55 protein-coding genes (2 of these 55 running past the window's edge) are annotated in these 56,407 nt (G+C 73.6%); 29 read left to right on the top strand and 26 right to left on the bottom strand.

Going from position 1 to position 56,407, the window contains the following annotated elements; all coding sequences use genetic code 11:
- From AB0H71_RS06950 to AB0H71_RS06925, 6 genes are all read left to right on the top strand, one after another.
- Nucleotides 1-290, top strand: the 3' portion of a protein-coding gene (locus tag AB0H71_RS06950) for an STM4014 family protein (RefSeq protein WP_357015739.1). Its footprint begins 811 nt before the window's first position; 290 of the gene's 1,101 nt are visible here — the last part of the coding sequence; its start codon lies beyond the left edge, outside the window; it ends in the stop codon at nt 288-290.
- The gene (locus tag AB0H71_RS06945) at nt 278-1,105 is read left to right on the top strand and encodes an STM4013/SEN3800 family hydrolase (protein ID WP_357015736.1); all 828 of its coding nucleotides are present in this window, start codon (nt 278-280) and stop codon (nt 1,103-1,105) included. Before AB0H71_RS06950 ends, AB0H71_RS06945 begins: the two co-directional genes overlap by 13 nt.
- Complete coding sequence (locus AB0H71_RS06940) at nt 1,102-2,433, top strand: STM4012 family radical SAM protein (protein WP_357015733.1); 1,332 nt, start codon at nt 1,102-1,104, stop codon at nt 2,431-2,433. Before AB0H71_RS06945 ends, AB0H71_RS06940 begins: the two co-directional genes overlap by 4 nt.
- Nucleotides 2,434-2,437: 4 nt before the next feature.
- Nucleotides 2,438-3,337 (top strand): STM4011 family radical SAM protein, encoded by a 900-nt coding sequence (locus AB0H71_RS06935; RefSeq protein ID WP_357015730.1) that lies wholly within the window; start codon nt 2,438-2,440, stop codon nt 3,335-3,337.
- A 25-nt stretch (nt 3,338-3,362) separates the two neighbouring features.
- Complete coding sequence (locus tag AB0H71_RS06930) at nt 3,363-3,707, top strand: spore germination protein GerW family protein (protein WP_357015727.1); 345 nt, start codon at nt 3,363-3,365, stop codon at nt 3,705-3,707.
- 193 nt (nt 3,708-3,900) lie between these two features.
- On the top strand, nt 3,901-4,278 hold the full coding sequence (locus tag AB0H71_RS06925) for a pyridoxamine 5'-phosphate oxidase family protein (RefSeq protein WP_357016215.1): 378 nt from the start codon (nt 3,901-3,903) through the stop codon (nt 4,276-4,278).
- A 3-nt stretch (nt 4,279-4,281) separates the two neighbouring features.
- Here AB0H71_RS06925 and AB0H71_RS06920 read toward each other — a convergent pair whose 3' ends face one another.
- Both AB0H71_RS06920 and AB0H71_RS06915 read right to left on the bottom strand, forming a co-directional pair.
- The gene (locus AB0H71_RS06920) at nt 4,282-5,325 is read right to left on the bottom strand and encodes a hypothetical protein (protein ID WP_357015724.1); all 1,044 of its coding nucleotides are present in this window, start codon (nt 5,323-5,325) and stop codon (nt 4,282-4,284) included.
- A gap of 85 nt (nt 5,326-5,410) precedes the next feature.
- Entirely contained in the window at nt 5,411-6,310 is a 900-nt protein-coding gene (locus AB0H71_RS06915; protein ID WP_357015721.1) for a universal stress protein, read from the bottom strand.
- A 222-nt stretch (nt 6,311-6,532) separates the two neighbouring features.
- On the opposite strand from AB0H71_RS06915, the gene AB0H71_RS06910 reads away from it, so the two are divergent.
- The 4 genes from AB0H71_RS06910 to AB0H71_RS06895 all read left to right on the top strand — a co-directional run bounded on the left by AB0H71_RS06910 (nt 6,533) and on the right by AB0H71_RS06895 (nt 10,759).
- Entirely contained in the window at nt 6,533-7,705 is a 1,173-nt protein-coding gene (locus AB0H71_RS06910) for an aminoglycoside phosphotransferase family protein (protein ID WP_357015718.1), read from the top strand.
- Between the two features lie 211 nt (nt 7,706-7,916).
- The gene (locus AB0H71_RS06905; RefSeq protein WP_357015715.1) at nt 7,917-9,191 is read left to right on the top strand and encodes a cytochrome P450; all 1,275 of its coding nucleotides are present in this window, start codon (nt 7,917-7,919) and stop codon (nt 9,189-9,191) included.
- Nucleotides 9,192-9,234: 43 nt separating this feature from the next.
- On the top strand, nt 9,235-10,176 hold the full coding sequence (locus AB0H71_RS06900; RefSeq protein ID WP_357015712.1) for an oxidoreductase: 942 nt from the start codon (nt 9,235-9,237) through the stop codon (nt 10,174-10,176).
- A gap of 67 nt (nt 10,177-10,243) precedes the next feature.
- Entirely contained in the window at nt 10,244-10,759 is a 516-nt protein-coding gene (locus AB0H71_RS06895) for a hypothetical protein (protein ID WP_357015710.1), read from the top strand.
- 37 nt (nt 10,760-10,796) lie between these two features.
- On the opposite strand, the gene AB0H71_RS06890 is transcribed toward AB0H71_RS06895, so the two are convergent.
- Entirely contained in the window at nt 10,797-12,959 is a 2,163-nt protein-coding gene (locus AB0H71_RS06890) for an acyl-CoA dehydrogenase (RefSeq protein ID WP_357015707.1), read from the bottom strand.
- A 209-nt stretch (nt 12,960-13,168) separates the two neighbouring features.
- Here AB0H71_RS06890 and AB0H71_RS06885 point away from each other — a divergent pair, with 209 nt between their 5' ends.
- The 5 genes from AB0H71_RS06885 to AB0H71_RS06865 all read left to right on the top strand — a co-directional run bounded on the left by AB0H71_RS06885 (nt 13,169) and on the right by AB0H71_RS06865 (nt 17,770).
- Complete coding sequence (locus AB0H71_RS06885) at nt 13,169-13,657, top strand: SLATT domain-containing protein (protein WP_357015704.1); 489 nt, start codon at nt 13,169-13,171, stop codon at nt 13,655-13,657.
- A gap of 32 nt (nt 13,658-13,689) precedes the next feature.
- Nucleotides 13,690-14,814, top strand: a complete 1,125-nt coding sequence (locus tag AB0H71_RS06880) for a histidine kinase (RefSeq protein WP_357015702.1) — start codon at nt 13,690-13,692, stop codon at nt 14,812-14,814.
- Nucleotides 14,811-15,461 (top strand): response regulator transcription factor, encoded by a 651-nt coding sequence (locus tag AB0H71_RS06875; protein WP_357015699.1) that lies wholly within the window; start codon nt 14,811-14,813, stop codon nt 15,459-15,461. Before AB0H71_RS06880 ends, AB0H71_RS06875 begins: the two co-directional genes overlap by 4 nt.
- A gap of 75 nt (nt 15,462-15,536) precedes the next feature.
- The gene (locus AB0H71_RS06870; RefSeq protein ID WP_357015696.1) at nt 15,537-16,544 is read left to right on the top strand and encodes an NAD(P)-dependent alcohol dehydrogenase; all 1,008 of its coding nucleotides are present in this window, start codon (nt 15,537-15,539) and stop codon (nt 16,542-16,544) included.
- 80 nt (nt 16,545-16,624) lie between these two features.
- Nucleotides 16,625-17,770 (top strand): serine hydrolase domain-containing protein, encoded by a 1,146-nt coding sequence (locus AB0H71_RS06865; protein ID WP_357015694.1) that lies wholly within the window; start codon nt 16,625-16,627, stop codon nt 17,768-17,770.
- 7 nt (nt 17,771-17,777) lie between these two features.
- On the opposite strand, the gene AB0H71_RS06860 is transcribed toward AB0H71_RS06865, so the two are convergent.
- Nucleotides 17,778-18,557 (bottom strand): alpha/beta hydrolase, encoded by a 780-nt coding sequence (locus AB0H71_RS06860; protein WP_357015691.1) that lies wholly within the window; start codon nt 18,555-18,557, stop codon nt 17,778-17,780.
- Between the two features lie 78 nt (nt 18,558-18,635).
- Between AB0H71_RS06860 and AB0H71_RS06855 the strand changes: the two genes are divergently transcribed.
- Nucleotides 18,636-19,091 carry a hypothetical protein gene (locus AB0H71_RS06855; RefSeq protein WP_357015688.1) on the top strand — a complete coding sequence of 152 codons (456 nt, stop codon included), beginning with the start codon at nt 18,636-18,638 and terminating at the stop codon, nt 19,089-19,091.
- Here the strand turns inward: AB0H71_RS06855 and AB0H71_RS06850 are convergent, their stop codons facing one another.
- Together AB0H71_RS06850 and AB0H71_RS06845 are read right to left on the bottom strand one after the other, a co-directional pair.
- Complete coding sequence (locus tag AB0H71_RS06850; RefSeq protein ID WP_357015685.1) at nt 19,092-19,493, bottom strand: DUF3052 family protein; 402 nt, start codon at nt 19,491-19,493, stop codon at nt 19,092-19,094.
- Between the two features lie 143 nt (nt 19,494-19,636).
- On the bottom strand, nt 19,637-20,272 hold the full coding sequence (locus AB0H71_RS06845) for a TIGR03086 family metal-binding protein (protein ID WP_357015683.1): 636 nt from the start codon (nt 20,270-20,272) through the stop codon (nt 19,637-19,639).
- Nucleotides 20,273-20,354: 82 nt separating this feature from the next.
- On the opposite strand from AB0H71_RS06845, the gene AB0H71_RS06840 reads away from it, so the two are divergent.
- The gene (locus AB0H71_RS06840) at nt 20,355-20,786 is read left to right on the top strand and encodes a MarR family transcriptional regulator (RefSeq protein ID WP_357015680.1); all 432 of its coding nucleotides are present in this window, start codon (nt 20,355-20,357) and stop codon (nt 20,784-20,786) included.
- 75 nt (nt 20,787-20,861) lie between these two features.
- Nucleotides 20,862-21,881: an alpha/beta hydrolase family protein gene (locus AB0H71_RS06835; RefSeq protein ID WP_357015678.1), complete on the top strand. Its 1,020-nt coding sequence runs from the start codon at nt 20,862-20,864 to the stop codon at nt 21,879-21,881.
- On the opposite strand, the gene AB0H71_RS06830 is transcribed toward AB0H71_RS06835, so the two are convergent.
- The 3 genes from AB0H71_RS06830 to AB0H71_RS06820 all read right to left on the bottom strand — a co-directional run bounded on the left by AB0H71_RS06830 (nt 21,818) and on the right by AB0H71_RS06820 (nt 24,685).
- Entirely contained in the window at nt 21,818-23,041 is a 1,224-nt protein-coding gene (locus AB0H71_RS06830; RefSeq protein ID WP_357016212.1) for a SpoIIE family protein phosphatase, read from the bottom strand. The genes AB0H71_RS06835 and AB0H71_RS06830 overlap by 64 nt on opposite strands.
- Before the next feature lie 65 nt (nt 23,042-23,106).
- The gene (locus AB0H71_RS06825) at nt 23,107-23,937 is read right to left on the bottom strand and encodes an alpha/beta hydrolase (protein WP_357015675.1); all 831 of its coding nucleotides are present in this window, start codon (nt 23,935-23,937) and stop codon (nt 23,107-23,109) included.
- 100 nt (nt 23,938-24,037) lie between these two features.
- Entirely contained in the window at nt 24,038-24,685 is a 648-nt protein-coding gene (locus AB0H71_RS06820; RefSeq protein WP_357015673.1) for a TetR/AcrR family transcriptional regulator C-terminal domain-containing protein, read from the bottom strand.
- Between the two features lie 74 nt (nt 24,686-24,759).
- On the opposite strand from AB0H71_RS06820, the gene AB0H71_RS06815 reads away from it, so the two are divergent.
- On the top strand, nt 24,760-25,248 hold the full coding sequence (locus AB0H71_RS06815; RefSeq protein ID WP_357015670.1) for a nitroreductase family deazaflavin-dependent oxidoreductase: 489 nt from the start codon (nt 24,760-24,762) through the stop codon (nt 25,246-25,248).
- Here AB0H71_RS06815 and AB0H71_RS06810 read toward each other — a convergent pair.
- The 4 genes from AB0H71_RS06810 to AB0H71_RS06795 all read right to left on the bottom strand — a co-directional run bounded on the left by AB0H71_RS06810 (nt 25,239) and on the right by AB0H71_RS06795 (nt 30,160).
- Complete coding sequence (locus AB0H71_RS06810) at nt 25,239-26,189, bottom strand: adenylate/guanylate cyclase domain-containing protein (RefSeq protein WP_357016209.1); 951 nt, start codon at nt 26,187-26,189, stop codon at nt 25,239-25,241. The two genes, AB0H71_RS06815 and AB0H71_RS06810, sit on opposite strands and share 10 nt — an antisense overlap.
- A gap of 134 nt (nt 26,190-26,323) precedes the next feature.
- Nucleotides 26,324-26,770, bottom strand: coding sequence for a hypothetical protein (locus AB0H71_RS06805; RefSeq protein ID WP_357015667.1), 447 nt, complete (start codon nt 26,768-26,770; stop codon nt 26,324-26,326).
- Complete coding sequence (locus tag AB0H71_RS06800) at nt 26,767-27,255, bottom strand: DUF6301 family protein (protein WP_357015664.1); 489 nt, start codon at nt 27,253-27,255, stop codon at nt 26,767-26,769. The genes AB0H71_RS06805 and AB0H71_RS06800 overlap by 4 nt, the downstream gene beginning before the upstream one ends.
- Nucleotides 27,256-27,313: 58 nt before the next feature.
- Complete coding sequence (locus AB0H71_RS06795) at nt 27,314-30,160, bottom strand: hypothetical protein (protein ID WP_357015661.1); 2,847 nt, start codon at nt 30,158-30,160, stop codon at nt 27,314-27,316.
- A gap of 407 nt (nt 30,161-30,567) precedes the next feature.
- On the opposite strand from AB0H71_RS06795, the gene AB0H71_RS06790 reads away from it, so the two are divergent.
- Nucleotides 30,568-30,873, top strand: coding sequence for a hypothetical protein (locus tag AB0H71_RS06790; protein ID WP_357015659.1), 306 nt, complete (start codon nt 30,568-30,570; stop codon nt 30,871-30,873).
- A gap of 378 nt (nt 30,874-31,251) precedes the next feature.
- The gene (locus AB0H71_RS06785; protein WP_357015655.1) at nt 31,252-31,899 is read left to right on the top strand and encodes an MspA family porin; all 648 of its coding nucleotides are present in this window, start codon (nt 31,252-31,254) and stop codon (nt 31,897-31,899) included.
- Between the two features lie 4 nt (nt 31,900-31,903).
- Here the strand turns inward: AB0H71_RS06785 and AB0H71_RS06780 are convergent, their stop codons facing one another.
- From AB0H71_RS06780 to AB0H71_RS06770, 3 genes are read right to left on the bottom strand one after another with little or no spacing between them, the layout of a single operon-like run.
- On the bottom strand, nt 31,904-32,473 hold the full coding sequence (locus AB0H71_RS06780; RefSeq protein WP_357015653.1) for an NAD-dependent epimerase/dehydratase family protein: 570 nt from the start codon (nt 32,471-32,473) through the stop codon (nt 31,904-31,906).
- Between the two features lie 9 nt (nt 32,474-32,482).
- On the bottom strand, nt 32,483-33,718 hold the full coding sequence (locus tag AB0H71_RS06775) for an arginine deiminase (protein ID WP_357015650.1): 1,236 nt from the start codon (nt 33,716-33,718) through the stop codon (nt 32,483-32,485).
- A gap of 12 nt (nt 33,719-33,730) precedes the next feature.
- On the bottom strand, nt 33,731-35,143 hold the full coding sequence (locus tag AB0H71_RS06770) for a basic amino acid/polyamine antiporter (RefSeq protein WP_357015647.1): 1,413 nt from the start codon (nt 35,141-35,143) through the stop codon (nt 33,731-33,733).
- Between the two features lie 190 nt (nt 35,144-35,333).
- Here AB0H71_RS06770 and AB0H71_RS06765 point away from each other — a divergent pair, with 190 nt between their 5' ends.
- On the top strand, nt 35,334-36,590 hold the full coding sequence (locus AB0H71_RS06765) for a KasA/KasB family beta-ketoacyl-ACP synthase (RefSeq protein WP_357015645.1): 1,257 nt from the start codon (nt 35,334-35,336) through the stop codon (nt 36,588-36,590).
- Nucleotides 36,591-36,660: 70 nt separating this feature from the next.
- On the opposite strand, the gene AB0H71_RS06760 is transcribed toward AB0H71_RS06765, so the two are convergent.
- The 5 genes from AB0H71_RS06760 to AB0H71_RS06740 all read right to left on the bottom strand — a co-directional run bounded on the left by AB0H71_RS06760 (nt 36,661) and on the right by AB0H71_RS06740 (nt 48,251).
- The gene (locus AB0H71_RS06760) at nt 36,661-42,123 is read right to left on the bottom strand and encodes a carboxyl transferase domain-containing protein (RefSeq protein WP_357015642.1); all 5,463 of its coding nucleotides are present in this window, start codon (nt 42,121-42,123) and stop codon (nt 36,661-36,663) included.
- 579 nt (nt 42,124-42,702) lie between these two features.
- Nucleotides 42,703-43,659, bottom strand: a complete 957-nt coding sequence (locus AB0H71_RS06755; protein WP_357015639.1) for a glucosyl-3-phosphoglycerate synthase — start codon at nt 43,657-43,659, stop codon at nt 42,703-42,705.
- 7 nt (nt 43,660-43,666) lie between these two features.
- Entirely contained in the window at nt 43,667-45,223 is a 1,557-nt protein-coding gene (locus AB0H71_RS06750) for a glycosyltransferase family 39 protein (RefSeq protein ID WP_357015636.1), read from the bottom strand.
- Nucleotides 45,220-46,833, bottom strand: coding sequence for an MFS transporter (locus AB0H71_RS06745; protein ID WP_357015633.1), 1,614 nt, complete (start codon nt 46,831-46,833; stop codon nt 45,220-45,222). Before AB0H71_RS06745 ends, AB0H71_RS06750 begins: the two co-directional genes overlap by 4 nt.
- Nucleotides 46,830-48,251, bottom strand: coding sequence for a condensation domain-containing protein (locus AB0H71_RS06740; protein WP_357015630.1), 1,422 nt, complete (start codon nt 48,249-48,251; stop codon nt 46,830-46,832). The genes AB0H71_RS06745 and AB0H71_RS06740 overlap by 4 nt, the downstream gene beginning before the upstream one ends.
- A 233-nt stretch (nt 48,252-48,484) precedes the next feature.
- Between AB0H71_RS06740 and AB0H71_RS06735 the strand changes: the two genes are divergently transcribed.
- Nucleotides 48,485-49,507: an alpha/beta hydrolase family protein gene (locus AB0H71_RS06735; protein WP_357015627.1), complete on the top strand. Its 1,023-nt coding sequence runs from the start codon at nt 48,485-48,487 to the stop codon at nt 49,505-49,507.
- A 141-nt stretch (nt 49,508-49,648) separates the two neighbouring features.
- The gene (locus tag AB0H71_RS06730) at nt 49,649-50,686 is read left to right on the top strand and encodes an alpha/beta hydrolase family protein (protein WP_357015625.1); all 1,038 of its coding nucleotides are present in this window, start codon (nt 49,649-49,651) and stop codon (nt 50,684-50,686) included.
- A gap of 33 nt (nt 50,687-50,719) precedes the next feature.
- On the opposite strand, the gene AB0H71_RS06725 is transcribed toward AB0H71_RS06730, so the two are convergent.
- Complete coding sequence (locus tag AB0H71_RS06725; RefSeq protein ID WP_357015622.1) at nt 50,720-51,067, bottom strand: hypothetical protein; 348 nt, start codon at nt 51,065-51,067, stop codon at nt 50,720-50,722.
- Nucleotides 51,068-51,121: 54 nt separating this feature from the next.
- Here AB0H71_RS06725 and AB0H71_RS06720 point away from each other — a divergent pair, with 54 nt between their 5' ends.
- From AB0H71_RS06720 to AB0H71_RS06710, 3 genes are all read left to right on the top strand, one after another.
- On the top strand, nt 51,122-51,367 hold the full coding sequence (locus AB0H71_RS06720; protein ID WP_357015619.1) for a hypothetical protein: 246 nt from the start codon (nt 51,122-51,124) through the stop codon (nt 51,365-51,367).
- Nucleotides 51,364-51,705 carry a hypothetical protein gene (locus tag AB0H71_RS06715; RefSeq protein ID WP_357015616.1) on the top strand — a complete coding sequence of 114 codons (342 nt, stop codon included), beginning with the start codon at nt 51,364-51,366 and terminating at the stop codon, nt 51,703-51,705. Before AB0H71_RS06720 ends, AB0H71_RS06715 begins: the two co-directional genes overlap by 4 nt.
- Before the next feature lie 81 nt (nt 51,706-51,786).
- Nucleotides 51,787-53,082, top strand: coding sequence for a glycosyltransferase (locus tag AB0H71_RS06710; protein ID WP_357015613.1), 1,296 nt, complete (start codon nt 51,787-51,789; stop codon nt 53,080-53,082).
- 1 nt (nt 53,083) lies between these two features.
- On the opposite strand, the gene AB0H71_RS06705 is transcribed toward AB0H71_RS06710, so the two are convergent.
- Together AB0H71_RS06705 and AB0H71_RS06700 are read right to left on the bottom strand one after the other, a co-directional pair.
- Entirely contained in the window at nt 53,084-53,539 is a 456-nt protein-coding gene (locus AB0H71_RS06705) for a hypothetical protein (protein WP_357015610.1), read from the bottom strand.
- 26 nt (nt 53,540-53,565) lie between these two features.
- A complete protein-coding gene (locus AB0H71_RS06700) occupies nt 53,566-54,018 on the bottom strand; it encodes a MarR family transcriptional regulator (RefSeq protein ID WP_357015607.1) in 453 nt (150 codons plus the stop codon).
- 77 nt (nt 54,019-54,095) lie between these two features.
- On the opposite strand from AB0H71_RS06700, the gene AB0H71_RS06695 reads away from it, so the two are divergent.
- Nucleotides 54,096-54,458, top strand: a complete 363-nt coding sequence (locus AB0H71_RS06695; protein ID WP_357015605.1) for a VOC family protein — start codon at nt 54,096-54,098, stop codon at nt 54,456-54,458.
- Between the two features lie 20 nt (nt 54,459-54,478).
- Nucleotides 54,479-55,126, top strand: coding sequence for a PhoU domain-containing protein (locus AB0H71_RS06690; RefSeq protein WP_357015602.1), 648 nt, complete (start codon nt 54,479-54,481; stop codon nt 55,124-55,126).
- Between the two features lie 9 nt (nt 55,127-55,135).
- On the opposite strand, the gene AB0H71_RS06685 is transcribed toward AB0H71_RS06690, so the two are convergent.
- Both AB0H71_RS06685 and AB0H71_RS06680 read right to left on the bottom strand, forming a co-directional pair.
- On the bottom strand, nt 55,136-55,330 hold the full coding sequence (locus tag AB0H71_RS06685; RefSeq protein WP_357015599.1) for a hypothetical protein: 195 nt from the start codon (nt 55,328-55,330) through the stop codon (nt 55,136-55,138).
- A gap of 239 nt (nt 55,331-55,569) precedes the next feature.
- On the bottom strand, nt 55,570-56,407 hold the 3' portion of the coding sequence (locus AB0H71_RS06680) for a helix-turn-helix domain-containing protein (protein WP_357015596.1). It continues 212 nt past the right edge of the window; the window shows 838 of its 1,050 coding nt (coding positions 213-1,050); the start codon falls outside the window, past its right edge — the gene reads right to left on this strand; it ends in the stop codon at nt 55,570-55,572.

Raw genomic sequence — 56,407 nt, 5'->3', positions numbered from 1 at the left:
ACCTGGGCGGCGCCCGCGGCGATCTGGCCGCGGCGCGGGCGGCCGCGGGGGAGCACTGGGGCGGTGCGCTCGCGGTCGCCGAGGCGGCGGCGGTACGCTTCCCCGGCTTCTCCCGGGTCGGGGTGGACGTGCTGCCCGGGCTGGGCTGGCGCCGCTGGGCGGTCGGCGAGGTCAATGCCTTCGGCGATCTGCTGCCCCGGCTCACGGGGCTGCCCGGCAGCGGCGCCGAGGGCCTGGACACCTACGCGGCGCAGCTCGCCGCGCTCGGGAGGCGGCCGTGCCCGGCGTGAACCCCGATATGAACACCGTGATCGGCCACGACGACCTGCTCCTGGTCACCCTGGACACGCTCCGCTACGACGTGGCCGCCGAGCTGCTCGCCGCCGGGAAACTGCCGAACCTGGCCCGGCACCTGCCCGGCGGGGAGTGGGAGCGGCGGCACGCCCCCGGCAATTTCACCTTCGCCTCGCACCAGGCCATGTTCGCGGGGTTCCTGCCCACCCCGGCCGCGCCCGGCCCGCACCCGCGGCTCTTCGCCGCCCGCTTCGAGGGCAGCGAGACCACCGCGCCCCGCACCTGGGTGTACGACACCCCCGACCTGGTCTCCGGGCTGGCCGCCGAGGGGTACCGGACGGTGTGCCTCGGCGGGGTCGGGTTCTTCAACAAGCGCGGCCCGATGGGGTCGGTGCTGCCCGGCTACTTCCAGGAGAGCCACTGGTCGGAGGAGTTCTCGGTGGCCGCGCCGGGTTCGTTCGAGGCCCAGGTGGCGGCGGCCGAGCGGGTGGTGGCGGCGCTGCCGGCCGAGCGCAGGCTCTTCCTCTTCGTCAATGTGTCGGCGCTGCACCAGCCCAACTGGTTCCACCTGCCCGGCGCCACCCGCGCCGACGGCGACAGCAGGGCCACGCACGCCGCCGCGCTGGAGTACGTGGACCGCCACATCGGCAGGCTCTTCGCCGCCGCGAGCGCCAGGCGGCGCTGCTTCGCCATCGTCTGCTCCGACCACGGCACCGCCTACGGCGACGACGGCTACACCGGCCACCGGCTCGGCCACGAATCGGTGTGGACCGTGCCCTACGCCCAGTTCTTCCTCGGGGGACCCGCATGACCACCGCTCTCGCCCTGCGCCCGTACCGGAGCTACGTCTACGGCTACCCGCACAAGACCGCCTACCGGCCGCTCGGCCCGGCGCGCCCCGCGCTGCGCGACCTCTGGGCGGACGAGCCGAAGGACGCGCTCTCCTTCTACACCCACCTGCCGTTCTGCGAATTCCGCTGCGGCTTCTGCAATCTCTTCACCCGGATCGGCGCCCCCGGCGACCTCACCACCCGCTACCTGGACGCCGTCGAGCGGCAGGCCGTCGCGGTCCGCGCCGCGCTCGGCGACGGCCGGGTGCACTTCGCCACCGCGGCCTTCGGCGGCGGCACCCCCACCTTCCTGAGCGCGGCCGAGCTCGCCCGGCTCTGCGATATCGCCGAGCACCGGATGGGCGTCGACCTGCGCGCGGTCCCGCTCTCGGTGGAGACCTCGCCCGGCACCGCCACCCCCGACCGGCTGGCGGTGCTCGCCGAGCGCGGCGCCACGCGGGCCAGCATCGGCGTGCAGAGCTTCGTCGAGCCGGAGGCGCGGGCGGCGGTGCGGCCGCAGCGCCGGGACGAGGTGGAGACGGCGCTCGCCGCCATCCGGGGGTCCGGCATTCCGGTCCTGAACATCGACCTGATCTACGGCATCGACGGGCAGACCGCCGCCACCTGGCGCACCTCGCTGGACGCGGCGCTGGCCTGGCGCCCGGAGGAGCTGTACCTGTACCCGCTCTACGTGCGCCCGCTCACCGGGCTCGGCAGGCGCACCCCCGTCGCCGAACAGGCGTGGGACGCCCAGCGCCTCGCGCTCTACGCCCAGGGCCGGGATCACCTGCTTGGCAACGGCTACGAGCAGGTCTCCATGCGGATGTTCCGGCGCGTCGGTGCGCCGCGCACCCCGGCCGACCACGCCTGCCAGACCGACGGCATGGTCGGGCTCGGGGCGGGCGGCCGCTCCTACACGGCGGGGCTGCACTACTCCTTCGACTACGCGGTGGAGACCCGCGCGGTCCGCGGCATCGTCGACGAGTACACGGCGACCACCGACTTCACCCGCGCCGAGGTCGGCCGCGCGCTCGATCTCGACGACCGGCGCCGCAGGCACCTGCTGCAATCGCTGCTCCAGGCCGCGGGCATGGACGTCGCCGGCTACCGGGCCCGCTTCGGCGCGGCCCCGCACGAGCACTACCCGGCCGAGCTGGCCGAGTTCGCCGAGCGCGGCTGGCTCGACGTCGATACCGGCCCCGGCCTGCTCCGGCTCACCCCGGAGGGGCTGGCCTGGTCGGACGCGCTCGGCCCGCTGCTCTTCTCGCCCGGCGTGCGCGCCGCCATGGACGCGTACCGGCCGCGGTGACGCCGTGCCGCTGACCATCCTCTACCGCGGCCCGCTGGCCTCCTGCGACTACGACTGCCCGTACTGCCCGTTCGCCAAGCGCCGGGACAGCCGCGAGCAGCTGCGCGCCGACCGCGCGGCGCTGGAGCGCTTCGCGACCTGGGTGGCCGGGCAGCACGGCGACCCGCTCTCCATCCTCGTCACCCCGTGGGGCGAGGGGCTGGTGCGCTCCTGGTACCGACGCACGCTGGCCGAGCTCTCCCACCTGCCCCAGGTGCGCCGGGTCGCCATCCAGACCAATCTGAGCTGCCGCACCGGCTGGACCGCCGAGGCCGACCCGGAGACGCTCGCGCTCTGGTGCACGTACCACCCCGGCCAGACCCCCTACGAGCGGTTCCTCGGCAAATGCCGCGAACTCGCGGCGGGCGGCATCCGCTACAGCGTCGGCATCGTCGGCTTCCCCGCGCACCTCGACGCGGGCCGCAGGCTCCGCGCCGACCTGCCGGAGCACGTCTACCTGTGGGTGAACGCCCCGGAGGGCCACCCGCTCACCGACGCCGAGGCCGCCGCCTGGACCGAGCTCGACCCGCTCTTCGGCTACAGCCGCTTCCCGCACAGCTCGGCGGGGCTGCCCTGCCGCACCGGCGAATCGGTGATCTCGGTGGACGGCGACGGCACCGTGCGGCGCTGCCACTTCGTCCCCGAGCCGCTCGGCAACCTCTACGACGGCTCGTTCCGCGCCGCGCTGCGCCCGCGCGGCTGCCCGCTCGCCGCCTGCGACTGCCACATCGGCTACGTGCACCTGGAGACGCTGCCGCTCTACGACGTCTTCGCCGGTGGTGTGCTGGAACGGATTCCGGCCGCGCCGACGGCCCTGTCGCTGGCACCGATCGCCCGCCGCGCCGAGACTGGGAGCGGTCGCTGACGCGACCGCGACGAAAGGGAGCACGATGAACGCGAACGAGATCCTCGCGGCGGCGACGGATTCCATCACGGTCCGGCGGGTCTACGGCGAGCCGATCGAGCGCGACGGGGTACTGGTGATCCCGGCCGCCGCGGTGAGCGGCGGCGGCGGGAGCGGCGGCGGCGCCAAGGCCGACGGCGAGCACGGCGAGGGCGCCGGCTTCGGGGTGAGCGCCAAGCCGGTCGGCGCCTTCGTGATCAAGGACGGCTGCGTGCGCTGGCGGCCCGCGCTCGACGTCAACCGGCTGGTGCTGGTCGGCGGCGCGCTGGCGCTCTCCGGGCTGCTGGTCGGGGCAGGCATTTCGATCACCGCGATCCGGGGCAGCCGGTAGACGTCCCCTCAGCACGAGCCGATCGGCCGTCGCCGCGATGACCTTCGGCACTGCGGCGCGCGGCCCCGGCCGTGGTGGCATGGAGGCGACCGATTCGAGCGGGAAGGCGGGTGGCCGGGTGACAGAGCGCGAGCCGTGTCCGAGCACCGGTGATCCGGTCCGGCACACCGTCGAACTGGGACGCGCCGAGGCCATGCGGCTGCTGGCAGGCGTGGCGTACGGCCGGATCGTCTTCACGCACAACGCGCTGCCCGCCATCCGGCCGGTGAACCACCTGGTGGACAACCAGGTCATCGTGGTGCGCACCGCGCTGAGCTCGGGCTTCTCGCACTCGGTGCGGGAGGACCGGTCGATGGTGGTGGCCTACGAGGCCGACGAGATCGACCCGGCGCTGCGGCTCGGCTGGTCGGTGGTGGTGACCGGGCTCGCGTACCCGATCACGGCGCCGTCGCTGGTCGCCGAGTACGGCAGCAGGCTGCGGCCGTGGGTGCACCGGCAGCTGGACTCCCTGATCGCCATCGAGCCCACCCTGGTCACCGGCACCGCGCTGGTCGAGGCGGCCGCGGCCTGAGGGTCAGCGCGTGATCGTCAGCACCTCGTCGAGGTGCAGCCGCGGCGTCGGCTCGGGGTGCTCCCCGGCGGGCGCCGTGCCGATCCGCACCAGCACCTGCGGCACCCCCGGCCTGCGCAGCATCCCGGTGAGCTGGGTGCGCACCCGGCGGCTTTCGGTGAGGTGGGTCAGCGGGCAGCACGCGGCGCCGCTCGCCGCGCACTCCAGCAGGATCGCCGAGAGCGCCTCGCCGGTCCGCAGCCACTGCTCGGCCCCCTCGGCGGCGCTGCTGAGCACGATGAGCGCTGCGCCATCGGGGTGCTCGCGCCCGCCGCCCGCCCCCGCCGCCGCGAAGCTCAGGCCGCTCGCCCCCTCGGCGGCGGAGGTCCGGCCGGTCGACTCCGGCGCGGCGAAGCTCCGGCCGAGCGGCACCGCGGCCGCCTCGGCGCCGCTGGCGAGCGCGGTGGCGGGCACGCCGACGTCGCCGGGGTGGCCGGTCCACCAGCGCAGCTCGTCGCGGTACCCGGGGTCCGCCTCGGCGGCTGCGCCGACCAGGGCCGATGCCGCCGCCAGCCGCGGCCCCGCCGCCTCGTCCAGCTCGTCGACCTCGACGAAGTGCGGGGAGGCGAGCATCCGGAGCCGGTGCAGCAGCTCCGGCCAGCGCGCCGGCGGGAGCAGCGGCAGCCGGTCGGTGCGGCGCCCGGCGATGGCCGCCGCCCGGCGCAGCACGCCATCGGGCGGGGCGGGCCAGGGCCGGAAGCGCAGCGTCGCCAGCCGCTCCCGGCGCGCGGGGTCGGGCAGCCGGACCAGGTCGGTGCGGTAGCCGCGCGCGCCGAAGACGGTCCTGGCGTGGTGCAGCACCGCGCCGCAGCTGATGGTGAGCTGCCTGCCGTCCGGGTCGGCGACGGCGAGCCGCCGGTCCGGGTCGGCGGCCAGGTGCAGCACGGCGGCCTCCAGCTCCCACCGCCACGGCTGGGTGTTGTGCACCGAGGGCGCGCGGTTCGCGAGGCGCAGCGCCGCCCGGATGTCGTCGTCGGCGGGGCGGGGCAGGGTCTCGTGCGCGGCCATGATCAGAAGTCTTCGCCGCGCGCCGAGCCGCGGCTACGGCACTTCGAGACCGGAATCCGGGGCCTTTGGTCCCACCCGCCCCGGCTCAGCCGCCGTGCGCCACCAGCACCGGACAGTGCGCCCGCTGCACCAGCGCGGTGCCGGTGGAGCCGAAGAGCAGCCCGGCGAAGCCGCCCCTTCCCCTGTTCCCGACCACCAGCAGCTGCGCCGCCCGCGACCAGCGCAGCAGGTGGTGCCGCGGCCCGGAGAGGTAGAGCTCGCGGCGCACCGCGACCTCCGGGTACTTCTCGCTCCAGCCCGCCAGCTGCTCGCCGAGCAGCCGCTTCGCGGTCGCCGCCAGCTCGGGGTCGTCGATGCCGTCCGGCGCCCCGGCGAACTCGCCGTACGGCAGGTCGATCCAGGAGTGCAGCGCCACCAGGTCGGCGCCGCGCGCGCTCGCCTCGGCGAAGGCCGTCGCGATGGCGGGCGCGCAGGCGGTGCCGCCGTCGACCCCGACCACCACCGGGCCCGGCGCGGCTGTGCGCCGGTCGAACTCGGGGTCGCGTACCACCACGACGGCGCCGCGGCCGTGCGTGCCGACCGCGAGCAGCGTGGAGCCGAGCTGCGCGGCGGTACCGCCGGTCCCGGTGGCGCCGAGCACCACCATGTGCGCCCCGGCCGAACGCTCGATCAGCGCGCCCGCCGGGGCGCCCTCGGCCAGCTCGGTCCGCACCCGGACCGCGGGCGCGGTCCGGCGGGCCAGCGTCGCCGCGGCGAGCAGCACGTCGCCCGCCCGGATCCGGAGCGCGCCGACCAGCGGCGCCGCCCCGGACAGCGCGCGCACCGGCTCCAGGTCGACGGCGTGCACCAGCCGCAGTGTGCGGCCGCGGGCGGCGGCGGTGGCGGCCGCCCAGCGCACCGCGCGGTCGCTGCCCGCCGAGCCGTCCACCCCCGCCACGATCGGCGCCGCGACGTGCGGGGGTGACTCATCGAAGCGAACGGCCACGGTCAGCTCCTCTCGGCGGGCCGCGGTTCGGCCCCGGCTCCGAGTCTCGACGGCGCGACGACCGATCGGTACGGCCGTGCGCCCCGACCCGATGGTGGCTTTGGTCCCCGGCTCGCAGTGCCGGTCGGCCCGGGCCCCCGGCGTACCCGCGCGCCGCGGGCTTCGCGGACTGTTGACGGAATACTCTGCGCGGCAATATTTTCGGCGGATAGGGTGCTGGACATGAACCACAAGGTCTGGTTGCTCGGGCGGTCGTTCGGAGTCGGTGCGCACATCCTGGGGGAGCGGGTGACCCGGCCGCGCGCCCGCGCGGTGGACGACGTCCCGGTCTCCGGCGCCACGCTCACCCCGGAGTGGCTGACCGCGGTGCTCTGCGGTGCCGTGCCCGGCGCGGAGGTGCTCGAGTACGAGGTGGCGGGCGGCAGCGTCGGCACCGCGACCCGCACCGCGCTGCGGGTCACCTACAACGATGCCGGGCGGGCGGCGGGGCTGCCCGAGGCGCTCTTCGCCAAGACCACCACCGCTTTCGCCCAGCGCATCCTGCTCGGCGGCGGGCAGATGATCGACGGCGAGACCCGCTTCTTCCGCGATTTCCGCCCGCAGGTCGAGATGGAGGCGCCGATCGGCTACTGGGGCGCCGCCGACCCCGGCTCCTGGCGCTCCATCGCGCTCATGGAGGACATCGCCGCGACCCGCGGCGCCGAGTTCATCGAGCCGACCGCGCGGATCGGCCGGGACCGGATGGAGGACCTGGTCCGCAACCTCGCCAAGCTGCACCGCACCTTCTGGCGGCACCCGGACATCGCCGATCTCAAGGACACCAAGCAGGCGCTGCGGGCCTACCTGGCCGCCATCGATATGCGCAAGCGCTGCGAGGTCGGGCTGCGCCGGGCCGAGGCCGTCATTCCGGAATCGCTGCGCGGCAACGCCGATCGGCTCTGGGCCGGGGTCGAGCGGGCGATCGCGCTCGCCACCGACGAGCTGCCGCCCACGCTGCTGCACGGCGACCCGCACATCGGCCAGACCTACGTCACCGCCGCGGGCCGGATGGGGTACGTGGACTGGCAGGTGGTGATGCGCGGCGGCTGGGCGCACGACTTCGCCTACACCGTGAACTCCGGCTGCGACCCGGCCGACCGGCGGGAGTGGGACCGCGAGCTGCTCGCCGCCTACCTGGACGAGCTCGGCGCCGTCGGCGGCGAGGCGCCCACCTTCGACCAGGCCTGGACGGCGTACCGGCAGCAGGCGCTGTTCGCCTACGCGGCCTGGGCCTTCACCATCGGGCGCGCGGTGTACCAGCCGAAGATGCAGTCCGAGCAGACCTGCCTGACCCTGCTGGAGCGGATCACGGCGGCCATCGACGACCACGAATCGCTGACCGCGCTCGGGGTCTGAAAACCCGGCTCCCGCCCCGTTTCGCGGCGGTCAGCGAACTCGAAATACGTTCTGCCAAGTATGTTCTCGGCCCGGTGCGCGACCGCGTGCCGGGCTCGATAGCATCGAGCGGTCCCGGCTCGCGCCGGTCGACATTCGAGGGGGAGCGGCCGTGCCACGGCGTTGTGGTGCGCGGCCCGCCCGTACCGCAGCCGATCAGCAGGGAGAGAACGTGACGAGTACGTCGCAGGCCGGGATTCCGGTTCGATCGTGCCCGGTGGCGCACGGTGCGCCGGGCGACTCCGACGAGCCGCGCGTACCGCTGCACGCACCGGACTTCGCGGCCGACCCGCACCACTACTACGAGGAGATGCGCCGCCGCTACGGCGCCATGGCGCCGATCGAGCTGGCACCGGGGGTGCCCGCCACCCTCGTGCTCGGCTACCGCACCGCCGTCCGGGTACTGAACGACCCGGAGCACTTCCCGGCCGACCCGCGCGCCTGGCAGCAGACGGTCCCCGCGGACTGCCCGATCCTGCCGCTGCTGGAGTGGCGCCCGATGGCGAGCCGCAGCACCGGCGCCGACTTCACCCGCTACCGCGGCGCCATCACCGCGGGCATGGACCAGGTCGACCTCTACGCCCTGCACGACGTGGTGGAGTCGCTGGCGCTGCCGCTCATCGACTCCTTCTGCGCCACCGGCGAGGCCGAGCTGATCAGCCAGTACGTCTACCCGCTGGTCTTCGGCATCGTGAACTACCTGCTCGGCTGCCCGCCGGAGATCGGCGCCAAGGTCGCGGCCGGTACCGCGGCGCTGCTCGAGGGCGTCGACGCCGAGGAGGGGAACCGCATCCTCGGCGAGGCGCTCATGCAGCTGGTGACGCTGAAGCGCGGCCAGCCGCGCCGCGACATCACCTCGACGCTGCTGCAGCACCCGGCCGGGCTGGACGACGTGGAGGCCTCGCACCACGTCTCCCAGGTGTACGGCACCGGCATCGAATTCGAGCTGAACCTCATCGTGAACACGCTGCTGCTCATCCTGAGCGACGACCGCTTCGGCGGCCGGGTGCTCGGCGGCCACCTCTCCACCAGGGACGCGCTGGACGAGGTGCTCTTCAACGACCCGCCGCTGGCCAACCTGCTCATCACCTACCCGCGCCAGCCGGTGCTCATCGATGACGTCTGGCTACCCGCGCACCAGCCGGTGGTGATCAGCATGGCCGCCTGCAACAACGACCCGATGGTGCGCCGCACCGACCAGATCACCGGCAACCGCTCGCACCTGGCCTGGGGCATCGGCCCGCACGCCTGCCCGGCGCAGAGCATCGCCTACCTGATCGCGCAGGACTCCATCGACCAGCTGCTCGACGCGCTGCCGGAGCTGCGGCCGAACCTGGCGGAGGGCCCGGTCTGGCGGCCGGGCCCGTTCCACCGCGCGCTCACCGCGCTTCCGGTGACCTTCCCGCCCACCCCGCCGCTGAATCCGGCCGCCGTGCTGCCGTCCTGACGATTCCGGCCTCGGCCCGGCCGCCGTCCGCCACAATCGGACCGTGGCGCAGTCGAGGGCGCGCGGGTGGACGCCCGCGCAGGCGGGTGATCAGACCGGCCGGGTCGCGGTGGTCACCGGGGCCAACGGTGGCATCGGGCTGGAGACCGCGCGGGCGCTCGCCGTCGCCGGTGCGACCGTGGTGCTCGCCTGCCGGGATACCGCGAAGGCCGAGCGGGCGCGCGCGCAGATCGCGGAGTCGGCGCCGGGGGCGGAGGTGCGGGTCGAGCAGCTGGACCTGGCCGAGCTGGCGTCGATCGCGGCCTTCGCCGCGCGGCTGCCGCACCCCGCGATCGACCTGCTGATCAACAATGCCGGGGTGATGGCCGCCGCGCGGAGCCACACCGCGGACGGGTTCGAGCTCGACTTCGGCACCAATCTCCTCGGCCCGTTCGCGCTCACCGGGCAGCTGCTGGAGCGGCTCGCCGCCGCGCCCGCCGCCCGGATCGTCACCGTCGGCAGCCACACCGACCGGACGCCATCGGCGCGGCTGGATTTCGATGATCTGCAGAGCGCGAACGGTTTCCGCACCGCCACCGCCTACGCCCGCTCCAAGCTCGCGGTCACCACCTTCATGGTGGAGCTGGACCGCAGGCTGGTGGCGGCCGGGTCGGCCACGCGGGCGCTCGGCGCGCACCCGGGCGGGGTGCGGACCGGCATCCTGAACCAGCAGAACCGCCTGCTGCGCTTCGCCTTCGACGAGCGCCTCGCCCGTCTCACCAACTGGTTCAGCCAGAGCCCCGCCGACGGCGCCCGCGCCATCCTGCGCGCCGCGCTCGACCCGGCAGCGCAGGGCGGCGACTACTTCGGCCCCGGCGGCTGGAACCCGCTGGTCGGCCCGCCGGTCCGGGTCCCGATCGCCCGCCCGGCGCTCGACCCCGTGCTGGGCGGACGGCTCTGGAGCGCGGCCGAGGAGCTCACCGGCATCCGCTACCTCAGCGAGTAGCGACCGGGTGGCGGTGCCGCCGGGAAGGGCGGACAATGTGCCGGGGAGCGACCGCCGGGGAGGCCGCGTGTTCGACCAGCTGTTCCACCGGGCCGCCGTGGCGGCCGGGCTCGCCGTCGTCGGCGCGCTCTGGCTCGCCTTCTTCACGCTGCTCGGTGCGGCGGGGTCGGCGACGCCGTACGTGCTCGGGGTGCTCGCCGTGCTCGGGCTCCTCGGGGCCTGGCGCTACGCCGCCGCCGCGCCGGTCCGGCGCTGGCGCCGCTTCGCCAGGCAGTTCCCGCCCCCGGTGCGTGGCGCGCTCGCCGTCGTGCTGGACGAGGCGGGCGCGGGCCGGGCCTGGGCCGCCGCCGGGCTCACCCGCCCGATCCTGGTGGACCGGGCGGGGGACTGGGGCGTCGTCCGCACCCCCGACGGGGCCGCGCTGCGGATCCGCCGCCGCCCCGGACACCACGTGCCCGACTACGCGGGCGCCGCCCCCGTGCTCGCCCGCGTCCTCGGTGTCGCCGCCGTCCGCGTCACCGGCGGCCCGGCCGGCGTCCTGCACCTGCATTTGCAGGTGCGCCACAACGCGGCCCCCCGGTGACGGGAACCGCCCCGGGCTATTAGCGGCCCGCCCCGGCCTACTTGATCAGCGGGTCGCGCGGCATGCCGAGGATGCGCTCGGCGATCTGGTTGCGGGTCACCTCCGAGGTGCCGCCCGCGATCGCCATGCCGCGGGCGCCGAGCGTGGCCAGCGCGACGGTCGCGGCCGGGCCGTCCACCAGGGCCAGCTGCTCCCCGAGCAGCGCACCGGAGATGGCCGCCCACTCGTTCATGTGCTCGGCCAGCGCGAGTTTGGTGATATTGCCCTCCGGGCCCGGCCCGGCGCCCTCGATGCTGCGGGCCGCCCGGCGCAGGTTCAGCAGCCGCAGCGCGTGCTCGTCGGCGATGTAGCGCCCGGCCCGCGCCCTGATGCCCGCCGGCGGCTCCGGGTGCCCGTTCACCCCCGCCACGATGGCCGAGACCGGAAGCATGGCCGCGCCGGAGCCGCCACCGATGCTCACCCGCTCGTTGCCGAGCGTGGCCCGCGCGACGGTCCAGCCCGCGCCCGGCGCGCCGACCACGTCCTCGTCCGGCACGAAGACGTCGGCGAAGAAGACCTCGTTGAACTCCGCGCCACCGGTGATCATCCGCAGCGGCCGCACGGTGACGCCCTCGGCGTGCATGTCGATGATGACGGTGGTGATCCCGGCGTGCTTGCTCGCCGCCGGGTCGGTGCGCACGGTGGCCAGCCCGCGGTGGCAGTAGTGCGCACCGCTGGTCCAGACCTTCTGCCCGGTCACCCGCCAGCCGCCGTCCACCCGGGTGGCCCTGGTGGTGATGCCCGCCGCGTCGGAGCCGGCCGCGGGCTCGGAGAAGAGCTGGCACCAGATCTCGTCGCGGCGCAGCGCGGCGTCCACGAACCGCTCGATCTGCGAGGGTGTTCCGTGCTGGATCAGGGTGAGCACCACCCAGCCGGTGATGGAGTAGTCCGGGCGCTTCACCCCGGCGGCGCGGAACTCCTCGTCCACCACGAGCTGCTCCACGGCGCCGGCCGCCCGGCCGAACGGCTCGGGCCAGTGCGGCATGACGTAACCGGTCTCGATGAGCCGCTCCAGCTGCGCCGCCTCGTCGCCGGCGGCCGCGATCTCGGCGGCCGCGGCGCGCGCCTTCGTCCGCAGCTCGTCGGCCTCGGGCGGCAGGTCGAGGCTGTCCGCGCGGCGCACCCCGGCGGCGGTGCGGGCCAGCACGTCCTCGGCCGGGCCGTCGCCGCCGAAGAGCGCGCGCACGGTCAGCGCGCGGCGCAGGTGCAGGTGCGCGTCGTGCTCCCAGGTGAAGCCGATGCCGCCGTGCACCTGGATGTTCAGTTCGGCATTGCGCACGTACGCCGGGAAGGCGACGGCGGCGGCCGCGGCGGCGACGAGCCGGAACTGCTCCTCGTCCTCGCCGGCCGCGCGGGCCGCGTCCCACACCAGCGCGACCGCGGACTCCGCCGCCACCAGCATGTTCGCGCAGTGGTGCTTGACCGCCTGGAAGGTCGCGATGGTGCGGCCGAACTGCTCCCTGACCTGCGCGTAGGCAACCGCCGCCGCGACGCAGTCGCTCGCCCCGCCCGCCGCCTCGGCGGCCAGCAGGGTGCGCGCCCGCGCCACCGCCGCGGCCCGCGCACCGGGAAGCACCGCGCCGATCTCGGCGCCGTCCAGCGTGACCCGGCCGGAGCGGCGGGTCGGGTCCAGGTTCTGCGGCACCTCGACGGTGACGCCGTCCCGCCCGCGCTCCACGATCAGCACGTCGTCGCCGGCCGCGAGCAGCAGCAGGTCCGCGGCGGCCGCGCCGAGCACCACCCCGGCGTCGCCATCGGCGCGGTTCTCCGTAACCGTGATCCGGGTGCGCAGCCCGACCGCGGCGGTCACCGAGCCGTCGGCCAGCCCGGGCAGCAGCCGCGCCCGCTGCTCGTCGCTGCCCGCGGCCGCGAGCACCGCCGAGGCGATGACGGTCGGCAGGAACAGCCCCGGCGCCACCGCCCGCCCCAGCTCCTCGACGACGACCACCAGCTCCGGCAGCCCGAACCCGGAGCCGCCGAACTCCTCCGGAATGTGCAGCCCGAGCCACCCGGCCCCCGCGATCTCGGACCAGAACGGCGGTACCGCCTCGGTATCGGCCTCCAGCAGCCCGCGCGCCGCGTCCCGCGCCTTGTGCGCGGTGAGCAGCGAACGGGCCACCCCGGCCAGCTCGCGGTGGTCATCGGTCACGGCAATGCCCATCGGGGCCTCCTGTCCTTGTGCCCTGGTCCACGGTAGGCGAGAGGCGGGGCTGTGGATGCCGAAATCTCTCACCTTCTCGCGCGCGGGGCCGATCCGTCGGGCCGCGGCCGCCGCGCCGCCCGGCACGCCCGGCGGCACTCGAGAGTGGTTGCGCCGAGGACGAATTCGGTGAATGACGGGTACTCGGTGTCCGAATGTATGCTGGCGCAGTGACGAACGATCTCGAGGCTCATCTCGACTCTCTGCTGAACGAGGCGGTCGCCGAGCATCGCAGGCGGAAGGACGAACTGAGCAGGGCCAGCTGGGGTTTGAACGTCGGCGCGATCGCGCTCAGCGCGTGCACCACCGTCCTGCTCGGCCTGCACATCGACGGCGCGTACCTCGATGTCTCGCGCAATATCGCGCTGGTGCTGAGCGCCGCGCTCACGCTGATCGCGAGCGTGAACATGTTCTGGGGCCTCGACAAGTACTGGATGCGCCGCAAGGTCATCTACAACGACCTGGTGGTTCTCAAGGAGGAGTTCGACTACGTGCGCGCCATGCGCGGGCCCGGGATGCGCAAGGAGATGGAGGAGATCTTCGGCAGCTACCTGCACATCCTGCGCAAACACACCGACTACTGGGAGGTGCGCGAGCGGCACACCAGCGTGGCCGTGCTCCCGCTGCCCACCGGCCGGACCGAGTACAGCACCTCCTGAGTCGCCGCGCCGCGGTCTCGTACGATCGACTCGTGCGTCACCTCGTGCGGTCGGTGTGGACCGAGCCCGCCGCGCCGGACCCGCCGCGGCCGCGCGGGCGCGATGCCGCGCTCGTCGCCGCGCTGCTCGCCCTCACCGCGCTGGAGGTGGCGCTGCGCCCCGACGTGCCGCACCGGCTGATCTGGCTCGTGGTGGCGGCGTTGATCCTGCCCACGCTGCTCTGGCGCCGCACCCGGCCGCTGCCCGCCGTGCTCGTCGCCTTCGGGCTGTCGGCCACCGTCACCGTGCTGCTCGGCGGCGAACAGTCCGACCTGACCACCCTCGGTGCGCTGTTGCTGCTGCCGTACGCGCTCTTCCGCTGGGGCTCCGGACGCGACGTGGTGCTCGGCGCGGCCATCGTGCTCACCGGCGCCGCGATCGGCACGGTCGGCAGCGGGCTCCCCGCCGCCGACGCGGCGGGCGGGTTCACCGTGCTGTTCGCCGCCGCCGCGCTCGGGCTGGCGAACCGCTACCGGGCCGGGGCGAAGGCCCGCGAGCTGGATCAGGTCAAGCTGCTGGAACGGGAACGTCTCGCCCGCGACCTGCACGACACCGTCGCCCACCACGTCTCCGCGATCGCCGTCCGCGCCCAGGCCGGGCTCGCCACCGCGCCCACCCGCCCGGACGCCGCCACCGACGCCCTGCGGGTGATCGAGGCCGAGGCGGCCCGCACCCTCACCGAGATGCGCGCCATCGTGCGCGCACTCCGGGCGGGCCGCGCCGAGCTGGAGCCGAATCCCGGCATCGGCGAGCTGTCCCGGCTCGCCCGCCCGGCCGGCGACGGCCCCGCGGTCGAGGTCGAGATCGCGGGCCCGGCAGGCGAGCTCCCGCCCGCGCTCGGCGCCGCCGTCTACCGGCTGGCCCAGGAGTCGGTGACCAACGCGCTGCGGCACGCCCGCGCCGCCACCCGGGTCCGGGTGCGGGTGCTCGTCGACGACAGCACCGTCCGGCTCTCGGTGCGCGACGACGGCGAGCACCGCCCCGCCGCGCCACCGGGGCTCGGCCGGCTCGGCATGAGCGAGCGCGCCGCGCTGTTCGGCGGCAGCTGCGCGAGCGGCCCCGCGGCGGGCCGCGGCTGGGCGGTCACCGCGGTGCTGCCGAGGGAGGTGGCGCCGTGACGCTGCGCGTACTGGTCGCCGACGACCAGGAGATCGTGCGCACCGGGCTGGTGATGATCCTCGACGCCCAGCCCGGCATCGAGGTCGTCGGCGCCGCGGCGGACGGCGACCGGGCGGTCGCGCTCGCCCGCGAGCTCCGCCCCGACGTCTGCCTGTTCGACATCCGGATGCCGCGCACCGACGGCATCGAGGCCACCCGCAGGCTGGCCGGGCCGGAGGTCGCCGACCCGCTCGCCGTCGTGGTGATCACCACCTTCGACCTGGACGAGTACGTCTACGCCGCGCTGCGCGCCGGAGCCCGCGGCTTCCTGCTCAAGGAGGCGGGGCCGGAGCTGCTGGTGCAGGCGATTCGAGCCGCCGCGAACGGCGACGCGCTCATCGCGCCGAACATCACGGCCCGGCTGCTCGCCGCCTTCGCGGGCACGGCCCCGGAATCCGCACCGGCGCAGCCGTTCAGTCCGCTCACCGCCCGCGAGGAGGAGATCCTCACCGCGGTGGCGCGTGGCCGCACCAACGCGGAGATCTGCGCGGAGCTGCACATCGGGTTGAGCACGGTGAAGACCCATATCGCCAGCCTGATGGCGAAGCTCGGAGCCAGGAACCGGGTGGAGATCGTCATCTGGGCGTACGAGACCGGGCGGCGCTGACCCGGCCGAAAGGCCGAGGCGCCGCGGGCCTCCGGGCCGATGTGCCCGGCCGTCCCGGTGCACAGGATGGTCGGTATGACAGACACCATGCGCGCCGTTGTGCAGCGCGGCTACGGCAACCCGGACGACGTCCTCGAGCTCACCGAGATCGAGCGACCCGTTCCGGGGGCGGGCGAGGTTCTGGTGCGGTTACACGCGACGAGCGTCAACACCCCGGACTGGATACAGGTCACCGGCACCCCCGCGGTGCTGCGGCTGGGCTCCGGGCTGCGCCGCCCGTCCGCCCCGATCCGCGGCAGCGATATCGCCGGAACCGTCGCGGCGGTCGGCTCCGGCGTCACCGACCTGGCGCCGGGGGACGCGGTGTTCGGGTCGGGGTGGCGGAACCGGGCGGGCGGCGGGGTTGGCACCTTCGCCGAGTACACCGTCGCGCCCGCCGACCAGCTGCTCCGCACCCCGGCGGAGCTGCCGTTCACCGAGGCCGCCGCGGCGGTGATGTCCGGGATCACCGCGCTCACCGCGGTCCGCGATGTGATAGTCGCCGGGCCGGGCACGCGGCTGCTGATCAATGGCGCCTCCGGCGGGGTCGGCACCTTCGCGGTGCAGATCGCGGCCCGGCTCGGGGCGCGGGTCACGGCGGTGTGCAGCGGCCGCAATGCCGAGTTCGTGCGCTCGCTCGGCGCCGAGCGCGTCATCGACCACACCGTCGAGGACTACATCCGCGGCACCGAGCGCTACGATGCCGTCCTGGACAACGTGCTGAACCATTTGCCCGCCGCCAGCGCCCGGATGCTCACGCCCACCGGTGTTTACGTGCCGAACAGCGTGGGCGACGGCAGCAGGCTGCTGGCCGGGCTGCCGCGCATGGCGCGGGCGGTGACGCTGATGCGGCTGACCGGCACCCGCGTCCGCACCGTCACCTGCGTGCCGAACCGGGAGAACCTGGCGGCCGTCGCCGAGCTGCTCGGCAGCGGCGAGGTCACCGCCATCGTCGAGCGGAGCTATCCGCTTGAGGCGGCGGCGTCGGCGGTCTCGCACATGCTCGGGCACCGGGCCAGGGGCAATATCGTGATCACGATGTAGCCCGGCGATCGGCTACCGATCAGCTAGCGTCCGGCGTACAGTCGTTCGACCTCGGTCGGAACGGCTCGGAGGAGCACGCCATGAGATCGGTCTGCGTCGCGTTCGCCCTCCTGCTCGTGCTGGCCGGTTGCGGCGCCGAGGATTCCGGTGGCTCGGCGGCGACGAGCAGCGGCCCGCCCGCGGCGGGCACCGAGGCCGCGCGGATCACGGATCTGGTGCGGGAGAAGTACGCCGCGGCGGGCGTGACCGGGGCGGTGTTCGGGGTGTGGCGCGGGGACGAGCAGGTGGTGCTCGGGGCGTTCGGCGACTCCCCGGTCGGCGTGCCCGCCACCGCCGACCAGCGGGTCCGGGTCGGTCAGCCGATGGAGCCCATGCTCTCCACCGTCCTCTTCCAGCTGGAGCGCGAGGGCGTGCTGACGCTGGACGAGCCGATCGCGCGCTGGCTCCCCGACTTCCCGCGCGCCGCCGCCATCACCCCGCGGATGCTGGCCGACAGCACCAGCGGCGTCGCCGACTACGTCACCGACCCGGAGTTCCTGCGCCGCTTCCAGGAGAACCCGATCCGCCCCTACACCGCGAAGGAACTGCTCGATCTCGCCAACGCCCGCCCGCCACTCTTCGCGCCCGGCACCGGCTGGTCCTACGCGCACAGCGACCTGGTGCTGCTCGGCGAGGTGCTCCAGCACGCCTCCGGCAAACCCCTCGGCGAGCTGGTCGCGCAGCGCATCACCGGCCCGCTCGGCATGGACCGCAGCGCGGTGGTGCTCACCTCCGAGATCGCCGCCCCGTACCTGCACGGCTACACCACCGAGCGCGGCGTCTTCGAGGACTCCACCTTCTGGAACCCGACGGCCTTCCTGCACTCCGGAAACATGAACGCCCCGGTCGCCGATATCGGGCGCTGGGTACGCGCGCTCGGCACCGGCGCGCTGCTCGAACCGGCGCAGTTCGACGCCATGATGGGCCCGTCGACGGCCGGGCTCGGGCCCTTCACCGCCGAGCGCTACTTCGCCTTCGGCGTGGTGCACCTGGACGAGTGGCTCTTCATGAACCCCGCCTACGGCGGCTACGACGGCGTCGCGCTCTACGACACCACCTCCGGGACCACCGTGGTCGTCTACACCACCGACGGCCCCGCCTCGAACGGCAACGTCAACGCCGCCATCCCGATCGGCGCTGCCGTCGCGAGTGCGCTGGTGCCGGAGCGGCCGCCGCGGCTGCCCTGAGCCCGGCTCAGCCGGCGTGCGTGCTGTCCAGCACCGTCGCCGCCACCAGATTCGGGTCGTCGATCATCGGCACGTGCCCGACACCGGGCAGCACCCGGAACGCCGCCCGCGGCAACCGCTCCCGCACGATCGGGCCGAACCGCTCGACCGGCAGGATGGCGTCGTGCTCGGACCAGGCCACCGTCACCGGGCAGTCCGGGGTGCGGTCGGTCAGCGCCTCGTCGCTGCCGAGCAGGTCCATGGCGACGGCGCACCCGGCGGTGTCGAGTGCGGTGCGCACCGCGTCCGCGGCGGCGAGCCGGTCGCCGCGCTCGGCGACATCCCGCAGCACCAGCCTGCGCACCGGCGGAATCCGCAGGAAGGGTGGCGCCACCGGCCGGGTCACCCGGGCCAGCCACACCAGCCTGCGCAGTTTCCGGGTGGCGCCGGAGTGCGCGGCGGTGTCGCCGTGCCAGAGCCCGGCGGGGGAGAGCGCGCACACGCTCGCCGCCCGGCCGCGGGCCGCGAGCTCCAGCGCCACCCAGCCGCCCATGGAGTTGCCCGCCAGGTGCGGCCGCTCCAGCCCCAGCTCGTCCAGGTGGCGCTCGGCATCGTCGACCACATCGGCGAAGCGCGCCGGGCGGCGCCGTGCGGCCGGGCCGCCGCGATGCCCGAGCGCGGTCGGCGCGTGCACCCGGTGGTGCGGCTCCAGCAGCGGCACCACCTCGCGCCACACCGCCCCCGACATGACGACGCCGTGCAGCAGGACCAGATCGGAGCGTGCGGAGACCACCCGCGAATTGTCCACCGGCGCAGGGTGTGGCGCCAACCTCGATTCGATGGCACGTCACTTGATTGTGCACAATTAATGCGGCACGATCGCGGGGTGAGCACTCCCCAGGTCGCCGACCGCACCCCGTCCTCGCCCGTCGTCCGGGCGCTGCGCCTGCTGGCCCGGCTCTGGCTCGGCATCAGCCTGGCCTTCGCCGGGATCAGCCATCTGAGCTTCGCGCGGCAGGACTTCCAGGCCCAGGTCCCCGCCTGGGTGCCGCTGCCCGAGGACTTCGTGGTGCTCGCCTCCGGGGTGGTGGAGATCGTGCTCGGCGCGGCCCTGCTCGTCGCCCCGCTGCGCTGGCTGCCGATCGTCGGGGTGATCGCCGCGCTCTTCTTCGTGGCGGTGTTTCCCGGCAATATCGGTCAATGGCGCGAGGGGGTCGACGCCTTCGGCCTGGACACCGACGCCAAGCGCTTCGTCCGGCTCTTCTTCCAGCCGGTGCTGATCGCCGTCGCGCTGTGGTCGACCGGCGGCTGGAGCTGGCTGCGGGCGCGCGTGCGCCGCTGATCAGCGGTCGGGCAGCCGCAACCCGACGGCGTTCCAGTCGCCGGAGACCTCCCCGCGGCCGACGATCACCAGCCCGCTGCGCGCGGTGGCCCGCACCACCCGGTGCCCGTCCAGGTGGCCGGGGCGCACGGCGGCCGGGGTGAGCAGCCACAGCCGGGTGCGCGGCGCCATGGCCTCGGCGCAGCTGAGCAGCCGATCCTCCAGGTCGCCGTCGGCGGCGCGCCACCAGACCAGCAGGATGTCCGGCGCGGACAGGGTCGAGCCGCCGGTCAGGGCGGTGCCGGTGACCGCCTCGACCTCCGCCCGGAAGGGTTCGTCGGCGTCCGTGCCGTGGCCGAGCTCCCGCACCACCTGGCCCGGCCGGAACCCGAACCGGACCACCACCGCGATCGAAGCACTCACCTCGGACCCTCCTTCGGCTCCTCACCGGGTGTGGCGCGCGCCCCGAGCGCGGTGAGCCCGATCGGGGTGCTCGCTCGGTACCCCGGGCCCCGGCCGTCACACCGCCCGGTATGCGGTCGTTGCCGAACCGAGGCCGAACCGGGTCAGCGGCGCCACCCCGGGTCCCGGCCCAGCGCCGCCACCACCCGATCCAGCCCGTCGTGGCCGGGCCACGGCACCTCGGGGCCGAAGGGGGAGCCGGGCGCGGTGCGGGCCGCGCCGCCCGGCACCACCGCCGCGACCTCGGCGGCGGCCGCCAGCACCGCCGCGTCGAAGCGCACCGGCCGCCCGAGCGTGCGGGCGATATCCCAGGCGTGCACCACGTAGTCGACGAAGTGGAAGCTCACCGCCTGCGCGCCGGAGAACTCCCCGCCGAACTCCACCAGCGGCACCCGCCGCGCGAGCACGCCGGGCTCGGCGAAGGCGGCGAGCACCGCCTCGGCGGCGGCCCGGTACTCCCCGGCCGGGTCGTCGCCGAGCGGCCGGACCTTCCAGACGGCCGGGTCGCCGTCGCCGTGTGCCGCTGCGGCGAAGCCCAGATGCTGGGCGATGGAGTGGGTGAGCAGGCCGTGCAGGGTCCAGTCGGCGCACGGCGTCGGCAGCCGCAGGTCGGCGGGGCGCACCCCGTCGACGAGCTCGATGCTCGTGCGCACGGCCGCGGCGTGGTGCGCGAGCAGGTCGGTGCGGGCGGCGAGTGCGTCCAGCGCGGCGAGCGGGTGTACCGCGGAATCGGTGGTCATGGCGTTTCCTTTCGGGGCTATCGGTAAGCGTCTGCCTATCGTGTGCATGCGCTTACGATCTGTCAACCGCTATTTTCGAACGGTGTCCGACCTCCGCCCCGATCTCGCCGCCATGATCGTCCCGCTCGGCCGCGCGCTGATGGCCGCCGAGCAGCCGGTGCTGGACCGGCACGGCATCTCCATGTGGGGCTACGCGGTGCTGCTCGGGCTCGGCGCCGAGCCGACCTACACCCAGTCCGCCCTGGCCAGACGGATCGGCGCGGACAAGACCCGGATCATCCCCTTCCTGGACGAGCTGCAGCAGCGGGGGCTGATCCGGCGCGAACCCGACCCCGCCGACCGCCGCGTCAACCTGGTCGCCCTCACCGACGCCGGCCGCGACACCCGCGACCGCGTGCGGTACGACATCCAGCTGGCCGAGGAATCGGTGCTCGCCCCGCTCCCCGCCGCGGACCGGACGGCACTGCTCAGAAGCCTGCGCGTGCTCTACGAGGCGAACCGGCCCCCGGACTGAACCCGGACCCAGCCGCCCCCGCGGGCCAGCCGAATCTCCTCGCGATCCAACAGCGAACGAGAGGGGCCATCCACCGTGATCTCACCGCGATCGGCACGAACGGCGCTGGCGCGCCTCGCCCTGGCCGGCGCGCTCGCCGCCGCCGGGCTGATGGGGACCGCGGGCGGAGCCTCCGCCGCGCCCGGCGCCCGCGTGGTCGGCGCCGAGCAGGTGAACGACCGGCAGCAGAACGTGCAGGTCTTCTCGCCCGCGATGAACCGCCCGATCACCGTCCAGGTCATCCGCGCCGCGAATGCGAGCGCCCCGCGGCCGACGCTGTACCTGCTCAACGGCTCCGGCGGCGGCCCGAACGGCAGCGGCTGGGACGCCCAGACCGACGCCGTCGGTTTCTTGCGCGACCGCGACGTCAACGTGGTCACGCCCTACGGCGGCAGCAACTCCTACTACACCGACTGGATCCGCGAGGACGCCGCCCTCGGGTTCAACCGGTGGCAGACCTTCCTGAACGAGGAGCTGCCGCCGGTCATCGAGGCGTACCTGAACGCCGACGGCAACCGCGCGCTCGCCGGGGTCTCCATGAGCGGCACCTCGGTGCTGAACCTCGCCATCGCCAAGCCCGGCTTCTGGAACAGCGTCGCCTCCTACAGCGGCTGCGCCCAGACCTCCGACCCCGTCGGCCACGAGTTCGTCCGGATCACCGTGGAGAACTGGGGCGGCGGGCAGAGCGTCGAGAACATGTGGGGCCCCGCCGCCGGCCCGCTCTGGCGCGCCAACGACCCGCTGCTCAACGCCGAGGGGCTGCGCGGCACCGCCGTCTACCTCAGCACCGGCAGCGGGCTCCCCGGCCCGCACGACAATGCCGCCGACCCGCGCGTCCAGGACGGCCGCATCCCGCTCCCGGTGCAGCTCGCCTTCGGCGGCCCCATCGAGGCCGCCATCCGCTACTGCACCATCAACCTCACCGACCGGCTCCGGCAGCTGAACATCCCGGTCACCCTCGACGACCGCCCCACCGGCACCCACTCCTGGGGTTACTGGGAGGACGACCTCCGCACGTCCTGGCCCTTCCTGGCCGGGTCCATCGGCACGAGCTGACTCGCCTCGGCGGGGAGCAGGTGCAGGGCGAGGAGGGCGGTGTCGTCGATGACGCCGCCGCCGAGCTCGGCGAGCAGCTCGCGGAGCGCGGCCACCACCTCGGTGGCGGTGGCGGGGGCCAGGTCGCGGACGAAGGCGAGCAGCGCCTCCTCGCCGTACACGTCGGCGGGGCCGGTGCGGGCCTCGATGATTCCGTCGGAGTAGAGCAGCAGGGTGTCGCCGGGGAGCAGCATGGTGCTGACGGTGGTGATGTCGGCCTCCGGCAGCACCCCGATGAGCTGGCCACCCGCGGTGGGCAGGAAGTCGGCGGAGCCGTCGGCGCGCAGCAGCAGCGCGGCCGGGTGGCCGCCGCCGGCGAGCGCGATGTGCGCCGCGTCGCGGCCGAGCGTGAGCTGGCCGTAGAGCACGGTGCAGAAGCGCGGGTCGTCGGGGTGGTGCGAGTCGAGCATGACCCGGTTGAGCTGGCTGAGCACCGAGTCCGGCTCCGGGTCGTGCACCGCGGCGCCGCGCAGCGTGTACCGGACCCGGGAGGTGAGCGCCGCCGCGCCCGCGCCCTTGCCGCAGACGTCGCCGAGGAAGAAACCCCAGCGCCCGGGGGCGAGCGGGAAGAGGTCGTAGAAGTCGCCGCCGACCTCGTCCGGCGAGGCGATGTGGTAGTGCGCGGCCACGTCGAGGCCGGGCACCGGCTCCAGCGCGGGCGGCAGCAGGGTGCGCTGCAGGATGGCGTTGACCCGCCGCAGCCGCTCCCGCTCCCGCTCCGCCTCGCGCCGGGCGCGCAGCAGCTCCGCCTCGTAGGCGCGGCGGTCGCGGGCGTCGAAGACGGTGGTGCGGATGAGCTGCGGCTGACCGTCCGCCCCCGACTTCACCACCGAGCTGAGCAGCACCGGCAGCCGCTCGCCGTCGGCGGTGCGCAGCTCCAGCGCGATCCCGGTGACCTCGCCCTGCATCCGGAGCAGCGGCGCGAAGTGGGTCTCGTGGTAGAGCCGCCCGCCCACCGTCAGCAGGTCGGTGAAGTGCCGCCGCCCGACCAGCTCGGCGCGGTCGTAGCCGAGCCAGCCGAGCAGGGTGGTGTTAACCTTGGCGATCTGGCCGTCGAGCAGCGTGGAGAGGTAGCCGCAGGGCGCGTTCTCGTAGAGGTCGTCGGTGTTGTCCTCGAGCAGCGCGGAGAACTGCGTCGGGTCCGCGGCCGCCCGCGCGGGGCGGGCGCCGGACTCGCCGGCGCCGATCACGACGGCCCGCCGCCCGGCCCGTCCAGCCCGGTGACGAAGGCGCGGATGGCCTGCGCGGTCTCCTCCGGCGCCGCCAGCTGCGGGCAGTGCCCGGTGGCGTTCAGCGTGACCAGCGTGCTGCCCGCGATCTCGGCGTGCACGAACGCGCCGACCTCGGGCGGGGCGATGGCATCGTTCGAGCACTGCGCGACCAGCGTCGGCACCCGCACCGCGGCCAGATCACCACGGTTGTCGGAGAGGAAGGTGACCCGGGCGAAGACGCTCGCGATGGCGGGGTCGGTGCGGCAGAAGTGGTTCTCCAGCTCGGCGGCGAGTTCCGGCCGGTCCGGGTTGCCCATGATCATCGGCGCCGCCGCGCCGGACCACCCCAGGTAGTTGGCGTCCAGCGACTCCAGCAGCTCGTCGATGTCGGCGGCGCTGAACCCGCCGCGGTACCCGGCGGCCGGGTCGTCCAGGAAGCGCGGGCTCGGGGCGAGCAGCACCAGCCCGGCGAACAGCTCCGGCGCCGCGGCGGCCGCCAGCACCCCCATGGTCGCGGCCACCGAGTGCCCGACGAAGACCACCGGCCCGAGGTCGATCTCCCGGCACACCTCGACCACGTCCTCGGCGTAGCCGCGCATCTCGCCGTAGCGCTCGGCGCTCCACGCCCCGAGGTCGGAGCCGCCCGCGCCGACGTGGTCGAACGTCACCACGGTGAAGTCGGGTTCGAGCAGCGGGGCCACCAGCCGCCACATGTTCTGGTCGCAGCCGAAGCCGTGCGCCAGCACCACCACCGGGGCGCCGGTGCGCCCGGAAACCGCCACCCGGTTCCTCGCCACCACGTTCATCCGTCCATCCTGACACGCCGGGGGGCGGCTGCCCCCCGCACCGGAGCAACTTCGGGGAAATCATTCGCAGTCAAGCGTTTTCGATCATGCGAGTGTTCGCTCAGGGCTCGGCGCGGCTTCGTAAACCGTCCAGGATCAGCTCCAGGCCGTAGTCGAATTCGTCGCCGTGGTCGTACCCCGCGCGCAGCACGTGGTGCTCGGCCAGCTCGAAGAAGTGCGGATAATCCCCGGTCGGCACGGCATCCAGGATGCGGGTCGCCACCTCGGCGGTCTGCTCGGGCCCCTCGAAGGGCAGCGCCGCCTCCTGCAGCGCGAAGCCGTAGATGTAGCTGTCCAGCACCGAATACGCGTGCGCGGTGAGCTCCAGCGAGAAACCGGCGCGGCGCAGGCAGCCGATGACCGCGTCGTGGTGCCGCAGCGTCGCCTGCCCCGGCGCCGCCCGCGACTCCATCAGCCCGACCGCCCAGCGGTGCCTGGTCAGCGCCGATCGGGCGGAGCGGGCGCGCCCGCGCATGGCGTCCTGCCAGTCCGCGTCCGCGCCCGGCAGCTCGATCTCGGCGAAGACCAGGTCGACCATGCCGTCCAGCAGGTCGCCCTTGCCGCGCACGTGGTTGTAGAGCGACATGGCCTCGACCCCGAGCAGGGTGCCGAGCCGGCGCATGGTCAGCGACGCGAGGCCGTGCTCGTCGGCGAAGGCGACGGCGGTGCGCAGGACGTGCTCGCGGGTGAGCGGCGTGCGTGGGGGCATGACACCTCGGGATTGACGGTACTTACGCCGTAAGCCTACGATACTTACGATGTAAGTCCGAGGCTGGAGGAACCATGAAGGTCGTGCTCGTCGTCGTGATCGCGCTGGTCGCGGTGGTGCTGCTGCTATTCGCGGTGCTGTTCGCCGGGCTGCGCTGGCAGATCCGGCCGGTGGTGAACGGGGTGCGGCAGCTGAACAAGCGGGTCACCAACCGCCGGGTGATCGGCACCGCGGGCAGCGCGACCTCGCACACCGCGGTGATCGTGCACGTCGGCCGCAAGTCCGGGCGCGAGTACCGCACCCCGGTCGACGTGGTGCCCGCCGGCGACGACTTCCTGATCGCGCTGCCCTACGGCACCGGCGCCGACTGGCTGCGCAATGTGCGCGCCGCCGGGGTGGCGACCGTCGGCGTCGGCGGCGAGCGGATCGCGGTGGACCGGCCGGAGCTGGTCGAGACCGCCGCGGTGCGCGCGCTGCTACCGCGCGGCGCCCGGTTCATGCTCGGGCTGTTCGGGGTGCGGCAGTGCCTGCGGGTGCGCCGGGTGGCGCCGGTTCAGGGCTGAGTGGGGAGCAGGACGTGCGGGCGCAGCCGGTCGAAGTCGCGCACCCGCACACTGCGCAGGTTCTGCGTGCTGAACTCGGGCTCGCCGACCAGCTCCGCCGCCGCGGCATCGTCGATCAGGATGGTGCCGGGGCGGGCCACGCCGGTGAGCCGGGCGGCGGCGTTCACCGTGGAGCCGTAGAGATCGCCGAAGCGCTGCAGCACCGGCCCGTAGGCGATGGCCACCCGCAGGTCGGGGGTGCCGCCGACCATCATGGTCGACTCCTGCACCGCGACCGCGATCCGCGCCGCCTCCAGCACCGTCTCGGCCGCGAACATCACCTCGTCGCCGACGTTCTTGATCACCCAGCCGCCGTTGTCGGTGATCGCCGCCGCGGTGGTGGACTCGAAAGCCTCCAGCAGCGTGGACAATTCGTCCACGTGCAGGTGGCGGGTGAGCCGGGTGTAGCCGACCATGTCGGCGAAACCGACCGCGAGCGTGCGGATGTGGTCGGCTCCGGTGCTGCCGTCCAGCGAGCGGGTGACGGCCGCGGCCAGGTGCCTGCGCCAGGTGTAGCGCTGCAGCTCCTCGAAGGCGTCCAGGGTGGATTCGGTTGCCTCGCGCAGGGATTCGGCCGGGTCGCCCTCGGTGCGCGCGGCCCTGGCCAGGATCTCGGTGGCGACCAGGTCGGCCTGCCACTCGGTGAGCCGGGCCATGCTCTGCCCCAGCGTGCGCGCCGAGGCGGCGACCACCCTGGGGTCGGCGGACTGGAAGACCGTGAGGTCGCGGAAGAGCCGGACCGCTGCCACGTCCAGCCCCGTGTACTCGACATCGTCGTCCGAGCCCGCCGGGAAGCCGAGCGCGCTCCACAGCTTGCGCGACGTCTCCGGCGTCACCCCCGCCTGCTCGGCCACCTCCGCCCTGGTGAAGCGGCGCTCGGCACCGAGCAGATACGACTCCATGATCGAGCGCACCAGCTCGGAGACCTCGGTCGATACCACCCCGACCACCTTACGGTGAGGTCGGATGGTTTGGGAGCGTGCCGGTTCTACCCCGTCGGCAGAACCGCTGCCGAATCGACCGCGAGGCCCTTTCCCTACCGGACCGCGCCGGTGACCAGATCGGTGTTGAATTCCTCCTCGGAGCTGGATGTCCAAGCCTTGACCGTGAGTTCGGACGGAGTGCCGACTCCGAGGAACTCGTGGAGCGCACGGACGCACTCATGGGCGATGGTCCGATATTCGCGGTAGTGAGCGGGCCAATTCACGTGCTTGAACCAATTGACGGAGACCGACTCCGGCGGCAGGTACCAGCCCTGGTCGTCCAGCATCTGCTCGGCATCGGCGGACATTCGATAGCGGTCGTCGCCGAGCTGGTCGTTGTGGGTGATTTCGCACCACAGCCAGCGTGGCCTCATCTGGAAGCGGATGAACCGGTTACCGGTCGCGCCGATTACGAGGAACCCGCCCTCGGGTAGCCAGGTCAAGGTAAGCGCCAGGGCCTCGGACAACCGTTGCCAAGCGTCGCGATCGGTCGTCGTCATCTGCTCTCCTCAGGGGTGTGCGGCGACGTGACACGGCGCGGGTCGACGAGGCCCAACTGTATGCTCTGGGGCGAGATCGTCAGCTGGATGCCGACGCGGGGGAGGTGCCAGCCGATCCGGGCTTCCCAGCCGGGCCGGTACTCCACCGCGTCGCCCAGCGTTCCGGTGAGCGCCTCCGCGAGTTCCGCGAAGCAGTCGATGGTCGGTGGCCGCAGCGCCATCGACATATGCTCCGGATCGGCGACATCGGTAACGGTCACGGACAACCCGACCACTCCGCCCGTCCAGGAGTGGACAAGCCCGGTGTGGGATCCGGGATCGAGGTCGGTCTCCAGCCATCGATTGGTTTCGTTCTTTCCGATTCGCCAGCCGACCAGCGCGCAGAAGGGCGCGAGCTCGTCGACATCGGCGATCGGCCACTGTCCCCACGAGTATTCCGCGGCGGTGCGGGAGATCCGGATCGCGGCTTCGGTATTGGCGCGCATGGCATCAGCCTACTTTCTCGATAATGACCTGAAGAGCGCGGTGTTCGCGGGCGAACCGTCATCTGATGTGGGCACCGTAGGTCAGGACGCGGGCGTTCTCGTTTCGGTCTGCGTACCCATGGCTCGCCGCCACCAGGAGGTTCAGTACGAGGGATTGGTTCTGCCGTCGATGTTGCCGAGCCCGGATCGCCGGGTGGGCCGCTGCTGCCCCAGCGGCCGCGATCGGAGCCGTCCAGGTCGCGAAGGTGGGTGGGCCGCCGGGAACAAGTCCGGTCAGCCATGCCGGTGCGGCGCCGGTGCCCGCGATCGGAGTGGCGTCCCGGGTACCGGGCGGCAGAGCAGGCGGATTCGGCGGTTGCGCGAGCCGGAAATCCTTCGCGGTCTGCGGATCGACGTGGTGGGCGGTGATCGTTCCGCTGGAGTCGGTGTGGACGACCACGTAGTCGAAGGACTCCTCCCCGGAACGCAGCCGGCGGGCCAGTTCGGGGTCGTGCTGCTCCAGCGCCTTCATGGGCCCGGAGTCGGGACGGAGGAATTCGTCCTGCGCGTAGGGATAGGTACCCTGCTCGACTCTGATCTGGTGGCCGCCGACATCAATGGTGCGAGGGCTGTAGCCTATCGACTCGCCTCCCTTGTATTCGAGAAGAACGACCCGGCGATTGCCGTCCGCATCGGTGACGATGCCGATCCGATCGGCCGTTCCGCCGTACTTGCCCGCGTAGATGATCTCGATGTTGTTCTCGTCGGCGAAATGGTCCCCGCCGATCTCGCCTCGCTTTTCGGTCGCCGACGTGATTATCCCGCGTTGTTCGGCTCGGCCCGCGCTGAGTTCCTCGAGCCGGCGGACTATTGGATCGGCGTGATCCAACTGGCCGGATTGCACGAGTTTGCCTATCGTCTCGTCAGTCCTGCCCGAAGTGAACTGATCGATAGTGAGAGGTTGCCTGCTGAAGCTACCGTCGGTGACGGTGAGATTCCGCTCATCGATGATCCGCTGGATCTCGGCCTCGTACTCCCGGCGAGCTCGGATCGCATCGTCGTAACGCGCCGTCTGCTCATCGATCAGACCTCGCACCGGAGCGTCTACCTCGTTCATCGGAATTGTCCCGAGAGGCTCGTCGGCGAGTTTTCCGCGCATAAGGGTTTCGCTGGGAACGGTGTCCCACGATTCCATGTCGACCCGCCGGCCATGCGGGTCGGTCCAGTAGACCTGATTTCGCTTGTCGATACCACGTCGCACGCCTTCCGGTAGCGTGCGGCCGGGCGGCAGTTCCGGGGCGGGTCTGCCTCGGCCGGGGCCGGGCAACGGCCGCCACGGAGCCTGTGGCCTCCAGGCCCCTGGTCCGCCGACCCCGGACTCCGGTGGCTGCCATGGGCCGTCGTACCCCCCGTATTCGCCGGGGTTGTGATAGGCCGGATGACCTGGCTGCAACGCTGGCGAACTCCGCGGTTCCAGGTCGAACACATGTCCTTCACCACCACCAGGCGGTGGCGGCGCGGCGCGACCGGCCGGGGGCGGCGAAATGGATGCCGGTTCGGTACCGCCGACCCGTGGTACCGCCTCCTGCGAGCTCGGTGGCAGCTCCCCGCGGGGAGAATTCGGCGGGGTGGCTTCGGGAAGGTGCCTGCCGGGTAGGGGAGCCGTCGGCTGCCGCCATAGCGGGGTATCCCCGGCTCCGCCCCACCCCGGCCGCACCGTCCGGCCGAGTTGGGTGGCTGCCTCCGCTCCGGCTTCGCCGAGGATCCTGTCGCCGAGCCAGCGGAAGCCCTTACCCAGTGGTCGCACTATCACGCCGGGAGCGAAGGTCAGGAGGGTCATGCCTGCCCCGAAAGCGGCCTGGCCGTAATTGCCCGTCTCCAGGCCTTCGCCGAGGTCGCCGAGGCCGGTCATCTCACCTATCCAGGCGCGGAATTCCGGTTCGGTCACCGAGTTGATCGGCGGAGGTGGACCGTCCGGCACCGCGACGAGCGGGTTGTCCGGGTCGACCGGGTTGAGGAATTGGTTGTTCCGGAGGGGGTCGACGTTCTCCAGGTCCATGACGGGGATTCCGGCCTGCTGCAGGCGGAGCCGGGCCGCCGCCGCCCGATCGGCCAGTATGGTGTCGGCGTCGTCGCGGGAGACTCCGTCGAGGAGCAATGTGCGCAGTTCTTCGCGGTAGCGCGGATGGTTCAGCGTGTAGTTGCCGAGCTGCGCGGTGAGCTGATCCGACTCCTGCTCCTGCCGGGTGTAGGCGCCGAGGCGCCACAACCGGTTCGCAGCCTCGGTACGGCGTTGCTCGCCGAGTGCGTCCAGCGGGCCGGTGGTGGACGCCCACTGCAGGTCGCGCACCAGTTCGGTGGAGCTGTAGCCCGGCCCGGGCAGGAGCAGGGCGCCACCGGGGTGCCTCGGCGCCGCGGATTGATTCCAGTGCGCGTCGAGGCGCGCGGCGGCTGCTGCCCGGTCGGCGAGAGTGTGCGGTCCCATCAGGGTGCCCGCGGTGAGTGCCAGGTCGCGGTCGCGCTGCTGCGGTGTGTAGAACGGGTTGGTGGTGTAGAAGCCGGCGGCCTCACGCGGTGAGATACCCACCGACGGAACGGATGTGACGGGTTCATGGCCCGGCACGGTCACGGTGGACTCTACGCCGACGAGGCCGTTGCCCAGCGGCACCGGCTCGTTCCGGATAGTGGTTCCGCTGGGGAGCGTCACCGTCTCGTTGCTGGCCGGCGGACCGTTCTCGGTGATCGCGAGGACATCGAGCATCCCCATCCCGGACTCGGTGGGCTGGGGCGGTGGCGCGGCGCTGGGCAGCATGCCCAGCATCTCGTAATTCCGCCGCTGCTCGTCGGTGAGTGACGGTGCCGGCTTCCCGCCGCCCCCTCCGCCCTTGTCGGAATGCTGTTTGGCCTTGTCCTTCTTCGCAGACATGGGAGTCACCTCGGTATTCCTGGGGCCACCTCGCCGAGGGGGAAGGGCCGGAAACGAAGAGTGCCGTCCTCGATCCGTAGATCGAGGACGGCACGGGGTCGTCTCGACGCCGCAGCGGCGGTCGCCACTCGGCGGGAATCCACAAGCATCGCGCGCGGAGGTGGTCACAAAGCGCAGGCGACCCGGAGCCACCGCAGCTGAGTGCGGCGGGGCCGCGGCGTGCGATGGGCGCGGTGAGACTGCGATCGATGCTAGGAGAGCGGCACCGGGGATCCGCGGGCGCTCGAGACGAAGCGCGCAGGTGTGGCGCTGAATTGAGCTTCACAGAAGCAGCCGCCCCAGTCAATACCCGCGGTTGCCCATATGGTTGTGCCGCAGCCGCTTACGAACTCGACAACGGCGCACGGGTGAGCGCTCAGGACGCCGTTCCCACCACTCTCTGGACCGCCGCCACCTTCCTGAACGACTGCCGGGCCGCCATCGCTGCCTGCGTCGAGGCGGGCGGTGCAGGTCGCGGCTATGGCACAGCCCGCGCCTTCGCCGGAACGGTCCTCGCCGCGGTCCGCCGCGAATTCCCGGACACCTCGCTGCGCGCGGTCGTGCAGGAGTGGAACACCCGCTGCCTGCGCCTCCTGACCAACCTCGGCTTCACTGCGAACGCCAGGCACGAGGCCCGCGGCATCGGCTACCTCGTGCTCACCGCGGCGCGATAGACCGCCGTCACACCGTGGCGCGGGTCACACCGCCGCACCCCGCCGAAAAGTGCAGACCCCGCCGAAACGGTCTGAAACGCGAGTGAACGATTTACCGCTTCCGCCAGCCCGTCCGCCCCGACCTGGGCGAACGAAAGCTTGCGGCAATCACCCGGCGAGCGCGACTTCCCAGCGTGTGGAAGGCTCAGCGCCCGGTGCAGCGCGTAGTTCGCGCACGGCATCGCTCCCGGGTCGGGCCGGGGTGGCCTGCGCGCACGTCCGGAATTCGGCACGCTGCCTGTGGTGATCGCATTCCGCGAATTCCCGGCAAGCCGGTTCGGCGCTGCCGCCCGCCTCGATCACCGCACCGCGCACGACGAAGAACGGACACGAAGAGCAATGACACGAGTTCCCTCGCACCCCTCCCGCGGCCACCGGGCCGGGCTCGTCACCGCGGGGCTCGCCGCCGCGATGGCGCTGACCTTCGGCGCGGGCACCGCCTTCGCGGGGGTGGACAGCACCGACCGGGTGATCGACGGCAAGCAGCGCACGATCAGCGCCATCCAGGCCGACACCACCATCCGCGCGGTACCGCCGCTGGACCGCAACCCGCTCACCCGGCAGTGGTTCCACGATGTCACCGCGCAGTTCACCGTCGAGGGCGAGAAGGCCGAGGAGTTCGCGGGCACCATCAAGATCGGCTACCTGGTCGGCTTCCCGGCCACCGTCGACGGCCGTATCAAGTTCGGCTACAGCTCGCCGCGGGTCGGCATCGAGACCGACAACGGCATCCCCGGCCCCAAGCTCGACGTCGACCTCATCCCGACCGTCACCGGCGAGATCGAGACCGGCTTCGGCCCGGGCGTGCGGCAGATCGAGGCGGTCAGCGGCCGGATCACCGGCGCCGAGGGCAGCGTGCGGCTCACCAACTCCATCGGCACCGTCACCGGCGTGATCGGCACCGCGACCGTGCAGCCGTACGTGACCGTGGTCAGCGACACCGGGGACTCGGTCACCACCCTCGGCAAGCCCTACGAGGTGAACTGACCGCTCACCCCCCGGTGAGCACCACGATCCCGGACGGGGCGTCCAGCAGCGCGACGGTGCGCGCGGCGGCCTCGTCCACCTGGATGCGCGGGTGCGCGGGCGGCTCCGCCTCGTAGTAGGTGCCCGGCCCGTAGAGCTGCCCGTACCGCAGCACCACCCCGCCGATCTCGAGCACCGCGCGCTCGTGCCCGGCGATCACCGCCTCCCGGCCCGCCGGGGTCCAGGCGATGCTCTGCGCCAGGAACCGCGCGGCACCGGCCGCGGCGACCAGGTTGGCGGTGCCCTCGGTGCGCATCCGATCGTTGGCGGCGGCGCCGGCCGGGATGTCGGCGGCGGCGTCCGGCAGGTCGGTGAGCTGGTGCATGACCAGGTCGGGGCGGAACTCGGCGACGGCGGCGGTGAGCGCGGCCGCGTCGTAGACGTCGACCACCACCGGCTCGCCGCCCGCCGCCGCGATCGGCCCGGTGCGCGCGGCCGACCGGGTGGTCCCGGCGACGGTGTGCCCGGCCGCGATCAGCAGCGGTAGCAGCCGGATGCCGAGTACGCCGGTGGCCCCGGCGAGGAAGATGCGCATCGGCCCACCCTAGAACTCCACCGGATCCCGGATGAGCGGGCAGGTCATGCAGTGCCCGCCGCCGCGCCCGCGCCCCAGCTCGGCGCCGACGATGGTGATCACCTCGATGCCCTGGCGGCGCAGCGCGGTATTGGTGTGCGTATTGCGGTCGTAGGCGAAGACCACGCCCGGCTCGACGGCGACCAGATTGTTCCCGCTGTCCCACTGCTGCCGCTCGTTGGCGTAGTAGCCGCCGCCGGTCTCCACCACCCGCAGCGCGGACAGGTTCAGCGCGGCGGCGACCACCTCCAGGAAGGGGCCGGACTCCTCGACCACCTCGATGCCGGGCGCGCGGTCCGCGGGGTACAGCGAGAAGGTGTGCAGCGCGTAGACGACGTCGGGGAAGACCGTCACCAGGTCGCGGTCGGCGAAGGTGAGCACGGTGTCCAGGTGCATGGCGGCGCGCAGCTTCGGCATCCCCGCCACGATCACCCGCCGCGCGGCCCCCGCCTCGAAGAGCGCCTTCGCCACCTGGGTGATGGCCTGCCTGGAGGTGCGCTCGCTCATCCCGATCAGCACCACCCCGTTGCCGACCGGCATGACGTCGCCGCCCTCGAAGGTGGCGAGCCCCCAGTCCCGCTCGGGGTCGCCCCACCAGATCCGGGAGCCGGTGAAGCGCGGGTGGAAGGTATAGAGCAGCTTCATGAGCAGCGTCTCGTCGTGCCGGGCGGGCCAGTACAGTGGGTTCAGCGTGACGCCGCCGTAGATCCAGCAGGTGGTGTCGCGGGTGTAGAGCGTGTTCGGCAGCGGCGGCACCAGGTACTCGCGCACCCCGGTCTGCTCGCGGGCCAGCGCCAGGTAGCCGGAGCGGAACTCGGCGGGCAGGTCGGCGGTGGCGAGCCCGCCGATGAGCTGGGTGGCGAGCGCGCGGTCGTCGAGCGTCTCCAGGTAGCCGCGGGTGTCGTCGACCAGCCCGAGCCCGACCTCGTTCGGCACGATGACCCGGTCCAGGATCCAGCCCCGCGCGCCGTCCAGGGCGAGTGCCTCGGTGAGCAGGTTGTGCAGCTCCAGCACCTCGACCCCGCGATGCCGCAGCTTGGCGGCGAAGTCGAGGTGGTCGCGTTTGGCGTTCTGCACCCAGAGCACGTCGTCGAAGAGCAGGTCGTCGCAGTTCGACGGGGTCAGCCGCTCGTGCGCCAGGCCGGGCGCGCAGAGCAGCACCGAGCGCAGGGTGCCGACCTCCGAGTGCACACCGAATTCCGTCACGGCGTCTCCTTGTCAGATGGTGATGGTTCCGGTCGCCAGCGCCACGATCCCGGCGGCCGCCCCGGCCACCGAGACGGCGAGCAGCACCCACTCGGTGCCGGCGAAGGGCCGCCTGCCCTGCTCGCGCCGGGTCAGGACGAAGAGGATCGAGCCGGGCGCGTAGACCAGGCAGGCGAGCAGCAGGTTGTCCGGGCCCGCCGCGAACACCAGGAACGCGGTGTACAGGGTGGCGAGCACGGCGACGGCGAGGCCGCGGCCCGGCCTGCCGTCGCCGAGCGCGAGTTTCAGGGCGAAGCCGGCGGCCAGCAGGTACGGCACCAGCGAGAGCACGCTGGTGAGTTGCAGGGTGAAGGCGAAGGCGTCCTCGGAGAAGAGCGTCACCACCAGCACCACCTGGATCATGAGCGTGGTGAGCAGCAGCGCCGCCGACGGCACGCCCCTGGAGTTGGCGCGCGCCAGCCACTTCGGCATGTCGTGGTCCTGCGCGGCGATGTAGAGCACCTCGGCGGCGAGCAGCGTCCAGGCCAGGTAGGCGCCGAGCACCGAGACGATCAGCCCGATGCTGATGAACCAGGCGCCCCGGGCCCCGACCACCGACTCCAGCACCGGCGCCATGGACGGCTGCCTCGTCGCGGCGAGCTCGGCGCGCGGCATGATGCCGTAGGCGACCATGGTCACCGAGGCGAAAATGGCCAGCACGCTGAGGAACCCGAGCACCGTGGCGCGGCCGACATCTTCCCGGCGGCGCGCGTAGCGGGAGTAGACGCTGGCGCCCTCGATGCCGAGGAAGACGAAGACGGTGACCAGCATGGTCGAGCGCACCTGCTCGAAGAGCGACTCGCTGTACGCCTCGCCGCCCCAGAAGTTGCCGGCGAAGACCCCGGCGTCGAAGTAGAAGAGCGCGATCACGATGAACACCAGGATCGGCACCAGCTTGGCCACGGTGACGATCCGGTTGATCGCCGCGGCCTCCCTGACCCCGCGCAGCACCATGGTGTGGAACAGCCAGATGAAGACCGACGAGAGCAGCACCGCGGGCACCGTATTGCCCTCGCCGAAGATCGGCAGTACCTGCCCGAGCGTGGACTTGATCAGCACCCAGTAGGTGACATTGCCGACGCAGGTGCTGGCCCAGAAGCCGAAGGCGGCGAAGAAGCCGGGGTACTCGCCGAACCCGGCCTTGGCGTAGGCGTAGATGCCCGCGTCCAGGTCCGGGCGGCGGATGGCGAGCCGCTGGAAGACGAAGGCGAGCATGAGCATTCCGCCGCCCGCGATCGTCCACGCCACCAGCGCGCCGAAACCGCCGGTGGCCTGGCCGAAGTTGCGGGGTAGCGAGAAGACCCCGGCTCCGACCATGGAGCCGACCACCATGGCGGCCAGCGTCGGCAGCGAGAGGGTGCGGGTGGTGCGCTCGTCGGTGTCCATCGGAGTCTTTCGCCGGGCGTGCGATCCGGGACGTGCTTGGCTCGCCCGAACTATACGGGAGCTTTGCTGGAAATTCGCTGATTGTGCGAACCGGCTGACTGCGCGCGCCAGCCCGGCGTGCGGAGGGTGCGCGCCGCGCGCGGGCCTCCGTAGGGTGGCGGTGGTCGGGTGGCAGAAGGGGAGTTGACCTTTGACAGTACGAAATCCGTTCGCCGCGGACGGCAGCTGGCCGGATGTGGTGGTCACCGCGGTGGCGGCGACGACCTCACTGGCCGGCACCGCCGACGAGACCTGGACCCGGCTGCTGGCGGGCGAGTCCGGCATCACCGAGCTGACGCAGCCGTGGCTGGCCGAGCACGAGCTGCCGGTGCGGATCGGCGGTTCGCTGAAGGTGCCGCCGGACACCCAGCTCTCCCGGGTGGAGCTGCGCAGGCTCGCCTACGTGGAGCAGCTGGCGACGGTGCTGGGCAGGCAGGTGTGGGCGGCCGCGGGCAGCCCCGAGGTGGATCGGGACCGGCTGGCGGTGGCCATCGGCACCGGGCAGGGCGGCGGCGACGCCGTGGTCGCCGCGCGGGACGCGCTGGTGCAGCACGGGTATCGGAAGATCTCGCCGCTGGCGGTGCAGATGATGATGCCGAACGGCCCGTCGGCGGTGGTCGGGCTGGAGCTGCAGGCGCGGGCCGGGGTGGTGACGCCGGTCTCGGCCTGCTCGTCCGGGTCGGAGGCGATCGCGAACGCCTGGCAGATGATCGCCATGGGCGATGCCGACATCGTGGTGACCGGCGGCGTCGAGGGCTACATCGACCCGGTGCCGATCGCGGCGTTCTCCATGATGCGGGCCATGAGCACCCGCAACGACGACCCGGCCGCGGCCTCGCGCCCCTTCGACGCCGACCGGGACGGCTTCGTCTTCGGCGAGGCCGGTGCGCTGCTGGTGCTGGAGACCGAGGCGCACGCGCGGGCGCGCGGGGCGACGATCCTGGCCCGGCTGCTCGGCGCCGGCGTCACCTCGGACGGCTTCCACCTGGTCGCCCCCGACCCGGAGGGCGCGGGCGCGGCGCGGGCCATCACCAAGGCGCTGCGCCGGGCCGGGCTGGCCGGTGCCGATATCGGGCACGTGAACGCGCACGCCACCGCCACCCCGATCGGCGACACCGCGGAGGCGTCGGCCATCGCGGCCGCGGTGGGCACGCACCCGGCGGTCTACGCGCCGAAATCGGCGCTCGGCCACTCCATCGGCGCCTCCGGCGCGCTGGAGTCGGTGCTGACCGTGTTCAGCCTGCGCGACGAGATCATCCCGCCCACCCTGAATCTGGAGAACCAGGATCCGGCGGTCCCGCTCGACATCGTCGCGGGCGAACCCCGCCGCGGCCGCTTCGACTACGCAGTCAACAACTCGTTCGGCTTCGGCGGGCACAACACGGCCCTGGTCTTCGGCCGGGTCTGAGCCGGTCGTAGCCCGGGAACGACCGAGGGCCGCCCGCTGAATCCAGCGGGCGGCCCTCGTCGTTTTCGGATCAGGCGTTGAGCTTGGCCTCGATCGCCTCGATGATCTTCGGCCGCAGCTCGGCGGCGGAGATGATGGCGTCGACCGAGCCGACCTGCACCGCGCGCTGGATGCTGTGCACCCCGTCGAACTCGGAGGCCACCGCACCCAGCTTCTCGGCGCGCACCGAGGAGCGGATCTCGTCCAGCTCGGCGGCGAGCGCGGCGCGCTCGGTGCCGGAGAGCGTGCCGAGCTGCTCCTCGCGCTCGCGCACCCGGGAATCGGCGGCGGTGCGCTTGTTCACCTCGTGCGAGAACACCACCGCCGCGGCGGGGGCGCCGCCGAGCACGGAGGCGAAGGAGCCCTCCAGCGCCAGCACCGTCATATTCGGGTTGAGCGTCTTGGAGAACACCACGAACGCGCCGCCGTGGTACCGGGAGATCACGGTGAAGACGATCGGGCCCTCGAAGTTGACGATGGCCCGGCCGATCTCGGCGCCGTACTCCAGCTGCAGCTTGCGCATGGACTCCGGGGAGCCGTCGAAGCCGGACAGGTTGGCCAGCACCACCAGCGGCCGGTTACCGCTGGCCGCGTTGATCGCCCGCGCCGTCTTCTTGGCCGAGCGCGGGAAGAGCGTGCCCGCGGTGTAGGTGTCCGGCCCGTCGGTGGACGGGAAGCCGCGCCGCGGCACCCCGCGTGACTCGATGCCGACCAGGCACACCGGAATACCGCCGAGCCGCGCGTCCTGCACCACCGAGGTGTCGGCGTCGGCCATGCCCGCCCAGCGCTCCAGCACCTCGTGGTCCTGGTCGGCGACGGCCCGCATGACGGTGCGGATGTCGAACGGCTTCTTGCGATCCGGGTTCTTGGCCGCCGAGAAGATCTCGCCGACCGTGCTGAAATCGCTGTCCGCCGCGGTGTGCGGGAAATCGGAGATGTCGCGGTTCACCGGGTCGGTGGTCGGCACGCGGCGCGGCGACTGCTCGCCGGGCGCGATGTAGGTGTGGTCGTAGTGCGCCATCAGCACGTCGCGGGCGGCGGTCAGGTTCGGCGCCCAGTACTGCGCCTGGCCGTTCGGGCCCATCACCCGGTCGTAGCCGCCGATGCCGAAGTTGTCCTCGGCCGAGACGCCGCCGGAGAAGTCCAGCGCCTGCTTGCCGGTGAGCACCATGGCCGAATCCGGCGTCATCACCAGCACACCCTTGGTGTGCATGAGCATGGTGGCCTCGGCGTTCCAGTACGGCTGTGCGCCGACGTTGATGCCGGTGACCACGATATTGATCTCGCCGCCGTCCTGGGTGAACTCGACGATCCGCTTGAGCGCGGCCGCCACCCAGTCCATGTTCTCGGTGCCGGAGTCCATCGAGATCCGGGCGCCGGAGGAGAGCGCGTACCACTCCAGCGGCACCCGCAGCTGCTCGGCCAGGTCCAGCGCCGCGATCACCCGGCGGCACTCCGGCTCGGAGAGCGCGCCCAGCGACTTGATCGGATCGCCGAGCAGCACCACGCGGGTGACGCCGTCCGGATGGTGCTCGGTCTTGGTGGTGACCACGCCCGCCACGATCGCGGCCTTGTTGCGGCCCTTGGGCCGGTCGACCGGGACCAGCGCGTGCGCGGCGTCCAGGTCGTACTCGGCGAAATCGCCGAGCAGCCCGGTGAGCTCGTACGGGTAGACGGTGTTGCGGCTCGCGGCGCGCAGCACCTTCTGCCGGTACTCGTCCAGCGGCTCGACCGCCTCGTCGGTGCGCTCGCCGATGGTCACGGTGGTGCCGGTCGGCTCGAAGCCGATCCGCACCGCGACCTTGACCAGCTCGCCGGTCTTCGGCGACCGGTGCCGCGCGATGACCAGGATCTCCTCCAGCCCGGCGCCCGCGGCGGTGGGCTGGATGCGCTCGACGATGGTGTCGAACTCGGTCCTGGTCAGGTCGACCGGCGGCCAGATGTACATGACGATGCGGTTGGTGTTGAACTTCGCCGCCGAGCGGCGCAGCGCGCGTGCCCTGCGGATCGAGTCCAGGCAGGCGGCCACGGTGTTCTCCGCGGTCGGCAGCGCGAGCAGCCTGCCGTCGTGGTCGCGCAGCGCCGTCAGGTCGCGGACCTGGGTGAAGGCGACCAGCCGCTCGTCGGCCGGGTTCTCCTTGGCCACGCAGCGGAACAGGTACACCTCCTCGTCCGAGGAGGGCTGGCGGGTGAGGTCGAACTTGCGCAGCCTGGTCATCTGCATGCGCTGCGCGATGTAGGGGTGCAGGCCGCGGATGAGCCGTTCCTCGGTCATGCCGGTGGCCGACGGGCGGAACGTGAAGTGGTGGTGCATGACCGCCCCGCCGCTGCCCGCGACGGTGATGGTGACCCGGTGCACCTGGTTCGGCAGCGCCCGCCGGGAGAGCACGTCCTGGAGCACGGCGGCGGTGGCGTCGAAGTCTTCCGGCTGGCCCTCCCAGCTCAGGTAGACGTCGGCCTCGATGGAGGCGGCGCCGCCGGCCAGCTCGGTGAGCCCGGCCAGCGTGGCGTCCAGCGCATCGAACCGCACCGCGGCCGAGACCAGGCTCAGCCCCTTGCGCTCGGCGACCACGAAGGTGCTGCCGCCCGCCTGCTCGGTGCGGACCCCGGTGAGCCCCTTGTTGCCGTAGTAGCGCCTGGTCAGCACCTCGAGCATGACGGTGTTGTCCAGGTCGCCGCGGACCAGCCGCTGCCCGAGCAGCCGGACCAGCGGCTCGGTGCTGCGCACCATCTCGGCGATCCGGTCGGCGCGATCGGCGGCGGCGGGCTCGGCGTCCAGGTGCCGCAGGTGCTTGCGCACCTCGGTGTAGACCTCGGCGCGGTTGCGGCGCAGCAGCGGCTGGCCGTACCAGGAGTAGACCAGCCCGCGGGCCAGGTCGGCGATGGCGGGGAAGCGCACCTGGGTGGCGCCGACCAGCCGCTCCAGCGCCAGCCCGACCGGCTCGCGCAGCGCGCGCTCCGGGGTGGGCTCGGCCAGCCACTCGCGCAGCAGCGCGGTGATCACCTCGACGGTGTCGGCCGGGCGCTGCTGGGCCAGGAAGATGCGGAAGACCGCGGCCTCCAGGTCGGGCGTGCGATCCAGCTCGGTGACGCCGTAGTGGCCGAGCGCCTTGGCCAGCTTGGCCCTGGAGGGCTCGGGCAGCCCGGCGCGCTCGACGTCCAGGCTCTGCATGTAGGTGTGGAAGTACTCGCGGGCGCTGTGCACGTGGCTGTGCCCGCCGCCGTCCTCCTCCCAGGAGCGGTTGTGCCCGAGCTCGGCGATGTCGGCGAAGACCTCGACCAGCTCCACCTCCTCCGAGAGCGGGCGCCGGTTGTCGGCGACCGCGGCGCGGCGGGCGGTGAGGTACTCGGCGAGCACGCGGCGGTCGTCGTGCGGGTCGACGTCGAAGCCGAGCAGCAGGCTGCGCAGATCCTGCAGCCCGCGGGCCACCCGCTCGTGCGGCTGGGCCGGGACCGGCTGCTCCGGCAGGTCCAGCTCGACGGTCTGCTCCGCGGCGACCTCGGCCTCGTCGCCCTCGTCGGCGAGCGGCTCCAGCCGCAGCAGCGGCGCACCGGTCTCGACCTGGGTGCCGACGCTGACCGAGGACTCCTTGAGCCGGGCCCGGAACGGCGCGCGCAGCACCGTCTCCATCTTCATCGACTCCAGCACCAGCACCGGGGCGCCCGCCTCGACCTCGTCGCCGACGGCCAGCGGGGTCGCGACGACCAGCGCGGGCGCGGGGGAGCGGACGATGCCGCCCTCGGCCCGGCTGATCCGGTGCGTCACGCCGTCCACGTCGACCAGGTGCACGGGGCCGTGCGTGCCGGTGGTGAGCCGGTAGCGGGTGCCGTTGACCACGATCTGGCCGGTGTGGTGGTCGAAGCGCTCCAGATCCACGTCGGCGGTGCGCAGGTCGTCACCGGCCTCGACGCCGACCCGGAAGCGGTGCGCGCCGATCCGCGCGACCCGCACCCGGTAGGCGACGCCGCGCAGCTCGAGATCGTGCGGCCGGCCGCTCTGGTGCTGCACCTGCGGGCGCCCGCCCGCGGCGGTGGAGAGCAGCCGGTCGCGCTCGGCCCGCTCCTCCTCCTCGTAGGCGTCGATCGCGGCGGCCGCGACGGCCACCGTGGAGTGCCGGTGCGAGACCAGGCGGCCCTCGGTGCGCACCCGGTCGATCCAGCCGGTGTCGGCGCTGGCGTCGATCACCTCGGGCTGGGCCAGCAAGTCGAGCACGAAGCTCTTGTTGGTGGCGCCGCCCTCGATGACGACGCGGGTCTGCTGCATGGCCCGGCGCAGCCGGCCGAGCGCCTGCTCGCGGTCGCTGCCGTAGGCGATGATCTTGGCGATCATGGAGTCGAAGTCGGCGGGGATGGTGTCGCCCTCGCTGACGCCGGTGTCCACCCGGATGCCCGGCCCCGCGGGCAGGTCGAGCCGGGCGATCCGGCCGGGGGCGGGCGCGAAGTCGCGATCCGGGTCCTCGGCGTTGAGCCGCGCCTCGATGGCGTGGCCGCGCTCGGCGGGCGGGGTGCCCTCCAGCTTCCCGCCGGAGGCCACGTGCAGCTGCGCGCGGACCAGGTCGAAACCGGTGGTGAGCTCGGTGATCGGGTGCTCCACCTGGAGCCGGGTGTTCACCTCCAGGAAGGCGAAGAGCCGCTCGCCCGGGTGGTAGAGGAACTCGACGGTCGCCGCGCCGCGGTACCCGACGCGCACCGCGAGCCGCTCGGCCGAGGACTTGAGCTCGGCGGCCTGCTCGGCCGAGAGCACCGGCGAGGCCGACTCCTCGATGATCTTCTGGTTGCGCCGCTGCACCGAGCAGTCGCGCACGCCGAGCGCCCACGCCGTGCCCTGGCCGTCGGCGATGACCTGCACCTCGACGTGCCTGGCGCCGGTGACGAGCCGCTCCAGGAAGACGACGCCGCTGCCGAAGGCGCGCGCCGCCTCCTGCCTGGTGCGCTCGTAGGCGTCGACCAGCTCGTCGCCGTTGGTGATGACGCGGATGCCGCGGCCGCCGCCACCGGCGGTCGCCTTGAGCATCAGCGGGTAGCCGATCTGCTCGGCGGCGGCGAGCGCGGCGTCGACCGAGTCGACCGCGCCGCGGCTCCACGGCGCCACCGGGACGCCGACCTCCTCGGCGATCAGCTTGGCGCCGATCTTGTCGCCGAGCTGGCGCATGGCATCGGCGTTCGGGCCGATGAAGGTGATGCCGATCTGGTCACACAGCTCGGCGAAGGCGGGATCCTCGGCCACGAAGCCCCAGCCGACCCAGGCGGCATCCGCCCCGGTGGCGCGGAGCGCCTGCTCGAGGACCTTGAGGTCGAGGTAGGGGCGGGCAGCGGCCGGTCCGAGGTCGTAGGCGATATCGGCTTCGCGCACGAACGTCGCGTTCCGGTCGACATCGGTATACAGAGCGACGGTCTCGATGGGTACCGCCGTCTCCGCGGCCAGGTCCCGGACGGCGTGGATGAGGCGCATGGCGGCCTCGCCCCGGTTCACGATGGCGATGCGGCTGAACACTCGACGAATCCTTCCTCTCCTGAGATCGGCACGGTGGGCGAGGGGGACGCGCCTCCCGATTGCGCCCAGTGTGCACCCTACGGTGCCGTAACCCCACCGCGATCTGCGGTTACCCGCGCGTATGTTGTCTTTTCTATCGCCGTGGCGCGGTGTTTCGCAGCGTAAGCGGACCGCGTGGGCGGAAATCTGGCGGCAGGAGCCGTCGTCGTCATCGCCGGTCCTCGGCCCGCCGCGCTCGGTTTCGGCTTGGGCGTGTCGCTGTCCTCGGCCGGCGCGCCTGCGCCGCCTCGCGGACGGGGAGCCGCTTGCTCGTCCCAGGCGATCACCGCGGAAATCGGTCATACTGGGCAGGCGATGTCGATGCGGCTCGCGGGGGTGCCTGATGATCGCCGAAGCCCTGTTCCGTCGTCCGGCCGGGTCGATCCGCCGCCGGGTGCGCAGCGTGCTGCGCCGGCTGTGTTCGATCGACGGCTCGCTCGACCTGGGACGGGGAAGCTGGTAGCGCCATCCACGTGCTGCGCCCGTGGCATTCAGCGTGCGCGGGCTCGCGGCCGAGCTGGGCTCCGAGCCGCTGACGCTCTACCACCCCGTGCCGAGCAAGCCGGCGCTGCTGCAGCCGGCGCTGACCGAGCCTGGCGGCGCCTCGTCGGTGAGCAGCTCGGCGAGCGGCGGGCGGTCCTCGAGCAGCAGCTCGGCGGTCTCGGCGTGCCAGCCGTCGGCGGTGCCGCGGAACTGGATCAACCCCTGCCCGGAGTCCCCGATGCCGAGCCGGGTCACCAGGGTTCCGACGATCTGCCTGCTCATGACGGCGAGTTCGCGGGTGGGGCGGTTGCGGTGCGTGCGGGTGCCGAGCTCGACCTGCGCGATGCCGCCCGCGCCGTGCCTGCGCCAGGTGTCGAGGACGATGCCGATCTCGACGCCGTAGCCGGGCGCGAACGGGATGGTGGTCAGCAGCGCGCGGGTGGCGGCGTACTCGCCGCCGAGCGGCTGCATGAGGTCGGCGAGGTCCGGGACGAGCGCGGTGAGCAGCGGCCGCGCCACCAGCTGGGTGACCCGGCCGCCCTCGTCGCCGGTGCCGTGCAGCGGCCGCCGGTAGCAGCCCTTGACCAGGTGGATGTCGTCCCCGGTGAGCAGGGGGGTCAGCAGCGCGGGCACGAACTCGGGGTCCGGGTCGATCAGGTCGCCGTCGATGAAGACGACGAGGTCGCCGCCGGTGGCCGCGAGCGAGCGCCACAGCACCTCACCCTTGCCCGGCCGTACCGGTACCCCGGGCAGCGCCTCGGCCCTGGCGACCACCCGCGCCCCCGCGGCCCGCGCCCTGGCGGCGGTGGCGTCGGTGGAGCCGGAGTCGAGCACGAGGATGTCGTCCACCAGGGTCCCCGCCAGCGGCCGGATCGAGGCGACCACCCCGGCGACGGTGGCCTCCTCGTTCAGCGCGGGGATCACCACCGACACCGACCGCCCCGCCTTGCGCGCAATCAGCTCCGGGATGGGCAGCGTGCGCCGCGCCCAGGTGCCGCCGAGCCGTGATTCCACCGGGCCGTCACCACCCCGCGTCGAAGTGGTTCGTGGACAGCGTGTTCCAGGCCGCGGCCCAGCCGGCGGCCGGGCGGTCGCAGCGCCAGATGGTGACGCCGGCGGAGAGCCCGGGGAAGCCGAGCGGGCGGTCGGCCGTGGCCACCGCGGTGGCGTCCGGGAAGAGCGCGCGCCACTCGGGCCCCGGTGCTCCGGCGAGCACGTAGAGCACGGTCCCGGCGCTCTCCGGCGGTGCCCCGAACACCGCGTAGCCGCGGTTCGGGCTGTAGATCGCGGGCAGGTCGGTGAGCGCCGCCAACCCGGCCGCCTGCCAGTAGTTCTCGGTGACGATCGCGGTCCCGGCCGGGAGCCGGGCGTAGGCGTCCTCGGTGGCGGCGGTGAGCTCGGCCCAGCCGGTGGTCCCGGTGAACCGCAGCCGGTCCGACATCTCCCGCTGGGTGCGGGCCGGTTCCCGGACGGCGGGCACCGGCAGCGCGAAGAGCAGTACCAGCGTGAGCGCCAGCGAGATCGCGCCGAGCGCGGCGGCGCCGAGCCGGAACAGCGCCCGGCTGTGCACCACCGCCACCGCGCCCACCCCGAACAGCACCGGGAAGAGCCCGGCCAGGTAGTAGGGGCGTCCGCCGGCCAGCGCCACGAAACCGGCGAGCAGCGCGGCAGCCGCCACCAGGAACCGGTAGTCGCGCAGCTCCGGCGTGCGCACCAGCGCCCACAGCCCGGCCAGCCCGAGCGCCGTGCCGAGCGGGCCGGTGAGCGTGACGACGTGCACCGGCAGCTGGACGATCCCACCCGCCACCGCCAGCTGCTCGCCCCGGATCACCGCGCCCATGCCGAGCTGCGGCCAGCCGTGCGCGGCCTGCCAGGCCAGCGCGGGCACGGCGCTGAGCGCGGCGAACCCGCCAGCGACCCACAGCACCGGCCTGCCGAACAGCGCCCGCGGCCCGAAGGCGAGGACCCCGGCCGCCACCGCCGCGAGCAGCACCGGGACCAGCGGCTTCACCTGGTAGGCGAGCGCCGCGGCGAGCACCGCGGCCGCCAGCGCGCCGTCCTGCCCGCTGCGCACCCAGCGCACCAGCAGCCAGAGCAGCAGCCCCGTCAGCAGGGAGTCGAGCGCGAAGGTGGAGAGCGACGCGGACTGGAAGATCAGGAACGGCGCGCCCGCCGCACCGACCGCCGCGAACACCTGGGCCCTGCGGTCGCCGCCGAACTCCCTGGCGCACACCGCCGTCAGCACCACCGTCGCCACGGCGCAGAGGATCGCGGGCAGCCGGAACACCGTGCGGGAGCCGGGGGCGACGGCGTCCATGGCGTAGGCGAGCAGCGGCAGCACCGGCCCCTGGTCGACGTAGCTCGCCGCGGGCCGGTGCCCGGCGGCGAGGAAGTACAACTCGTCGCCGTACCAGTCGTAGCGCCCGGCGCGCAGCAGCAGCAGCGCGAGGGTGCCGAGCGCGATCACCGCCACCCAGCCGGTCGCGAAGGCGGGCAGCGGGTCGCTGCTCCGGTAGCCGGTGATGGGGACGGGGAGCGCGCGGGCCAGCCGCTCGCGCACCGAGGTCTGGTCGATCACGGGGTACTCCGTTCCGGTACTCGCAGCAGCGGCGTCAGCGCGGCGAGCGCCAGCGCGCCCGCCGCCACCGCCCACAGCACCACGGCGTGCGCGCCGAGGAAAGCCTCGCCCGCGGCCAGCCGCGCGGCGCCGTGCAGCGCGCCGTCCACGGCCGGGTCGCCGGTCGCGCAGGTCTGCGGGGCCGGCCGCGGGGTGTCCGAGGTGAGCGCGGTCGTCGCGCAGGAGGTGAAGGCGGACAGCAGGTCACCGCGGCCGGGGAGCCGGTCGGCGAGCGCCGCCGTCGCGTGCGCGGCCGCCGCCGGGGCGCGCTCGCCGATCCCGCCGAAGAAGAGCACCCCGCCGAGCGCGAGCCCGGCCGAGGTGCCGAGCTGCTGCACCGTCGGCAGCACCCCGGACGCCGCCGCGGCGGTGCGCTCGTCCAGCCCGGCCACCGCGCAGGCGGGCAGCGGCGCCGCGAACAGCCCCATCCCGGCCCCGGCCAGGAACACCGGGGCGATCAGCAGCGCCGGATCGATGGCGGCCGCGGCGGGGTGCAGGGTGGCCGCCGCCAGCGCCACCCCCGCGCCGAACAGCAGCAGCCCCGCGGTGAGCGCACGGGAGCCCCAGCGCCGCACCGGGATCGGCGACCCCACCGCGCCGAGCGCGCCGCCCGCGGCGAACGGCAGCATGAGCAGCCCGGTCTCCAGCGCGGAGAGCCCGAGCCCGGTCTGCGCCGTCACCGACACGGTGAACAGGAAGGCGGCGAAGAGCGCGAAGAACCCGGCGGTGAGCGCGGTCCCCGCCGCGAACCCGCGCTCGGCGAAGAGCGCCGTCTCCAGCAGCGGCGCCGGCGCCCGGCGCTGCTGCCGGACGAAGCACCCGAGGACGACCAGCCCACCGGTCATGACCGCGAGCAGCCCCGGCGACCAGTGCCGCTCGTTCCCCAGCACCAGCGGGAACAGCAGCAGGAACAGCCCGGTGGTGGCCAGCAGCACCCCGGCCGGGTCGATCGGGGAGCGCTCGCCGCGCCCCGGCGCCGGCGCGCGCAGCGCGAGCGCGAACCCGAGCGCACCGAGCGGGACATTGATCAGGAAGATCGCCCGCCAGCCGAGCCCGCCCGGGTCGGCGGTGACCAGCGCCCCGCCGAGCAGCGGCCCCGCCATCGCCGCCACCCCCGCCGCCGCGCCGTACAGCGCGAACGCCACGGTCCGGCGCGCGGGCGGGAAGCAGGCGGTGATGATCGCGATGGTCTGCCCCGCCATCCCCGCCGCGGCCACGCCCTGCACCGCCCTGGCGGCGACCAGCTCGGGCGCGTGCCGCGCCAGCCCGCACCACAGCGAGGCGGCCACGAAGGCCGCGACGGCGCCGAGGAAGACCCGGCGGCGGCCGAACACCGCGCCGAGCCGCGCCGCCGTCAGCAGCGTGCAGGCGAAGGCGAGGCTGTACGCCGCCACCACCATGACCTGCGCCGCCCCTGAGGCCGCGAGCTCGTCCGCGAGCGCGGGCAGCGCGGTGTTCACGATGGTGGTGTCCAGCATCTGCATGAACACCGCGAGGACGCAGGCGCCCAGCGCGAGCCAGGCGGCGCGGGGCAGGCCGGTGGCGACCGGCGTGCCGACGGCCCCGGTCACGGCAGCGCGCCCGCCCGCAGGGCGTACTCGCCGTCGGCGGCCACCGCGGTGAAGATCTCGCGCATGGTGGCCAGGTAGCGCTCGACCGCCGCGTGTGCCTGCGGGGTGTCCGGGAAGACCACGCTGAGTTTGCTGACATCCGGGAAGCGGTTCAGCCAGGTGTAGAGCTCGTTCGCGGTGCCGCGGCTGCCCCAGAGCCCGCCGCCGATCAGGTCGAACATCTCGACGCCGGGGATCCGGCGGACGTCGACGTAGGAGAGCATGCGCGCGGTCCACCCGCGCGGGGTGCGGATGCCGTGCTCCGGCCCGGCCAGCTCGATCGCGCGGTGCACCGAGGTGTCGACCAGCTCCTTGCCGCCGTCGTAGGCGGCCTGGGCGAGCGGCACCAGCGAGGTGAAGGTGGCGTCGTCCGCGATCGGGAAGACCACCGGCACCAGGTTCGAGTACCACCCTATCGACCCCGCCTCGCCCGCCGTGCCCCGGGTATTGACCGGCGTGAGCCCGAAGTGCCAGTCGCCGCCGCCCGCCGCGGCCTCGGCCAGCGCGGCGGCCGCGAAGAGCCCGCCGGTGAAGCGGCCGCCCGCGGCCCGGCACACCTCCTCGAAGCGCAGCGCGCCCGCCTCGTCGATCAGCACCTCGGTGCGCTGGTGCCCCTGCACCTGCGCACCCGCGCCGACGCCGAGGTCGGCGGGGTAGCCGGGGACCCGGCCGCCATTGCGCCGCAGCAGCTCCAGCCAGCGCCGGATGGGCGGCGATGCCGGGGTGAGCGCGGCATTGTGCGCCTGCTCGCGCGCGCAGTACGCGATGTGGCCGTCGACCGGCCCTGGTGGCGCCGCGCCGCCGGAGGCCACGTCGCCGAAGAGCGCGATCAGGTCGACGCAGGAGAGCGCCTGCCCGACCCCGTCGGTGTGCAGGTGATCCACCACCGCGTAGACGGTGTAGCTGTCCTCGTGCTCGATCAGCCCGAAACCGAAGCAATCCCACTCCAGCACACTGGGAACCGCGTCCTCGACGTGTGCCCGGATTGCACCGGAATCTCGGAACGAGCGCTGGATCGCGGGCGCCAGCGCGATATCCTCGGGATCGATCGCGCGGCGCGTGAAGGAGCCGTCCGGGCCGGGGACGAACCAGCTGCGAAATGTGTCGTGGCGGCGCAGGAATCGGGTGAAGGTCGTTTCCCACACGGAATGGTCCGGTGCGCCGGGCAGGGTGAAAGCGATCATGCACAATCGCGATCCGCGCAGCCCGGAGTGCGCGTTTCGTGCCGCGATGCGCAGGTATTCCTGCTGCTGGTGCGAGGGTGGGACCGGATGCGGCGGCGCCGCATTCACCGCCGCGAGGGTGTGCGGCGTCGCCGCCCAACAGGTCAGCAGCCCCGGCTCGGGTTTCCATTCCTCGATGAATCCGAAATCGACCACGGGTGTCCTCCCCTTTCATGCCGCGCAGAATTACGGCAATCGGTCCGAACTCGTTCGAGTGAACATCACGAAACGGTAGAGATCGATCGCCCGGCGAAGATCTTGTGACCGATACCAGAGATGTCTGAATCGATTTGCCGCGCATCCCAAGAACCGCGAAAACCGCTGTCGCGCGCAGCGAATCGGCCCTACCGTCACGGTGTCCCCGCTGTTTCCCGGCCCGGAGGTGTCCCGTGCTCGATCGTGGCCGCGCCCTGCTGCGCACCGGCTGTCTCGCGCTGCCGCTGCTGGCCACCGCCGCGCTCGCCGCCCCCGCTCCGGCCGAGCCCGCGGCGCCGCCGCCCGCGGCCGCCGAGGCCGCGACCCGGCTGCTGAGCGTCGCTCCCGGGCTCGGCCGGGCCCAGCGGGTCACGGTGTACTCCGCCGCCATGCGCGCGGACATGGGGCTCACCGTCTACCCGGCCCGCGACCCCGACGCCCCCGCCCCGGTGCTCTACCTGCTCAACGGCGCCGCGGGCGGCATCGACGGCAGCAGCTGGACCGACCGCACCGACCTGGCCGGCTTCTTCGCCGGCGAGCAGGTGACGGTGGTGGTGCCGGACGGCGGCGAGGGCAGCTACTTCACCGACTGGCGGGTCGACGACCCCGCGCTCGGCAGGCAGCGCTGGACCACGTTCCTCACCGCCGAGCTGCCCGCGATCGTCGACGCGGAGTTCGACGGCACCGGCGCCGACGCCGTCGCCGGCATCTCCATGGCGGCCGCCTCGGTCTTCCAGCTCGCCGTCGCCGCGCCGGGCCGGTACCGGGCCATCGGCTCCTACAGCGGCTGCGCCCGCACCTCCGACCCGGTGGGCCAGGCCATGGTCGCCGCCGTCGTCGCGCGCTGGCGGGGCAATCCGGCCAATATGTGGGGGCCCTTCACCGACCCCGCCTGGGCCGCCAACGACGCCTACCTGCAGGCCGAGAAGCTGCGCGGGGTCGCGCTCTACGTCAGCGCGGGCAGCGGCGCCCCCGGCCGCTTCGACACCGTCGAGGAGCTCGACGGCAACCCGGGCAAGCTCGCGGACCAGATCACCCTCGGCGGCGCGCTGGAGGCCATCACCGCGCGCTGCACGCGCCAGCTCCAGGATCGCCTGCGCCAGCTGGACATCCCCGCCACCTTCGACTTCCGCCCCACCGGCACGCACTCCTGGAAGTACTGGGAGCAGGACCTGCACAACTCGTGGCCGCTGTTCCGCGCGGCGCTGAACCGCTGAGCCGCCGTTGTGACGGTTACCAGTGCGAGCGCCGGTGTTTCGGCGCCCGTCCCAAACCCGCGCGCACCGGCTTGCCGGACCCGGAGCAGACGCTCTAGCGTTCGCCCCCACAACTGTTCGGTGCTGCACGGGAGGTGCCTCGTGGCCGGTCCCGGTGCGCGGAGAGCGCGGCTCTCCGGCGGGTTCGCCCTTCCGTTGCTGATCGCCGCCGCGCTGGCCCCGCCGGTCTCCGCCGCGCCCGCATTCGCGCCCGCGCCGGACGGCCCCGGCGTCGTCGAGGCCGGGTCGCGGCTGGTGGCGACGAATCGGACGGCGAGCCGGGCGCTGGCGGTCAGCGTGTACTCGGCGGCCATGCGCGCGGAGATCGCGCTCACCGTGCTCCCGGCGCGTGATCCCGCCGCGCCCGCGCCGGTGCTCTACCTGCTGAACGGCTCCAGCGGCGGCGACCTGGGCAGCAGCTGGCTCGAACAGACCGACGTCCTCGACTTCCTGGCCGGCGAGCAGGTCACGGTGGTGATCCCGAACGGCGGCGCGGGCAGCTACTACGCCGACTGGCGCGCCGACGACCCGCTGCTCGGCAGGCAGCGCTGGACCACCTTCCTCACCCGCGAGCTGCCGCCCCTCGTGGACGCCGCCTTCCACGGCACCGGCGCGAACGCCGTCGCCGGGATCTCCATGGCCGCCACCTCGGCGCTGCAGCTCGCGGTGGCGCGGCCGGGGCTGTACCGGGCGGTGGGCTCCTACAGCGGCTGCGTGCGGATCTCGGACCCGCGCGGGCAGGCGGCGGTGGCCGCGGTGGTCGGGCGCTGGGGCGGCGACCCGGCGAACATGTGGGGCCCCTTCACCGACCCGGCCTGGACCGCCAACGACGCCTACCTGCACGCCGACGCGCTGCGCGGCACCCTGCTCTACATCACCACCGGCACCGGCCTGCCCGGCCCGCTCGACACCGTCGACCCGGCCCGCGACACCCCCGCCGAGCTGCTGGACCGGATCACGGTGGGCGGCATGCTGGAGGCGGTCACCGTCGAGTGCACGCACCAGCTCCGGGATCGCCTGGCGGAGCTGGAGATCCCCGCGACCTTCGACTTCCGCCCCGCGGGCACCCACTCCTGGGCCTACTGGGAGGCGGATCTGCACAACTCCTGGCCGCTCTTCCGGGACGCGCTCGCCCGCTGACGGCGACGCGCGTGCCCGCGCTCCCGCTACCGGTCAGCCGAGCCGGTCGAGCAGTGCCCGCGGCCCCGCCGTCCGCGCCCCCACCGCCTCGACCCGCCGCCGCAGCTCCCGATCGGCCGTCACCACGGTGACATCGGTGCCCGCCGCGGCCACCTCGACGATGGTGTCGTCGCCGGAGCCGGGCGCGGCCACCAGCCGCACCCCGGCGTACTCGGTGCCGTCGAGCGCGGCCCTCGCGGCGCCCTCGAGCACGACCACCACCTCCTCCGGCAGCGCGGCGGCGGCGAGTTCGGCGAGCAGCCTGCGCGCGGCGCCCGCCCGGTCCCGCCACCAGCCGTCGGCCCGTGCCCCGACCACGTTCGCGGCATCGACGACGATCATGCGGCCACCCTACGAGCCGGGTTTCCGCCGCACCGGCCCGGGCATCCGGGCCACATGACTGCCGACGAGGTGACCCCCGACCAGCTGCGCGCCCTGCTCACCGCCGACGAGTCCGCCGCGCTCGTCCTGACCGGCGGCCGGGTCACCCAGGTGACCGGCTGGACCGACGACTCCCAGGACGGGCTGCTCGTCGTCGACCGCGCCGACCTGCACGCCCGGCTCGGCGCCGACCCGGACCACACCGCGCTCGCCGACGCCGCCGCGGCGCTCACCGAGGAAGTGCGGTTGCGCGGCGCATGAGCACCATCGGGAACGACTGGGAGATCGAGGGCATGCCCGGCGAACAGGGCGTGCTCGACGACGGCGTGCTCCGGCTCGGCCCCGGCGGCCGGATCGCCCGGACCGCCGCCGTCCGGCCCGGCGCCACCTACACCCTGACCTTCGACATCGGCACCGAGGAGCCGGCCGCCGCGGCCACGGTCTCGGTGCACGGCGACGGCGAGATCCTCGCGACCGAGGTCTTCGCCACCGGCACGCACGCGCTCGGCTTCACCGCGCCCGGTGCCGAGGTCACGATCCGGGTGCTCGGCGACGGCGGCCGGGTCGTCGTCGGCGACGTGGCGCTGCACCCCGCCTGACCAGCACCCCCCGCGCGGTGAAACGCGCGGGGGGCGCGGGCCATATTCCTCCGACTGCCGCCCGCTCCGGAGGAGAAGCCCATGCCGCACTACCTGCTCGCCAGCGTCCCCATCCACGGCCACGTGACGCCGCTGCTCGCGATCGCCGCCGACCTCGCCGGGCGCGGCGACCGGGTGACCTTCCTGGCCGGTCGCCGCTTCGCTGGCGCGGTCACCGCGACCGGCGCCGAGTTCCTCCCGCTGCCCGCCGACGCCGACTACGACGACCGGCTGCTGGCCGAGCGCAAGCCCGGCCCCGGTGGCATCGCCGGGCTGCGTGCGGACATCACCGGCACCTTCCTGCGGCCCGCCCGCGCCCAGTACGACGCACTGCACGTCCACGCGGTGGCGAGCTCGACCCCGCCGGACGTGGTGATCGCCGACCCGACCTTCATCGGCGCCGCGCTGCTGGCCGGGCACGATCGCGAGCAACGGCCGCCGGTCGTCTCCGCGGGGGTGGTGCCGCTGACCCTCTCCTCCCCGGCGGTCGCGCCGTTCGGGCTGGCCAGGGCGCCGCTGCGCGGCCCGCTGAACCGGCCGCGCAACGCCGTGCTGCACGCCCTCGTCCGCCGGGTGCTGTTCGCGCCGGTGCAGGCCGAGCTGGACGCCCTGTTCCGCGCGGTGCACGGCCGCCCGGCCGGCGCCTTCCTCTTCGACCTGCAGGGCACCCTCGACGCCGTGGTGCAGCTCTCGGCGCCCGGCTTCGAGTACCCGCGCCCGGACGCCGGGGTGCCGATCCGCTTCGCGGGCCCGATCATTCCGGCCTCCGCGGGTGGTGAGCTGCCGCCGTGGTGGGACGAGCTCGGCACCGGCCGCCCGGTCGTGCTGGTCACCCAGGGCACCATCGCCAACACCGACCCCACGGAGCTGATCCGCCCCACCATCGACGCGCTGGCGGACGAGGACGCGCTGGTCGTCGTCACCACCGGCGGGCGGCCGATCGCCGAGCTGGGCGCGCTGCCCGGCAATGTCCGCGCCGCGCAGTACCTTCCGTACGATCTGCTCTTCCCCCGGCTCGCCGTCTTCGTCACCAACGGTGGTTACGGCGGCGTGCAGTACGCGCTCGCGCACGGCGTCCCGCTGGTGGTGGCGGGCGCGACCGAGGACAAGCCGGAGGTCGCCGCCCGGGTCGCCTGGTCCGGCACCGGCATCGACCTGCGCACCGGGCGGCCCGCCCCCGCCGCGCTGCGGCGCGCGGTCCGGTCGGTACTCGGCGAGCCGCGCTACCGGAGCGCCGCCGCCCGGCTGGCGGGGGAGATCGCGGCCGCGCGCGGCGTCGACGAGCTGGTGGAGGTGGTCGACGCGCTGCGCCGCGGCGAGCGGCTGCCGATCGGCTGAATCAGGCCGAGAGCCGGAGGACCGCGGCGGCGGTGAGCGTCGGCAGCGCCGCGCGCGGGCCGATGGCGGTGTCGCGCACGAAGGTCCGCACCAGGTTCACGTAGAGCAGGGTGCGGTCCAGGGGAGTGGCGGCGGTGGCCGCGCAGAGGTCGGCGAGGTTGCGTTCGGTCTGCGCGAGCAGGGTCGCGGCCGACCGGGAGCGCTCGTCGCCGGCGGTGGCGGCCGGGTGCGGCGCGCCGTCGCTGAGCCGGGTGAGCGCGGCGGCGGCGAAGACGGCCAGCGATTCGGTCTCCGGCGCGGTGGCGAACCGCTCGGTGAGCTGCATGAACCGGGTGACCCGGTCGGTGCGCGGCATGGCGGCCGCCACCGCGGCCAGGCAGGAGTTCAGGCTCGCCTCGGCCTGCGCGCACTCCTGATCGGCGCGGGCGAGCGCCGCGGTCTCGATCGGTCCTCGCATTGGAGGAGAATATCATTCTCCTCGGGTCAGAGCGCGGCCGTCATCCGGTCGAGATCGGTGAGCAGGGCGCGCAGCCGCCCGGCCGGGACGGTGGCGATCATGCGCGCCTCCACCGCGTAGACGGCGGTGCGCGCGGCGTGCAGCCGCCGCTGCCCGGCCGCGGTGAGGTGGATCGGCAGCGAGCGCCCGTGGTCGGCGGCGGCCGGGCGGGTGATCAGCCCGGCCTCCTGCAGCCCGCGCAGCACCACCGCCGAGGACTGGCGGGTGACGAAGGTGCCGCGGGCCAGCGCGGCCCCCGAGATGCCCGGCTGCTCGTCGAGTAGCTCCAGGCAGGAGTACTGCGGGGTGGTGAGGTCGTGCTCGCGCAGCGCCCGGTCCATGGCCGCGCGCAGCGCCGCGGCGGCGCGTTTGAGCCGGTAGCCCACGTGTTCGGTGACGTCGGCGGCGGGGTGCGGCGGGGCCGCCTTCTGCTCGGGCATGTCAGTAGTTTGACATACCCGGACGCCCGCGCCTACCGTCGGTAATGTCAAAGTCCTGACATAGAACGGAGTACGACATGACTGTGACCGGCCCCGATTTCCTCGCCCTTCAGGTGCGCGACGTCGACGCCGCCGCCGAGTTCTTCGAGCGGCACCTCGGCCTCACCCGGGCCCCCGCGGGCCCGCCCGGCGCCGTGGTCTTCAGCACCGCGCCGATCCCGTTCGCGGTCCGCGCGCCGCTGCCCGGCACCGATCTGGACGCCGGCCGCGCCGGGCTCGGCGTCGCGCTCTGGTTCGGCACCGACGACGCCGACGCGCTGCACGAACGGCTCGCGGGGGCCGGGATTCCGATCGCCGGCCCGCCGCGGGACAGCCCCTTCGGCCGCACCTTCACCTTCACCGGACCGGAGGGTTACCTCCTCACGGCCCACGACGGCTGACCGGATGGTTGTATGGGGTGATGCGAACCCGCTTCCACGAGGACCTCGAACAGCTCGCCGTGCTGCTCGAGCAGATGTGCCTGCGGGACAGGGACGCCATCGCCATGGCGACCGACGCCCTGCTGAACGCCGATATCGAGCAGGCCGAGCGGGCGATCGACCTCTGTGCCCGGGTGGCGGGCATGGGCGAGGAGTGCGAGGAGTCCGCGGTCATGCTGCTGGCGCTGCAGGCGCCGGTCGCCTCGGAGCTGCGCCGGGTGGTGACCGCGCTGCAGCTCTCCGGCAACCTCGCCCGGATGGGCGGGCTCTGCGCGCACCTCGCCGAGCTGGTGCGCCGCCGCCACCCCGACCCGGTGATCCCGGATTCGCTGCGCGACATCGTGGCCCGGATGGGTGCGGCCGCGGTGCAGATGGCGGGCGACGCCGCCCGGGTGCTCGCCACCGGTGACGCCGAGGGCGCGGCCGGGCTGGACGCCGAGGACGACGTCATGGATGGGCTGCACCGCGACCTGCTCAACGCCGTGCTCGGCCCCGAGTTCTACGACGGGGCGCCGACCGCGGTGGATCTGGCGCTGCTCGGCCGCTACTACGAGCGCTTCGCCGACCACACCGTCGAGGTCGGCCGCCGCACCGTCTTCATGACCACCGGCGCGGTGCTGCCGGAGTAGGCCGCGGGCTCAGCGCAGATCGGCCACATCGAGCCCGAGCATGTCCAGCAGCGCGCTGCACTCGGCGGCATCGCGGGAGTACTCGGCCACCGTCTTGGCCGCGAGCGCGGCCCGCTGCTCGTCGGCCGCCTTCTCGGCGGCGCGCACGTGCGCGAAGGTCCTGGCTTCGTCGTGGGCGGTCGCGGTGGTGTGGGGCGCGGGCAATGCTGCTCCTCGATTCGTCCCGGCGGGAACCCGGGTGCCGTCACCCGAAGCCGGAAACGGCGGGCGCCGCCCCGGGGACCGGGAACGGCTTCGCCGATCGACCTGACGCTACCCCGTCCGCGCCCCCTTCCGCCCGGCTACCGGTGAATGCCCACGTGGGGCGGTTACCTCGGGGTGCCGACGGACGAGAGGGAGACACCGGTGGACACGGACGACAGCGGGAACCGGCGCCGGACGCGCTACCCCGCGACGGCGTGATGCGCGTGCGCGATGAGCGCCGAGCGCAGCGTCCAGGCGCCGTCGACGGTGGTCAGGTCGTAGCCGGTGAGCCGGGTGATCCGTTTGATCCGCATATCCAGGGTGTTGGGGTGGATGCGCAGCTCGCGGGCGGTGCGGCGGCGGCGCAGCTCGTTGCGCATGTGCGCGCGCAGCGTGGTCAGCAGGTCCGGCTGCTCCTCGAGCGGGCGCAGCACGGCGGCCAGGCGGTCGCGGGCCGGGCCGGGCAGCGTCAGCTGGTACTCCAGCGCCATGTCCTCGAAGAGGTAGAGCCCGCTCGGGTAGCGCAGCGCGGTGAGCGTGCCGAGCAGCTGCCGCACCCGCTGCGCGGCGGCCGGGATGCGCGGCACCGGCGCCGATTCCACCGTCGCGAGCAGCGTCACCCCGGCGGCCTCGGCCAGCTCCGCGACCAGGGCGCGCAGCTCGCCGCTGCCGTGCCGATCCGCCGGGAGCAGCACGATGCCGCCGGTGTCGTCGAGCAGCGCGAGCACGTCCTCGCCGCAGCGGGCGGTGAGCACCGTCCGCACCCGGCGCAGCCGCTGCCCGGGCTCACCGTCGCCGTCGAGGTCGGCGGCGATCGCGAGCACCAGGTAGCGCGGGGCGATCCGGATGCCGTGCGCGGCCGCCGGAACGGCGTCCAGATTGCCCGCGAGCAGCGCCGAGGTCAGGGCGCGCACGGCGTGCCGCCGCTCGTCGATCAGGATGCGGAGCTCGCGCAGGTAGCCGGTGGCGACGGTGGTGATCATGAGGTCGAGCACCTCGACCACCCGGCGCAGCCGCCCCGCCAGCTCCGGTTCGCCC

The sequence above is a fragment of the Nocardia sp. NPDC050697 genome (assembly GCF_040654395.1).
Lineage (GTDB): Bacteria > Actinomycetota > Actinomycetes > Mycobacteriales > Mycobacteriaceae > Nocardia.
The sequence above is the reverse complement of the archived record's forward strand: the minus strand, read 5'-3'. Positions and strand labels throughout refer to the sequence as shown.

Coding starts and splice junctions, on each gene's coding strand:
- AB0H71_RS06700 (WP_357015607.1), bottom strand. CDS start 54,018: ATGCCCGAGCAGAAGGCGGCCCCGCCGCACCCCGCCGCCGACGTCACC.
- AB0H71_RS06810 (WP_357016209.1), bottom strand. CDS start 26,189: ATGGAGTCGTATCTGCTCGGTGCCGAGCGCCGCTTCACCAGGGCGGAG.
- AB0H71_RS06930 (WP_357015727.1), top strand. CDS start 3,363: ATGAACGCGAACGAGATCCTCGCGGCGGCGACGGATTCCATCACGGTC.
- AB0H71_RS06690 (WP_357015602.1), top strand. CDS start 54,479: ATGCGAACCCGCTTCCACGAGGACCTCGAACAGCTCGCCGTGCTGCTC.
- AB0H71_RS06890 (WP_357015707.1), bottom strand. CDS start 12,959: ATGGGCATTGCCGTGACCGATGACCACCGCGAGCTGGCCGGGGTGGCC.
- AB0H71_RS06720 (WP_357015619.1), top strand. CDS start 51,122: ATGACTGCCGACGAGGTGACCCCCGACCAGCTGCGCGCCCTGCTCACC.
- AB0H71_RS06800 (WP_357015664.1), bottom strand. CDS start 27,255: ATGCGCGCCAATACCGAAGCCGCGATCCGGATCTCCCGCACCGCCGCG.
- AB0H71_RS06820 (WP_357015673.1), bottom strand. CDS start 24,685: ATGCCCCCACGCACGCCGCTCACCCGCGAGCACGTCCTGCGCACCGCC.
- AB0H71_RS06710 (WP_357015613.1), top strand. CDS start 51,787: ATGCCGCACTACCTGCTCGCCAGCGTCCCCATCCACGGCCACGTGACG.
- AB0H71_RS06805 (WP_357015667.1), bottom strand. CDS start 26,770: ATGACGACGACCGATCGCGACGCTTGGCAACGGTTGTCCGAGGCCCTG.
- AB0H71_RS06725 (WP_357015622.1), bottom strand. CDS start 51,067: ATGATCGTCGTCGATGCCGCGAACGTGGTCGGGGCACGGGCCGACGGC.
- AB0H71_RS06870 (WP_357015696.1), top strand. CDS start 15,537: ATGACAGACACCATGCGCGCCGTTGTGCAGCGCGGCTACGGCAACCCG.
- AB0H71_RS06845 (WP_357015683.1), bottom strand. CDS start 20,272: ATGACCACCGATTCCGCGGTACACCCGCTCGCCGCGCTGGACGCACTC.
- AB0H71_RS06780 (WP_357015653.1), bottom strand. CDS start 32,473: ATGCGCATCTTCCTCGCCGGGGCCACCGGCGTACTCGGCATCCGGCTG.
- AB0H71_RS06795 (WP_357015661.1), bottom strand. CDS start 30,160: ATGTCTGCGAAGAAGGACAAGGCCAAACAGCATTCCGACAAGGGCGGA.
- AB0H71_RS06695 (WP_357015605.1), top strand. CDS start 54,096: ATGACTGTGACCGGCCCCGATTTCCTCGCCCTTCAGGTGCGCGACGTC.
- AB0H71_RS06910 (WP_357015718.1), top strand. CDS start 6,533: ATGAACCACAAGGTCTGGTTGCTCGGGCGGTCGTTCGGAGTCGGTGCG.
- AB0H71_RS06785 (WP_357015655.1), top strand. CDS start 31,252: ATGACACGAGTTCCCTCGCACCCCTCCCGCGGCCACCGGGCCGGGCTC.
- AB0H71_RS06770 (WP_357015647.1), bottom strand. CDS start 35,143: ATGGACACCGACGAGCGCACCACCCGCACCCTCTCGCTGCCGACGCTG.
- AB0H71_RS06705 (WP_357015610.1), bottom strand. CDS start 53,539: ATGCGAGGACCGATCGAGACCGCGGCGCTCGCCCGCGCCGATCAGGAG.
- AB0H71_RS06925 (WP_357016215.1), top strand. CDS start 3,901: ATGCGGCTGCTGGCAGGCGTGGCGTACGGCCGGATCGTCTTCACGCAC.
- AB0H71_RS06920 (WP_357015724.1), bottom strand. CDS start 5,325: ATGGCCGCGCACGAGACCCTGCCCCGCCCCGCCGACGACGACATCCGG.
- AB0H71_RS06825 (WP_357015675.1), bottom strand. CDS start 23,937: ATGAACGTGGTGGCGAGGAACCGGGTGGCGGTTTCCGGGCGCACCGGC.
- AB0H71_RS06815 (WP_357015670.1), top strand. CDS start 24,760: ATGAAGGTCGTGCTCGTCGTCGTGATCGCGCTGGTCGCGGTGGTGCTG.
- AB0H71_RS06940 (WP_357015733.1), top strand. CDS start 1,102: ATGACCACCGCTCTCGCCCTGCGCCCGTACCGGAGCTACGTCTACGGC.
- AB0H71_RS06715 (WP_357015616.1), top strand. CDS start 51,364: ATGAGCACCATCGGGAACGACTGGGAGATCGAGGGCATGCCCGGCGAA.
- AB0H71_RS06865 (WP_357015694.1), top strand. CDS start 16,625: ATGAGATCGGTCTGCGTCGCGTTCGCCCTCCTGCTCGTGCTGGCCGGT.